Genomic DNA, 55,655 nt, shown 5'->3' on the forward strand with positions numbered 1-55,655 from the left:
GCGCCGCGCGCACCGCGACGCGGACGACGCCCGGCGAAAGCGCGCCGCCGCGTACCCCGCGAAACAGCGGCGCCGCGCGGTCGCGCGGCCATGGGCACGCCGCGAGATAGCGCTCGATCGCCTCGCGCACCCGTGGCAGCAGCGGCACGATCCGCGCCTTGTCGCGCTTGCCGGTGACGACCAGCGTTTCGCCGAGCGGGATCGCGGCACCAGTGAGCGCGATCGCCTCGCCGATGCGCAGCCCCGCGCCATAGAGCAGCAGCAGCACCGCCCAGTCGCGCAGGCCCACCCATGGCAGCCGCGCGCCTTCGCCGACCTCCTCCGCCAGCGCGACCGCCTCGTCCGGCGCGATCGGGCGCGGCACGCCTTTCCTGACGCGCGGACCCTTCAGGCGCGGTGCGGCGCCGGCGCCATTGGCGAACTCCAGAAAGCCGCGCACCGCAGAAAGCTCCCGCGCGGTGGAATTGGCGGACAGCCCATCGGCGTGGCGATGCGCGAGATAGGCGCGCAGATCGACCGCGCTCACCCGCGCAAGAGCGCCGCGATCGACCGGCCCGCCCCAATGCCGCGCGAGGAACACGAGCAGGCGGTTCGCGGTCGCTTCATAAGCGCGCACGGTATGCACCGAGCGGCGACGATCGCGGCGCAGATGCGCGCCATATTCAGCCGCCGCGTTCATGCGCCGCGCCGCCGTCGGCTGGCGGCGGTGGAGCGGATCGCGCGCCGCCGCGCTCCCGTCGGATCGGCGACGCGGATCGAGGCGTGGCGCATCCGCGTGCCGCCGCCCCCCGGCAACCCGCACGGACCGCCGGGAAACGCGCTGGCCCGGCGCCGATCCGCGCGCACGCGAACCGCGCCCGCATTGCAATTGCCGCAAGCGCGCCGCGTCACCCCCGGCAGCCACGCCGCGATGGGCGCGTGCGCGCGATGGAGAGAGCTGCCGAACTGGTGCCGCGCGGTCATGAGATGCCTTTTGTCGCGCAATTGCCGCAAGCGAGCCGCGCCGCGCCCGGCAGCCGCACCGCGACGGGAGCGCGCGCGCTGGGTAAAGCCGCCGAACTGGTGCTGCGCCGTCATGGGGTGCCTTTTGCCGCAAACCCGTATCCGGGCGCAAATCCGATCAGGACAGGATCGTGATCGCGCGGATCGGCATTTTCCGCGTGGCCGCCGCGAGGGGGCTTGTGGCGCTCTGCGGCGTCGCCGCACCCGTCACGCCACATCGACAACGCTCCCTTTGACCGCACAACCCGCAACGCCGCGAGCCGCGAGCCGCGGCGTTGCCCTGATCGCGTTTGGACCCTAGGCCGGAGGCGATGTCCCGTGCCCGCGTCCTGGTGCTCAATGCCGCGCTTGGCCCGCTCGATTATCGCATCCCGCACGGGATGGCGGTGGAGCCGGGGTCGATCGTCGTCGCGCCATTGGGGCCGCGCCAGTTGGTCGGCGTGGTGTGGGAGCCGGAGCGGATGCCCGCCGACGCCGAGGTGGGGGACAATCGGCTGCGCAACCTGATCGCGGTGGCCGATGCCCCGCCGCTCGGCGCGCCGCTGCGCCGGCTGATCGAATGGACGGCGGATTATTATCTCGCGGCGCCCGCATCGGTGGTGCGCATGGCGCTATCCTCCACCGCCGCGCTTGAGGGCCAGAAGCTGATCGTCGAATATCGCGCGACCGGCCATGTTCCCGATCGGCTCACCCCGCAGCGCGCGCAGGCGCTGGAGCGGATCGGCGAGCGGCAGGGGCTGATCCGCGAACTGGCGGCGATCGCCGACGTATCGGACGCGGTGATTCGCGGGCTGGTGAAGGCAGGCGCGCTGCACGGCGTAGAGGTGGATATCGACAGCCCCTATCCGCTGCCCGACGCGGATCACGCGCCGCCCGCGCTATCCGGCGAGCAGCAGGCGGCGGCGGATGCTTTGGTGGCGGACGTGCGCGCGCGCGCCTTCCACCCCACGCTGCTCGACGGGGTGACCGGATCGGGCAAGACCGAGGTGTATTTCGAGGGTATCGCGGCGGCGATCCGCGAGGGGCGGCAATGCCTTGTCCTGCTGCCCGAGATCGCGCTGACCGAGCCGTTCCTCAAACGCTTCCGCGATCGTTTCGGCTGCGAGCCGGTGGCGTGGCATTCGGGCTTGCGCTCCTCGCAGCGCCGCCGCGCGTGGCGCGCGATCGCCAGCGGCCAGGCGCTGGTGACGGTGGGCGCGCGATCGGCGCTGTTCCTGCCTTATGCCAATCTCGGGCTGATCGTGGTGGATGAGGCGCACGAGACGAGCTTCAAGCAGGAAGACGGGGTGCATTATCACGCGCGCGACGTGGCGGTGATGCGCGGGAAGTTCGAGGGCTGCCCGGTGATCCTCGCCTCCGCCACCCCGGCGATCGAGACGCGCCAGCAGGTGGCATTGGGCAATTACGCCGAACTGAAGCTGCCGGGCCGCTATGGCGTGGCGGAGCTGCCGACGATCACCGCGCTAGACCTTTTGGAGCACAAGCCCGATCGCGGGCGCTGGCTCGCCCCGCCGCTGGTGAGCGCGCTGGCCGAGACGCTGGAACGGGGCGAGCAGAGCCTGCTGTTCCTCAACCGGCGCGGCTATGCCCCGCTGACCTTGTGCCGGACGTGCGGGCATCGCTTCCAATGCCCCAATTGCACGGCGTGGATGGTGGAGCATCGGCTGACGCGGCGGCTCGCCTGCCATCATTGCGGGCATATCGAGCCGGTGCCGCGCGTCTGCCCCGAATGCAAGGAGGAGGACACGCTCGTCGCTTGCGGCCCCGGCGTGGAGCGGATCGCCGATGAGGTGGGCGCGCTGTTCCCGCAGGCGCGGGTGGCGGTGGTCACGTCGGACACGATCTGGTCCCCGGCCAAGGCGGCGGAGTTCGTGCACAGGATGGAGGCGGGCGATATCGACATCGTCGTCGGCACCCAGCTTGTCACCAAGGGCTATCACTTCCCCAATCTCACGCTCGTGGGGGTGGTGGATGCCGATCTCGGGCTGGAGGGGGGCGATCTGCGCGCGTCCGAACGCACCTTCCAGCAGATCCGCCAGGTATCGGGGCGCGCCGGGCGCGGGGAGAAGCCGGGCCATGTCTATATCCAGACGCACAGCCCCAGGGCGGAGGTGATGCAGGCGCTGGTGACGGGCGACGCGGACGCATTCTACGCGGCGGAAACCGAATCGCGGCGCGAGGCGGGCGCGCCACCGTTCGGGCGCTATGCCGCGATCGTCATATCGAGCGAGGATCAGGCGGCCGCGCACGAGATCGCGCGACTGATCGGCCGCTCGGCGCCCGAGGTGGAGGGGATGCACGTCTATGGCCCCGCGCCCGCGCCGCTGGCGATGCTGCGCGGGCGGCACCGTTACCGGCTATTGGTCCATGCGCGGCGGACGCTCGACGTGCAGGATGTGATCCGCGACTGGCTCGGCGCGCTCGACTGGCCCGCGAAGGTGCGCGTCGCGGTGGATGTGGACCCGTATAGCTTTCTTTAGGTGGCGCGTTGCCAGACGACGACATCGACCCGCTGCCCGCCATAGAGGCGGATGTTGCGCGCCGCGATCGGGCGATAATCGCGTAGCGCGGCGTTCAGGATCAGATCGTTCGGCGTCGCCGCCCCGCCACGTCGCAGATCGGGCACCGAGACGATCACCGATGGGCGATGCGACAGGGTTTGCCGCAGGATATCGGCCATTGGCCGTTCGAGCGCGCCGTCTTCCTCCGGCTCGGTGAAATGGCCGGGGAAAACATATCGCCCCGGCAGACACGCGTTGCTGAGATGATAGAGGATCGTCGGCCCTTCATAGACGAACAGGCAGCCCGTTCGCACCGACGCCGGCAGCGCCTTCGCCAGCGCGGCGATATCCGCCTTGTCGCGCCGCGCCCCGGCGCCGGTGTTGAGGCCGTACCAGCCGATCACCGCAAAGAGCAGCGCGAACGCCGGCACCGCCACCCAGCGCCGGCGGAAGCCATAAGCGGCGAGCAGCGCGAGCGGCGTGACCAGCGGCAGCGCATAATGTTCGTAGCAACGCCCGATCGCGACGAACGACAGAAAGCCCGCCGCGAGCCATGCGGTCAACACATCCCGGCGCGGCCTGGCGATGCCGCGCCATTCGGCGGCGGCGGGCAGGATGACCGGCGACAACAGGAGCAGCATGGCGATCATCCGCCCAAAGCTGTCGATGTTCGTCCCGCCCGTGCGCAGGAAGGCGGAGCGGAAGTTGGCGAAGACGAATGCATCCCAGCCGCCGTTGACGAGATAGGGGAGCGCGGTCAGCGCGGTGGGGGCGAGCCCGAGCGCGAGGTAAATCGCCGCCCGCCGTGCCCGCTGCGCCATGGCTAGGCCACGCCGGCGGTCATCGCTCACCAGCAACAGGCCGAACGCGCAGCTTTCGAATACGGCGCTGGTCTTGATCGTCAGCGCGACGCCGCACAGCAACATCGCCGCCAGCGCGCCCGCGTCGATGCCGGGCGCGCCGCGCGGGCGCTCCATCGCGCGGATGACACAGGCACCGGCGATCGCGGTCAGCAGGTCATAAAAGATCGGTGCCTCGCCGAAGCCCACGCCGAACAGCGCACCGTAAACGACGATGACGAGGCCGCTGGCGAGCGCGGCATGGAGCGGGAGCGTGCGCGCGGTGATCCGCGCGACGACGATGCCGGTGAGGGCGAGAAACGCCAGCGCGACGATCTGATAGGCGAGGATGCCATCGCCCGGCAGCGCGCGGATCGCGGCGTAGAGATAGAACAGCCCGGCGGGCTTGCGATCCCAGATATCGACATAGGGCATCGCCCCGGACCACATGCGATCGCCGACGAGCAGGTAGAATTGGTCGTCGAGCCCGGCGATCGGATTGCCGAGCTGGGCGAGGCGCATCAGCAGCGTCGCGGCGATGATGCACAGGAAAGCGATGATCGGGAGCGGGGCGATCGGCCATTTGCGCGATCGCGGCGCGGCGCCGGCGGGGCCGGTCATATCTGTAAAGCCGCGGCACTCATCGGCCGCAGCTCTACGGGCAGGTTGGTTAATGCAAGGCTAAGCGCGCGGGATCACCCCGCGTGTTCGGCCAGCACCGTCAGGCCCTTGGCGTTCACTTCCGCGAAGCCGCCGCGGATGGTGATCGCCTCGGGCGCGCCGCCGGCGGTGCGCTGGACGAGCAATTCGCCGTCGCGGATCGTCGACATCAGCGGCGCATGGCCTTCCAGCACCGCGAAATCGCCCTGGGAGCCGGGAACGGTGACCATATGGACCGACTCGGAACGGATGAGGCGTTCGGGCGTGACGAGTTCGAAATGCAGCATCTTGTCTTCCTCAACCCCTCCCCGTTCAAAGGGGAGGGGATGGATAGGCGCCGGGGCTTACGCCTCCTGCGCGAGCTTCTCGGCCTTGGCGACCACTTCGTCGATGCCGCCGACCATGTAGAAGGCCGCTTCCGGCAGGTGATCGTATTCGCCGTTCACCACCGCCTTGAACGAGCGGACGGTATCGTCGAGCTGGACGAACTTGCCGGGGATGTTGGTGAACACCTCGGCCACGTGGAACGGCTGCGACAGGAACTTCTGGATCTTGCGTGCGCGGCTGACGGTGAGCTTATCCTCTTCGGAAAGCTCGTCCATGCCGAGGATCGCGATGATGTCCTGCAACGACTTATACTTTTGCAGCGTCGCCTGCACGGCGCGCGCCGTCTCGTAATGCTCCTGGCCCACGACGCGCGGCTCAAGCACGCGCGAGGACGAATCGAGCGGATCGACCGCGGGGTAGATGCCAAGCTCGGAGATCGCGCGGTTGAGCACGGTCGTCGCGTCCAAGTGGGCGAACGAGGTGGCCGGCGCCGGATCGGTCATGTCGTCGGCGGGGACGTACACGGCCTGCACCGAGGTGATCGAGCCCTTGTTGGTGGAGGTGATGCGCTCCTGGAGAGCACCCATGTCGGTCGACAGCGTCGGCTGATAGCCCACCGCCGAGGGGATACGCCCGAGCAGCGCCGACACTTCCGCGCCCGCCTGGGTGAAGCGGAAGATGTTGTCGACGAAGAACAGCACGTCCTGCCCTTCCACGTCGCGGAAATATTCCGCGATGGTGAGACCCGACAGCGCGACGCGCGCGCGCGCCCCCGGCGGCTCGTTCATCTGGCCGAACACCAGCGCCACCTTCGAGCCTTCGCTCGTCGGGTTGCCATCGGCATCCTTGGCGATGACGCCCGCGTCGAGGAATTCGTGATAGAGATCGTTGCCCTCACGGGTACGCTCACCCACGCCCGCGAACACCGAAGTGCCGCCATGGCCCTTGGCGATGTTGTTGATGAGTTCCTGGATCAGCACGGTCTTGCCCACGCCCGCGCCGCCGAACAGGCCGATCTTGCCGCCCTTTGCATAAGGCGCGAGCAGGTCGATCACCTTGATGCCGGTGACGAGGATCGAGCTTTCGGTGGACTGATCGACGAACAGCGGCGCTTCGGCGTGGATCGGGGCGTGATGCGCCGAATTGACCGGGCCGCGCTCGTCGATCGGCTCGCCGATCACGTTGAGGATGCGCCCAAGCGTCGCCGGGCCGACCGGCACGGTGATCTGCGCGCCGGTATCGGTGACGGTCTGGCCGCGGGTCAGCCCCTCGGTCGAGTCCATCGCGATCGTGCGCACGGTGTTTTCGCCGAGGTGCTGCGCAACCTCGAGCACCAGCCGCTGGCCGTTATTGTCGGTCTCCAGCGCCGACAGGATCGCCGGCAGATGATCCTGATCGAACGAGACGTCGACGACCGCGCCGATCACCTGGCTGATGCGGCCGACGTTGTTGCTGCCCGTGGTGGGGCGATCCTCAAGGACGGTAGCCATGTTCTGCTTCCTGCTTTCGAAACTTTAGAGCGCTTCAGCGCCGGAGATGATTTCCACCAGCTCGGTCGTGATCGCGGCCTGGCGGGTGCGGTTATACTGGATCGAGAGGCGGTTAATCATGTCACCCGCGTTGCGCGTGGCATTGTCCATCGCGTTCATGCGGCTGCCCTGTTCGGACGCGCCATTTTCCAGAATCGCGCGGAACACCTGGATCGCCACGTTGCGCGGCAGAAGCTCGGCGAGGATCGCTTCCTCATCGGGCTCGTAGGTGACCGCGGCGCCGCCGTCATTGGCGGTCTCGACGCTCGATGGCACGGCGACCGGGATGATCTGCATCCCCGTCGGGATCTGCACCAGCGCGGACTGGAACTTGGCGTAGAACAGATGCGCGACATCGAATTCGCCCGCGTCGAACCGCGCGATCAGATCGTCGGCGATCTCGCGCGCCTGTTCGAAGCCGAGCGTCTTGTGATGCCCAAGCTCGAAATCGACCGCGATATCCTTGGGATAGAAGCGGCGCAGCACGCGGCCCTTCTTGCCCGCGAGATAGAAGCGCACGGACTTGCCCTGCGCGATCAGTTCCTCCGCCTTGCGGCGCGCGGCGCGGACGATGTTGGTGTTGAACGCGCCGGCGAGGCCACGCTCGGACGTGGCGACGACGATCAGATGGACCTGATCCTTGCCGGTGCCCGCGAGCAGCCGGGGCGAGCTTTCGCTCACCGTCACCTTGCTGGCGAGGCTCGCCATCACCGCCTCCAGCCGCTCGGCATAGGGGCGGCCGGCGATGGCGGCCTCCTGCGCGCGACGCAGCTTGGCGGCGGCGACCATCTTCATCGCCTTGGTGATCTTCTGCGTCGACTTCACCGAGCCGATGCGGATCTTGAGGGCCTTGAGACTAGCCATTTCAATCCTTCATGCGTCTCCGCCATCGCGGAGACCCAGCCTCAGCTCCCGCTTGCGCGGGAGCACATCGGTTTACGCGAAGGTCTTCGCGAACGCGTCGAGCGCCGCCTTGAGCTTCGCCTTCGGAGCGTCGCCGAGATCGCGCGAGTCGCGGATTTCGGTCAGCACGTCGGCATGGCCGTCGCGCATGAACGCGAGCATCGCCGCTTCGTAGCGCACCACGTCGCTCACCGCGACATCGTCGAGATAGCCGTTGGTGCCCGCGAAGATCGACACGGTCTGCTCCTCGAACGGCAGCGGGCTGAACTGCGGCTGCTTGAGCAGTTCCGTCAGGCGCGCGCCACGGTTGAGCAGCTTCTGCGTCGAGGCATCGAGATCCGAGCCGAACTGCGCGAACGCGGCCATTTCGCGATATTGCGCCAGCTCAAGCTTGATCGAGCCGGACACCTTCTTCATCGCCTTGGTCTGCGCCGAGGAGCCGACGCGGCTGACCGACAGGCCGACGTTGATCGCCGGGCGGATGCCCGCGAAGAACAGATCGGTTTCGAGGAAGATCTGCCCATCGGTGATCGAGATCACGTTGGTCGGGATATAGGCGGACACGTCGCCCGCCTGGGTTTCGATGATCGGCAGCGCGGTCAAGGAGCCATTGCCGTTGGCGTCGTTCATCTTCGCCGCGCGCTCCAGCAGGCGCGAGTGGAGATAGAAAACGTCGCCCGGATAGGCTTCGCGGCCCGGCGGACGGCGCAGCAGCAGCGACATCTGGCGATAGGCCACCGCCTGCTTGGAGAGATCGTCATAGACGATCACCGCGTGCATCCCGTTGTCACGGAAATATTCGCCCATCGCGCAGCCGGTATAGGGCGCGAGGAACTGGAGCGGGGCCGGCTCCGACGCGGTCGCGGCGACCACGATCGAATATTCCATCGCGCCATTTTCTTCGAGCTGGCGGACGATCTGCGCCACGGTCGAACGCTTCTGGCCCACCGCGACATAGATGCAATAGAGCTTCTTCGATTCGTCGCCGCTCTTGTTCGGCCCCTTCTGGTTGATGAAGGTGTCGATCGCCACCGCGGTCTTGCCGGTCTGGCGATCGCCGATGATGAGTTCGCGCTGGCCGCGGCCGACGGGAACGAGCGCGTCGATCGCCTTCAACCCGGTCTGCACCGGCTCGTGGACCGACTTGCGCGGGATGATGCCCGGCGCCTTCACCTCGACGCGGCGACGCTCGGTGCCCTCGATCGGCCCCTTGCCGTCGATCGGGTTGCCGAGGCCGTCGACCACGCGGCCGAGCAGGCCCTTGCCGACGGGCACGTCGACGATCGTGCCGGTGCGCTTGACGGTGTCGCCTTCCTTGATCTCCGAATCGGTGCCGAAGATCACGACGCCGACGTTATCGGCCTCAAGATTGAGCGCCATGCCCTGCACGCCATTGGCGAACTCGACCATTTCGCCCGCCTGGACGTTGTCGAGGCCATAGATGCGCGCGATGCCGTCGCCCACGCTCAGCACCTGGCCGGTTTCCGAAACCTGCGCTTCGGTGCCGAAATTGGCGATCTGGTCCTTGATGACCTTGGAGATTTCTGCGGCGCGGATATCCATTACGTCAGCCTTTCATCGCGCTGGCGAGCGCATTCAAACGGGTGCGGATCGACGAATCAATCATCTGGGAACCGATGCGGACGACCAGTCCGCCAAGCAGCGCGGGATCGACCCGCAGATCGACCGAGACCTCGCGGCCGATACGCTGGCGAAGCTGCTGCTTCAGTTCGGCCACCTGATCGTCGGAAAGCGGATGCGCGCTCGTCACTTCCGCATTGGCCTCGCCGCGATGACGCGCGGCGAGCAGGCGGAAGGCGCGGATGATCGCCGGCAGCTCGGCCAACCGGCGATTGTGCGCGAGCACGCCCAGGAAATTGCTGGTCGTCGGATCGACGCCAAGCTCGGCGGCGGTGGCGAGCACCGCCTTGCCCGCGGCATCGCGCGGGACGACCGGGGAGGTGGTCAGCGCCTTGAAGTCATCCGACTGATCGAGCGCGGCGCGCACCTTGGCGAGGCTGGCCTCGACCGCATCAATCGTTTTGGCTTCTTTGGCGAGCCCGAACAGGGCGGTCGCATATCGCCCGCCCAGACTGGCCTGGATGCTGCCACCTTGATTACCGCTGGAACTATCCACGCGATTCGCTTTCCTCGTCGACACGGGTTGGCCCCGAGCGAACGGATGGCGCGCTTGACGCACCTCGCTTGGGTTGTGGGGGCGCGTAGCAAAGGGGTCGCGGCGATGCAATGCTTGCGTCATATCGGATGACGAACGACGGATGCGACGGAGAGAGAGCGATGGGCGGATTCACCGGGATGACGATGGACGATGGCGCGGAAATCGCGGTCTATCGCGCCGAACCGCAGGGGAATCGCCGCGGCGGCATCGTGCTGGTGCAGGAGATTTTCGGCGTTACCGAACATATCCGCGACATGGCCGACGAATATGCCGCCGATGGCTATGAAGTGCTCGCGCCCGCGCTGTTCGACCGCGAACACCCCGGTTTCGAGGCGGGTTACGACGCCGCCGGGCTGGCCGAGGGCGTGCGGCTGGCGCGCGAGGCGCATCCGTTCGATCAGTCGCTAGCCGATGTGCAACACTGCGTCGACGCGCTGGCGGCGCGGGGGCCGGTGTTCGTCGTCGGCTATTGCTATGGCGGGTCGGTCGCCTGGTTCGCCGCGACGCGGATGCGCGGCGTCGCGGGCGCATCGGCCTATTACGGCAGCCTCATCCCCGCTGCGGCGGACGAGGAACCCAAGGTGCCGGTGGTGCTGCATTTCGGGCGATTCGATTCGGGCATCCCGATGGACGGGGTGGAGAAACTGGCGGCGAAGGCATGGCCGAACGCCCAAGTGCATGTTTACGAGGCCGGGCACGGTTTCAATTCGGACCGGCGCAAGGACTATCACGAGCCATCCGCCGATCTGGCGAAGGAGCGCACGCTGGCGCTGTTCCGCGCCAACGGCGGTTGAGCGGGCGTCAGTGCGCTATTTGGGCGAGGTGCCGCTGCCCGTGTCGTTCAGCACCGGCGCACCCTCCGCCGCGGCGAGCACGGCATTGCCCTTCAGCCCGGCATCGAGCGCGGCGAGCATCCGTGCCGCCGGATTATCCCCCTTGGCATGGGGATCATAAGCGAGCGGGCGGAGCAGCGCGCGCGCCCAATCCTCCTCGCCGGCCTGGACGCGCGCGACAGCGGCGGCATAGCGCACGTCATCGTCCTGCGGCGTCAGCTCCTGCGCGCGATAGAGGCCGGTGAAGGCCGATTTGACCGGCGGCACGCCTTGCGCGGCGAAGCTTTTCCAGAATTCCCATAACGGCTCGGCATTATTGGGATCGAGCCGGTTGGCGGCGATGATCGTGCTGCGCGCGGCCTGCCACGCGGCGGGATCGTGCACCTTGTCGCGCACCAATTCCCTGATTCGCAACCGCGCCTTGTAAAGCAGCCCCTGCACCGATTTCGGATCGCGCACGAGCACCAGATCGGCCGCTTTCTGCCCCGCTTCGATCTCGCCCGCGTCATGCGCGATTTCTGCGAACCAGCCCTGCGCCACGGGATCGTCGGGGAAGCGCGCGGCGATCGGCGCGGCGCGTTCATACAGCGATTTCGCCGTTTTCTGATCGACGCCGTTGGTCGATTCCATCCGCAGCCGGATCATCGCCGCCTCCCCCGGCAGGAGCGGGCGCAAGGTGACCTGCGGCTCGGCCTTGTCGCGAAAGGGGAGGTACATGCCGGGGATGCGCCGTCCGCCGAGATAGCCTTCCACCTCGTGATTGAGCGCGCGCAGATCGCCGAACCCCTCCTCCGCCGCCTTCAGCGGGGGGCGGCCCGCGTTCAGCAACGCGACATAGCGGGAGAATTGCGCGAACCGCCCCTCGTGGAAGAACAGATAATGCGTCAGCAGCCAGCCGCGCCCGTAGAACGCATCCGCCTGATCCGCCCATTGCAGCCGCGCCCATGTCGCCGGATCGAGCATCGACTGGACCGGGATCTTGGGCGCGGCGAACAGGCCATAAGCGCGATGCTGCGCCGGGATGCCGATCACCGCGCGATCGCTTTCAAGCCGCATGGTCGAGGCGAATTCCGCTACCCCCTCGCTGAACCAGGAGGGGAAGGCGAGCGGGTAGCTCTCGGCGATGAAGTGATGCGTATATTCGTGGAACAGCACGATGCGCGGGAAATTCGAGCTGCCGTCAAAACCGGCGCTGAAGGCGACCGATCCGCCGACGCGCGCGCGGTAAAGCCCCGCCGCCGCCGGGTTGCCGGAGAATTTGCGGACATCCGAATCGCGCGTGATGAACACGGTGAGCGGGTTGGAGGCGCTTTCCGCCGTATCGTCCTTCTTCAGGAAGAAGCGCAGCGACTGATCGAGCCGCTCCAGCGCCACGGCCTGCGCGCGGAGCGATTTCTCGCTGGTGTCGCCATAAAGGATGAAGTGGCGCGAGCGCGCCTCCATCCATTCCGCCCGCGCGGCGGACGCCCCCATGACGCCGAGCCCGACAAGCGCCAGCACAAGCCGCTTCATCATCGGCTTTCCTCCCCCGGTTTGGCGCGAGGATAACGCGCGGAACCGCGGAAGGGCAATCGCCTATTGCGTGCGCCCGCGCGCCTGCACCGCCGCGCGGCGCGCCTCCACCGCCTGCGGCGTGACGCGCGCGTTGGCGGCGGAGGATATGCGATGTTCCAGCGCCAGCCCCTCGCCGAACGGCAGCGCATGGCCGTCGTCGATCAGCTTCTTGTACCCCATGATGAAATCACTGTCGGCGGAGGCGATATCGGCGGCAAGGCGCCGCGCGGCGGAAAGCAGCTCGCCCGCGGGGACGACGCGGTTGACCAGCCCCCAGCGCTCGGCGGTGGCGGCGTCGATGAAATTGCCGGTGAGCGACAATTCCTTCGCGCGCGCAATGCCGATCAGCCGCGAAAGTTTCTGGCTCAGCCCCCAGCCGGGCATCACGCCGACGCGCGCGTGCGTATCGGCGAAGCGCGCATTTTCGCTCGCGATCAATATGTCGCACGCCAGCGCGACCTCGAACCCGCCGGTGATGGCGACGCCGTTGATCGCGCCGATCACCGGCTTGCGGCACGCCGCGATCGCCTTGACCGGATTCTCCTCCGCGCCGCTTGCATTGGCCGCGCCCAGCGCGCCGGCGGTGCTGCCCAGTTCCTTCAGATCAAGCCCGGCGGTGAACGCCCGCGTGCCCGCCCCCGTCAGCACCACCGCGCGCACCGCATCATCGGCATCGAGCCGCCGCATCGCATCATGCAACGCCGCGCGCAGCGCGCGCGACAGCGCGTTCATCGCCTCCGGGCGATTGAGCGTGACGGTGGCGACGCCATCGGCGATGTCGAGCAGGATCAGTTCGCTCATCGGGCTTGCTCCTGTGGTTCGCGCCATCCCCTATCGCGCGCGGGCGCCGCTGGCACGGCAAATCGAGTCGTGCCAAGCTCCGCAGCGAAAACGGGGGAGGAGTATATGAAACGAGCCATGACCGTGGCACTGGCCGGTGCGGTCGTTCTGGGCGGCGGCGCGCAAGCGAGCCGCGCCGCGCTGCGGGAGAAAGAGCCGCCGATCATCGCCAATCTGCGCACCGCCATCGACGCGGCTGAGGCAGGAGATTGCCGCAAGGCGCTCGGCGCGACCGGTAAGGTGCGCGCGGCAAAGGATTTCGCGACCCAGCCAGACGACCTGCGGCTGGTGACGCTGACGATCGCCGCCGGGTGCGAGGCGCGGATGAATGAGCGCGCGGCGGGATATCGCGACGCGCTGGCCGCGACCGCGTTTGCCGACAGCGACAAGAGCATGTGGCAATTGCGGCTGGCCTATGAGCTGGAGGACAAGCGCTACGCCGATGCGGTGGCGACGATCGAGGCGATGCGGCAGGGGCATGGCGCCGCGCTCAACGCGCTCGAAATCAGGTGGCTTTTTCAACTCCACAATGGGTTGAAGAAGGAAAAGGCGACCGGCCTGCGCCTGCTCGCGATACTGGCCGACAACGCCTATCAGCCCGACGAACCGGGCGCCGATAACGAGGCTTTCCGCAAACTCTATGCCGATGCGCTCCAGGATGCCGGCGAGCGTCAGGCGGCGATGCGCATCGTGCGCGAGATCACGCATCCGTCGATGATCGTCGATCTGAGCCTCGATCCGCGTTTCCGCGACGCCTATCCGAACGATCCTGATATTCGTGCCGCGGCGGAGCGGCGGCTGGCGGAGGCGCGGATATCGGCGGAACGCTATCCGGACCGGATCGGGCCGGTTCTCGAAATGGCCGGTTATTTGCGGATGCTGGGCCGCCCGAAGGAGGCGCTCGTCGCGCTCGACGCGATTCGCCCGCTGGTGGAAAGCGGGAAAGCGGCGGATCAGGACGATCGCGTCACCTGGTGGTGGGACGAGCGATCGCGCGCCCATGCGATGCTGGGGGATTATGCCGGGGCGGTCGACGCGCTGCGCACCGGGGGAAAGCTGCGCGAGCACGGCGGGCAGAACGTCAGCCAGGTCATCAATCTGGCGCAGGCCCAGCTTGAATTTGGTGACGCCGCCGGCGCGCTCGATACCATTGCCGTATTCGCTGGCGGCGGGCGCTCCCTCAGCCCCTTTGGGCAGATGCAGGTGGCGATGGCGCGTGGGTGCGCACTGGCGCGGACCGGCAAGGCCGCCGATGCCGCGCGCGATATCGCCTATGTCCGCGCGAACGCCGCCGACGCGCCCGGCACGCTGACCGAGACATTGCTGTGCATCGGCGATCAGGATGGCGCGGCGGCGTCGCTGGTGGCGCAGCTCGGCGATCCCGAGCACCGCCTCGCGGCGCTGCGCCGGCTGAGCACATTCGATGCGCCGCTGGTCGATCCGCCGGTCAATTCGCTCGACCGGCTGTTCCAGGCGCTGAAGACGCGGGCGGATGTTCAGGCGGCGATCGCCCGCGCGGGCGGGGTGCGGCGGTTCAACATCCAGAATGTTTCGCTGTGACGCTTTGATCGCAAACGCCGGGATGCGGGCGGCGTGGCAAGGGCCTAGATCGGTGACATGACCGACGCCATCGACACCGCCGCCGCCTGGGCCGCCTTCGCGGCGAGGGATCGCAACGCCGACGGGCGCTTCGTCGTCGCGGTGCGCACCACCGGCATCTATTGCAAGCCGAGCTGCCCCGCGCGGCACCCGAAGCGCGAGAATGTCAGCTTCTTCGCCGATGGCGCGGCGGCGGCGCGGGCGGGATATCGCGCGTGCCTGCGCTGCAAGCCCGATGCAGTGGGGCGCGACCGCGTCGCGGTGGCCGAGGCGGTGGCGGCGATCGAGGCGAGCGAGGCGGCGATCGCGCTCGACGATCTCGCCGCGCGGGTCGGCTATGCGCCGCATCACTTCCACCGCCTGTTCAAGCGCGCGACCGGGGTGACGCCCGCCGCTTATGCGCGCGGGTTGAAGGCACGCCGCGCGGCCGAGGCGCTGAGCGGCGAGGCGCGCGTGACCCCGGCGATCTACGAGGCTGGCTATTCCGCGCCGAGCCGCTTTTATGCGCATGGCGCGAAACGGCTGGGCATGTCGCCCGGCGCATGGGTGCGCGGCGGCGCGGGGGTTACGATCCGCTGGACGATCGCGGGCACCAGCCTAGGCCCGCTGTTGATCGCGGCGACCGACAAGGGGCTGTGCCGCGTGTCGTTCGACGAGGATGCGCTGGCGCTCGCCGCGCGCTTCCCGCGGGCGACGATCGAGCCGGGCGGCGCGGCGCTCGCCGCGCTGGCGGCGCGCGTGGTGGCGGCGGTGGAATCGCCCGAGCGCGATCACGATCTGCCGCTCGACGTGCGCGGCACCGCGTTTCAGGAGGGCGTGTGGCAGGCGCTGCGCGCGATTCCGCCGGGCGAGACGAGAAGCTATGCCGAGCTGGCCGCGATCGCCGGCAACGCGCGCGCGGTGCGCGCCGCGGGGACGGCGTGTGGCGCGAATCCGGTGGCGGTGGTGATCCCGTGCCACCGCGCGCAACGCGCCGATGGAAGTGCGGGGGGCTATGCCTATGGTCTTGAGCGCAAACGCATTTTACAGGAGCGCGAGGAATCCGGCACCGCGCCTGCGCGACGTGGTTAGGCAAATCTAAATCCTTCCCGCTTACCTGATCGAGCCGGACTTTTAGGGCAGGCAGATTATGAGCGCGTTCGGGCGTCGTAGTGGTGGTGGCAATGGCGGCGCGCGCCCCGGTTTCGGTGTAGCGCGCCCGATGCAGGGCGGCGGCGTTCAGGCGCGGCCCGATGGCGGGGAGCAATTCCCGCCGATCGAGACGTTGCCGCTCGTCGCCGATCCCGATCTCAACATCCCCGCCTCGCAGATCGACGCGATGCAGCGGTTGCAGGATCGCCAGAACGCCAGCGGCGATGCCGGATCGAGCAAGGTCGACGGCTTCGAGGCGTCGATCCACACGATCAAGGAACAGGTGCTGCCGCGCCTGCTCGAACGCGTCGATCCCGAAGCGGCGGCGACGCTCGGCAAGGATGAACTGGCCGAGGAATTCCGCCCGATCATCGGCGAGGTGCTCGCCGAACTGAAGCTCACCCTCAACCGCCGCGAGCAATTCGCGCTGGAGAAGGTGCTGGTCGACGAGTTGCTCGGCCTCGGGCCGCTTGAGGAGCTGCTCGCCGATCCCGAAGTGTCCGACATCATGGTCAACGGCCCGGAACAGACGTTCATCGAGCGCAAGGGCAAGCTGGAACTCGCCAAGATCCAGTTCCGCGACGAGGAGCATCTGTTCCAGATCGCGCAGCGCATCTGCAACTCGGTCGGCCGCCGCGTCGATCAGACCACGCCGCTGGCCGACGCCCGCCTGAAGGACGGCAGCCGCGTCAACGTGATCGTTCCGCCGCTCAGCTTGCGCGGCACCGCGATCTCGATCCGCAAATTCTCGGCCAAGCCGATCACGCTCGACATGATGGCGGGTTTCGGCTCGATGAGCCCGAAGATGGCGACCGCGCTGAAGATCGCGGGCGCCAGCCGCTTCAACATCGTCATCTCGGGCGGCACCGGCTCGGGCAAGACGACGATGCTCAACGCGCTTTCCAAGATGATCGACCCCGGCGAGCGCGTGCTGACGATCGAGGACGCGGCGGAACTGAGGCTCCAGCAGCCGCACTGGCTGCCGCTGGAAACGCGGCCCGCGAACCTTGAAGGGCAGGGCGAGATTTCGATCCGCGATCTCGTCAAGAACGCGCTGCGTATGCGCCCGGATCGCATCATCCTCGGCGAAATCCGTGGCGCGGAATGTTTCGACATGCTCGCCGCGATGAACACCGGCCACGATGGCTCGATGTGCACGCTCCATAGCAACAGCCCGCGCGAGGCGCTGGCGCGTATGGAGAATATGGTGATGATGTCCGACATCAAGGTGCCGAAGGAGGCGATCAGCCGCCAGATCGCGGATTCGGTGGACATGATTATCCAGGTCAAGCGCCTGCGCGACGGCTCCCGCCGCGTCACCAACGTCACCGAGGTGATCGGGATGGAAGGCCCGGTGATCGTGACGCAGGAATTGTTCAAATTCGAATATCTCGACGAAAGCGCCGACGGGAAAATCCTGGGCGAATATCGCGCGATGGGCCTGCGCCCCTATACGATCGACAAGGCCAAGCAATATGGCTTCGATCAGGCGTTTCTGGAGGCGTGCCTGTAGGGCTGATCGCCATTCAGCCCATGCCGGCCTGCAAATGGCGGTTTCCCGCGCTTTTCGGTGCTCACGTACCTTTAGTACGCTGCGCTTGCGGGTCACGAGAAACCACCATTTTCGGCTCGACCTGACCTGAATGGCGATCAGCCCTAAGGATCAGGCGTCAGCCGGCGGGGCTTTTCGGCGCTGCGGTACAAACCAGCGCCGGGCGGTGGCGTTTCGGGGCCGGGACGTGCATGGCGTGGCGCGATGGCATCCGCGCTGATCCTCTCCCTGCTGCTCGCCGCCGCTGCGCCCGTCGTGGCGGCATCCCCCGCGCCCCCGGCGGAGCGCGAGGCGGGCGTGACGCGGCTCGCCGCCAATGCCGAGGCGCAATGGGTGTCGTTCGATCTGACGCCGGGCAACCAGATCCGTTTCGACATGACCGTCGACGGGCGCCCGCTGACCGCGATCCTCGATACCGGCGTCAGCTATTCGGTGCTCGCGCGGCGCTATGCCGAGGCGGCGAAGCTGCCGATCTCGGCGGGCGGCAGCGCCACCGCGATCGGCGGCGCGGTCGATATCGGCTGGGTCGCGACGCGCGATGTGGTGCTGGGCGGGCTGACCCGCACCGGCGGCGGGCTGAGCGTGGCCGATCTGCCGGCGATCGCCACCGGCAGCGCCCGCCCGGTCGATCTGCTCGTCGGGCGCGACATGACCGGCGATTACGCGCTCGACATTGATTACGCCGCGCGGCGATTTCGCGTGCTGCGTTCGGGCCGGTTGCCGTTTCGCGGCGCGGTCGCCCCGCTTGCCATCTCGCGCGAGAAGCGTGTCTATATCGGCGAGGTGGCGCTGGGCGACGCGCGGCTGCGCCCGATGGTGGTGGATACCGGGGACGGATCGTCGATCACGGTGACATCGGCGGGCTGGCGCGAGGCGAAGCTGGCGGGGGTGCGCACCACCACCGCGATCTCGTTCGGCCTCGCCGGCGCGGTCGTCAGCACGATCGGGATCGTGCCGCAGCTATCGGTGGGCCAGCTTGTCGCGCGGCACGTGGAGGTGCGGGTCGAGCCGGTCGGTGGTTTCTCCGAGGCGATCGGCGCGGCGGGGCGGATCGGCTCGGGCTTCCTCCAGAATTATCGCGTGCTGCTCGATCCGCAGGCGGGGCGGATGGTGCTGGCGCCCGAGGCGGGGGCGGATAAGCCGCCGCTGCGCTCGACCAGCGGGCTGCTGCTGGGGATCGAGCCGGATCGGCTGCGCGTGCTGCATGTGATGCGCGGCGGCCCGGCGGCGGCAGCGGGCTGGCGCGAAGGCGATCTGATCTGCGCGATCGACGGCACCGCGATCGCGCGCGGCTATGCCGCAACCCCGCTCGCCAACTGGTCGGCGGACAAGGCGGGGCGAACGGTGACGCTCGGCATGTGCGACGGCACGACGCGGCGGCTGACGCTCGCGGATTTCTATTGAGCGGATGCCCGGCCGGCGGCGCGAAACGCGCGCGCGCCAGTCAATGTCCGAGCTTCTCGACCTTGTCCTGCAGGCGCGCCAGCTCCGCTTTCAGCGCGGCGATCTCGTCATCCTTGCTCGCCGCCGGGTCGGCGGCCTGGGGGGGCGCATTGCCCGTGCCCGGCTTGAACGCGCCGGCGGCGGCCTCGAACATCGCCATGTTGCGCTTCGCCATTTCCGCGAACGGCGAATGGGCGAACGCGCCCTCCACCGCCGATTTGAACTGCGCCTGATTGCGGCGGAAGCTTTCCATCGACGCATCGAGATAGCCCGGCACCATCGCCTGCATCGAATCGCCGTACATCGCGATCAACTGGCGCAGGAAATTGACCGGGAGCATCGTTTGCCCGCGGCTTTCCTCCTCCATGATGATCTGCGTCAGCACGTTGTGGGTGATATCCTCATCGGTCTTGGCATCCACCACACGGAATTCGCGGCCTTCGCGCGTCATTTGCGCGAGATGATCGAGCGTGATGTAGGATGAGCTTTCGGTATTATAGAGCCGGCGGTTGGCGTATTTCTTGATAATCACCGCGCCGTCACCGGAATGCTGCTTCTTCATCGAAAGCTCCCGCAATGAGAATTTACTGCGGTACAGCACATCCTGCCGCGCTGCAACACGGGCCGCGCCCGCTGCCGCTGTTCCTCGATATGCTGCGCAGCGAAACCGCAGCATCACCCGAGCGCGCAAGCGCGGCGCTGGCGGGGCTGCGCCGCTATCAGGAGGCGCCACGCGGCAAGCCTCGCGCCCGCGCCCCGGCGCGCTTTCGCAAGCGCCGCGCGCGGCTGCGCGATTATGGCGGGGCGGGGCGCCCGGTGGTATTCGTGCCCTCGCTCATCAACCCGCCGTTCGTGCTCGATCTGACCCCGGAAACCTCGCTGCTGCGGTGGATCGCGGGGGCCGGATTCCACGCCTGGCTGGTCGATTGGGGCGTGACCGATCCGCAAGACCGCGCGCTGGATGTCGCGGGGCATGTTTCGCAGGTGCTGGAGCCGCTGCTGGCGAAGCTGCCCGAGCCGCCGCTGCTCGTCGGCTATTGCCTTGGCGGCACGATGGCGATGGCGGCGGCGAGCCGGATGAGGGTCGCCGGGCTGGCGACGATCGCGGCGCCATGGCGCTTCGCGGGCTATGGCGCGGCGGCGGACGATATCGCGGCGCTGTGGAGAATCGCGGAGCCCGCGTGCCGCACGCTCGGGCTGGTGCCGGTGGAGGTGCTGCAATCGGGCTTCTGGCGGCTCGATCCCGCGCGCACCATCCGCAAGTTCGAGGCGTTCGCGACGATGGCGGAGGAGCGCGCGGCGATGTTCGTCGCGCTGGAGGATTGGGCCAATGCGGGGGAGCCGCTGACCTATGCCGCCGGGGCGGAATTGTTCGAGGCGATGGTGATGGAGGATCAGCCGGGCGCGGGGCGATGGCGGGTCGGCGGCGAGATCGTCGGGCCGGGGAAGCTCGATTGCCCGGCGATCGAATTCGTCTCGCTATCCGACCGGATCGTGCCGGCGGCGACCGCGGCGGGGCTGGCGGCGCGGCGCGATATCGGTGCGGGGCATGTCGGCATGATCGTCGGCAGCGGCGCGCGCCGGCAATTATGGGAACCGCTGCGCGACTGGCTTCGCGATCCGCGCGGGCGATAGCGGGGCGGCGTGGCCGGTTCGGGGCGGATCGTTTGCGGTCGCGAAATATTGCCGATGCTGAAGGCCGCGTCCGGGGGCGGTTTTTCGCCGCAACAGCATCCATGGCACGTTTTCGGGATCGAATTGCGAACGCTGCGCGCCATCGAAATAGGGCGGCATGTGATCGCCCACGAGCAGGATATCGGCATCGGGGAAATCGGGCTTCGTCATCTGCTCGGCCAACCGCTCCTCGATCTCTAGCCACAGGGCGAACTGGCGGCAGAGCATCGGGAACCGCCGCACCTCATCCGGCAGGTCCGCGCGGCAGGTGCCGGTGTTGAGCGCCTCCGAGATCGGAACGGGAAGATGCGAATTGACCGTCAGCCAATAGATGAACTGCGGGCGTGGATCGGCTTTCAACTCGCGATAGATGATCCCCGGAACGTCGCGATCGCAGGCGCCGGGAAACACCCCCGGACAGGAGGCGGCGCCCCGGCGGATCAGATCGTCGCGGAACAGCCGCCGTTCAAACCCCATATTGGGATACCATCGCGCCCGATCGAAAAAGGCGCCGTCGAAACTGTGGAGCGCAAGCGTGGCATATCCCGCCTTGCGGAGCCGCGCGGGAAGGCAGCCCTTGTCCCGCTTTTCCATCACCTCGGCGTAATTTCCCCAGCGACCGCACAACGCCCTCATTTCGGCGCTGGTGGTGGAGCCGAAATATGGCGCGGTGCCCTGCGTGAAATCGTAGCGCGCCGCGATATCGGCGCGCTTCCAGCGTTCGATCAGCCGCGCGGCTGTCGCGGGATCGTGCGGCTGACCGAGCGACTCCACGATGACGAGGATCAGATCGCGGCGCCCATCGGGTTGCGATGCGAAGCCGCTGCGCCGCACGCCCGAATCGAACGGCGCGCCATCGGCGGTGGCGCGTTGATAGGCGCCGCTGGTGCTCAACGACAGCAAGGCATCGAGCCCGGCAAGGCAGGCCGTGATCGCGATCGCGGCGATGATCGCCCAATTGCCCCGGAAATCCGTGCGCATCCTGAGAAGCCGGGCGCCGGCAAGCAGCGTCACGATCAACGCGACCGCGCCCCAATAATATTCGATCGAGCTTTCCGGACGCATCTCGATCAGGAAGCTGAGCGATTCGATCAGCGAGCTGACGCGGAAATTGAACAGCGCGGCGACGAAGGAGAGCGCCGAATAGATCATCAATAACACGAATGCGGCCAGCCTGATCGGATAGCGCGCGTTGCGCACGATCAGGCCGATCGCGCCGCCGGTGATGATTTCGGAATAGCGCGGCGGCGCGCCGATGATCCACAGCCACATGAATGCGGCGTTGGGCAGCAATATCCAGCAGATCGACCATGTGAACAGTCGATTGAGATTATCGCGCGCGCCACTTGTGACCGAACGGCGATTGACGATCGCAATCATATCGCCGTCCCCCAATTGATATGCCCGGTTATCTCCGGATGGGGGAAATCATACTGAAAATTCTATGAAGAAACGGTCAATCGTGCCCTGACCAGCCGGCGCGCGCGTCAGCGCCAGACGCGATCGAAACGGGTGCCGAGGCCGGTCAGCAGCTCATATTGCGACATGCCGCTCGCCGCCGCCGCTTGCGGCAGCGCGTAATCGAGCGCGAGCCAGTCGCCCTCCGCCACCGCGCATCCGCCGCAATCCACCGCGATCAGATCCATCGAGACGCGCCCCAGCAGCGGGAGCCGCGCATCACCCAGCAGCGCATGGCCCGTGCCGGAGAAGCCGCGCCAATAGCCATCGGCATAGCCAAGGTTGAGGATCGCCACCTCTGTATCGGCGGGGGCGACCCAGGTGGCGTTATACCCAACCGTTTCGCCCGCGCGGACGCGGCGGCGCTGGAGCACCTGCGCCTCGGGCCGCGCGACCTGGCGGATCGCTGTCAGTTCGGCGCGGGGCACGCCGCCGTAAAGCGCGATGCCGGGCCGGACGAGATCGAGGTGATAGCTCGTGCCCAGCGCGATGCCGGCGGAATTGGCGATGCTCATCCGCCGCGCCCGCGTTGTTCCGGCGAGTGCCGCGAAGCGGGCGCGCTGCGTTTCGTTGAGCGCCACATCCTCGTCGGCGCTGGCGAGATGCGTCATCAGCGTGTCGATCCTGAGGCCGTCGAGCAGCCCGCCCGCGATGTCCTCCGCCGATACGCCGAGGCGGTTCATGCCGGTATCGACCATCACGTCACAATCGCCGCCGCCCGCCTCCTTCCACCGCGCCACCTGCGTGGGGGTGTTGAGCACGGGCCGCGCGTTGCGCAGCCGCGCCAGCGCCATATCCTCCGCGCGAACGCCGTGGAGCACCGAAAGGCTCGCCCCGGTATCGACCAGCGCGCGCGCCTCCGCCCAGGTGGCGACGAAGAAATCGCGGCACCCCGCGTCCGCCAGCCGGCGCACCACCGCGCTCGCGCCAAGGCCATAGCCATCCGCCTTCACCGCCGCGCCGCACGCCGCGGCACCACTCATCGCATCGAGCAGGCGCCAGTTGTGGACGAGCGCCGACGTATCGAGCGAAAGGCGGCAGGGGGAACGGTTCATCGCCCCCGGTTAGCGGGCGGTGCGGCACGCGTCGATGGCGGGGTTACGCCACGATGCGCCCGTGGCGATCCTCCTTCAGCCACAGCACGGTGACGATCAGCGCGAGCAGGGTGATGCCCCAGGTGTACCACAGGCCAGCGAACGGATCGCCGGTGCGCGCGACGATATACTGGCTGATGAACGGCAGGAATCCGCCGAAATAGCCGGTGCCGAGGTGATAGGGCATCGACAGCGAGCTATAGCGGATCGCCGGCGGGAACATTTCCGACAAGAGCGCGGCGACCGGCCCGTAGGTGAGCCCGGAAAGCGCGGTGACGGCGAGGATCGCGATCAGGATCAGCGCGATATTGCCCGCCCCCGGCTTCACCCGGCTGAGATCGTAGCCCGCATTCGCCAGCGCCTTGTCCAGCGCGGCGGGCGCATGATCCGCGATCGGCACGCCGCCGATGGATACGCTCGTCACCGGGGTGACCTCCTTGGTGTAGGACACCCCTTTCTTGGAGAAATAATCGAGCAGCCGGGCGCATTCGTCGGTCTGCTTGGCGGCGAACGGGGAATAAGCGCAATGCGGGCCGGAAACCACCACCGGCGCGCGCTCCGCCGCGCGCGCCAGGCCGGGGTTCGCCGCCGCGCCCATCACGTGGAAGATCGGGAACAGCAGGATCAGCGTCATGATATAGCCGATCACGATCGGTTTCTTGCGCCCGACCAGATCGGAAAGCCAGCCGAACAGCACGAACCACGCCACCCCCATCAGCGCCCCCGCCCCGGTGATGAGCTGCGCGGTGGTTTCCTCCAGCCGCATCGTCGTCTGGAGAAACGAAAGGACCGAAAACATCGCGGTGTACCAGATCACCGCCAGCCCGGCGGCGATGCCGAACAGCGCGACCGCCATCCGCTTCAGGTTGCCGGGATAGGTGAAGCTTTCGCGCAGCGGATTGTGCGCGACCTCGCCCGCCGCGCGCATCGCCTTGAACACCGGGCTTTCGGACAATTTGAGCCGCATCCACAGCGACACCGCGAGCAGCGCGATCGAGAAGATGAACGGCGCGCGCCAGCCCCAGCTATCCCATGCCGGCCCGGCCAGCACCGTCTTGAACGACAGGATCACCGCGAGGCTCAGGATGAACCCGCCGACCACGCCGGCCTGGATGAAGCTGGTGTAGAAGCCCGAACGCCCGCGCGGCGAATGTTCGGCGACATAGATCGCCGCGCCGCCATATTCGCCGCCCAGCGCCAGCCCCTGCGCGATCCTGAGCAGCAGGACGAGGATCGGCGCGGCCATGCCGATCGCGTCATAGGATGGAATGAGCCCCACCCCGGCGGTGGCGATGCCCATCAGCGTGATGGTGACGAGAAAGGTATATTTGCGCCCCAGTCGATCGCCCAGATAGCCGAACAATACCGCGCCGATCGGGCGGAAACCGAAGCCCACCGCAAAGCCCGCCCAGGCGAGCAGGGTCTGCAATGTCTCGTTGCCGGCGGGAAAGAAGGTGCGTCCGATGATCCCCGATGCGGCGAGCGTGCCGTAGATGAAGAAATCATACCATTCGAAAACGGTGCCGAGCGCCGAGGCTGAAATGACCAGCCTGATCTCCGCCTTGGACGGCTCCACATCGTGATCCCGCGCAACGACCGTCGCCATTCTGCCCCATCTCCCCCGTTCGGATCGGTCTTTGCCGTCCGCGCGCTAGCTGTAACGTGCCATCGGCGGGCGGCAAGAGGTTTGGGCTCAAACTCGTTCAGGACCGCGTCGTGAACGGATTGACCCTATGGCACGGCGCGGTCAGGCGGTGAACGCGGCTTGCACCGCCAGCACGGCGATCGCATCCTCGCGCCCGGCGAAGGGGAGGCGATCGCCTTCGCCCGCCCCGATCAGCGCGCGCGCCAGCGGGGCGGAGAAAGCGAGCTTGCCCGCCGCCGGATCGGCTTCGTCATCGCCGACGATCTCGATCGTCCGCTCCGCGCCGTTGAGCGTGAAGCGCACCCGGCTGCCGAACGCGATCTCGTCGGCGGGCGGCGGTGGCGCGAGGATCGCGGTGATCCGGCGCGTCTGCCAATAGCGCAGCTCGCGCGCGATTTCCTCGCCGCGCGGCTCGCCGGCATCGCGCTGTTCCGCCTCAAGTGCGGCGATCCGCTCGTCGATCAGCGCGCGCCCGCGCGGGGTGACGAGGTTCGGCCCCGCGGGGAGCGGCAGTTCGAAGCGCGGCTCCTTGTGCTCCTCGTCGCTTTCGCGGCGGAAGGCGACGCTCATGGCTTGTCGCGCAGCATGTTGATGATGCCGGAGAAATCGCGCGCGCCGTTGCCCGCGCCGGCATAGGCTTCATAGAGTTCGCGCGCGCGCGCGCCCATCGGCACCTCGGCGTCGACGCTCTCGGCGGCTTCCATCGCCAGCCGCAGATCCTTGAGCATCAGCGCGGCGGCGAACCCGCCTTGATAATCGCGATCGGCGGGGGTTTCCGGGCCGACGCCAGGGACGGGGCAATAGCTCGTCATCGACCAGCTCTGCCCCGATGAAACGCTGGCGATATCGTAGAACGCCTGCGCATCCAGCCCGAGCTTGTGCGCGAGCACGAACGCCTCGCACGTCGCGATCATTTCCGCGCCGAGGATCATGTTGTTGCAGATCTTCGCCGCCTGCCCCGCGCCATTGACGCCGGCGTGGATCACCGCCTTGCCCATATCCGCGAGGAAAGCGCGCGCGCGCTCGAACGCCTCGTTCGAACCGCCGACCATGAAGGTGAGCGTGCCGGCGCTGGCCGCCGCGATCCCGCCCGAAACCGGCGCGTCGACCGCGACCAGCCCCTTGGCCGTCGCCTGTTCGGCGACGCGCTTGGCGGTGGCAACGTCGATCGTCGAGCAATCTATCAGGATCGCCGACGGCAGCGCGACATCGAGCACGCTCTCACGGTAAACCTGTTCGACATGCGCGCCCGCCGGCAGCATCGTTATCACCGCCTCCGCGCCATCGGCTGCCTCGCGCGCCGATGCGACCGGCAGGCAGCCGGCGGCCCTGGCCTTGTCGAGCGCATCCGCCGACAGATCGAAGGCGCGTACATCATGGCCCTTCTTCGCCAGATTGGCGGCCATGCCGCCGCCCATATTGCCCAGCCCGATGAAACCGACGCGCGCCATTTTCACATCCTCTCCAAATCGTAACGCCCGAACCCGTATGGGGTTACCGGCCCTTCCACACGCCCGCGCGCTTTTCGATGAACGCGGCCATGCCCTCCGCCTTGTCCTCGGTGGCGGTGAGGATCTGGAACAGGCGACGTTCGGTCAGGATGCCCTGCGCGAGATTGGTTTCGAACGCGGTGTTGACCATTTCCTTGTTCACCATCGCCGCCATCGGCGGCATCGCGGCGATCGTCGTGGCCGTCTTGAGCGCTTCCTCAAGCAGATCGGCGAGCGGCACGACGCGCGCGACGAGCCCCGAACGCTCCGCCTCGGCTGCATCCATCATCCGCCCGGTGAGGCACATTTCCATCGCCTTGGCCTTGCCGATCGCGCGGGTCAGCCGCTGCGATCCGCCCATGCCGGGGGCGACACCGAGCTTGATCTCGGGCTGGCCGAACTTCGCGGTATCGGCGGCGATGATGAAATCGGCCATCATCGCCAGTTCGCAGCCGCCGCCAAGCGCGAAGCCGTTGACCGCCGCGATCCACGGCTTGCGCGTCGCGACCACCCCGGTCTGCCAACCGGCGAAAAAATCCTGCAGGAAGAAATCCGCCGCCGCCATATCGGCCATCTGCTTGATGTCCGCGCCCGCCGCGAACGCCTTCTCGCCCGCGCCGGTCAGCACGAGGCAGCGTTGCGCATCGTTCCTGTCATATGCGCCGAACGCGGCGGCGAGATCGGCCAGCACATCCGAATTGAGCGCGTTCAGTGCCTGCGGACGATTGAGGGTGACGAGCGTGACCGCGCCGCGCTGCTCGACAAGGATATTGGCGTAATCAGACATGGTAATTCTCCAAACCGGCAACCCGAAAAATCGGGGACGGCGCTATGGCAGGATCAGGCCGGGGTCCAGCTTTCCGCATCGGGGAGCGGGGCGAAGATCTGGTCGATCACATGATCGCTCACGCCTTCGGGTGTCGGCGGATTCCATCGCGGCGCATTGTCCTTGTCGACGATCACCGCGCGGACGCCCTCCAGGAAATCGTGGCGCTGCACGACGCGGCTGCCGACCGCATATTCCTGCCGCATCTCATCCTCGAACGTCGCCATCGCCTTGCCGTCGAGCAGCAGCTTCAACGACACCTTCATCGTCTGCGGCGATTTGGTCCTGAGGATCGCGAGGGTCTCGCGCGCGAAATCGCCGTCATCACCGGCGAGCGCGGCGAAAATATCCTCCAGCCGGTCGGATGCGAACAGCCGGTCGATCTCCGCGCGCCGCGCAAGGATCGGCGCTTCGGGCGCGGGGACGGCGAGCGCGTCGAGCACCGCCTTCGGCCCCTCGGCGATCCGCGCCTTGGCTTCCGCCAGCCGACCGGCGGGGAGATAATGCGTGGCGAGCCCGAGCGCGAGGCATTCGGCGCCGCCCAGCCGGTGCCCGGTCAGCGCGAGATATTGCCCGATCCGCCCCGGCAACCGCGAGAGATACCAGCCGCCGCCGACATCGGGGAACAGCCCGATCCCCGTTTCGGGCATCGCCAGCCGCGTGTTCTCGGTCGCGACGCGATAGCGGCACGGCTGCGAGATGCCGACACCGCCGCCCATGGTGATCCCGTCCATGAACGCCACGATATCCTTGGCGTAGGTGAACAGCCGGTGGTTCATGCGATATTCGGTGTGGAAGAACGCCCGCGCCTCGGCACCGTCCTTCGCGCCGCTTTCGGCGAGCATACGTATATCGCCGCCTGCGCAGAAGCCGCGGCCTTCGGCATGGTCGATCGTGACGACATGCACCGCATCTTCGCCCCGCCACGCCTCCAGCGCCTCCAGCACGCCCGCGCACATCGCGGTGTTGAGCGCGTGGATCGCCTTGGGGCGATTGAGCCGGATGCGTCCGACGGCGCCGTCGGTCTCGACAATCAGGTCTTCGGTCATTGCCGCGTCAGCTCCCGCCCGACGATCATGCGCATCACCTGATTGGTCCCCTCCAGGATCGAATGGACGCGCAGGTCGCGCCAGAAACGCTCGATCGGATAATCCATCAGATAACCATAGCCGCCGTGAAGCTGGAGCGCGCGATCGACCACGCTCGATCCGGTATCGGTGGCGAGCCGTTTCGCCATCGCGGCGAAACGCGTCTTGTCCGGCGCGTTGGCGGTCACCTTGGCGGCGGCGACATAGAGCAGGTAGCGCGCGGCCTGAAGCTCGGTATCCATATCGGCGAGCGTGAATTGCGTGTTCTGGAAATCGGCGATGGCCTTGCCGAACTGCTGGCGATCCTTCGTATAGGCGATCGCCTCGTCGAGGCAGCGTTGCGCGCCGCCGAGCGAGCAGGCGCCGATATTGAGCCGCCCGCCATCGAGCCCCATCATCGCGAAGCGGAACCCGTCCCCTTCCGCGCCGACACGGTTGACGACCGGCACCTTCACATTGTCGAACAGCACCTGCCGCGTCGGCTGCGCGTGCCAGCCGAGCTTGCGTTCGTTGGCGCCGAACGACACGCCGGGCATGTCCTTGTCGATGACGAGGCAGGAGATGCCCTTGGCCCCTTCCGCCCCGGTGCGGACCATGGTGACATACACTTCATTCTCGCCCGCGCCGGAGATGAACTGTTTCGATCCGTTGACGATATAATGATCGCCCTCCAATCGCGCGCTCGTCTTGAGCGCGGCGGCGTCGGAGCCGGAGCCGGGCTCGGTCAGGCAATAGCTCGCCATGCGTTCCATCGTGACGAGATCGGGAAGGTAACGGCTTTTGAGGTCCGCGCTGCCGAAGCGGTCGATCATCCACGATGCCATATTGTGGATCGAGACGAACGCGGAGGTGGCGGGGCAGCCATAGGCCATCGCCTCCATGATGAGCGCCGCTTCCAGCCGGCCAAGGTTGATCCCGCCCGATTCCTCGCTGACGTAGATCGCCGCGAAGCCGAGATCGGCCGCCGCCTTGATAACGTCGCGCGGGAAATGATGCGTCTCGTCCCATTCCGCGGCGAAGGGCGTGATGCGATCGGCGGTGAAGCGCCGGGCCAGCTCCTGAATCTCGCGCTGGTCGTCGGTAAGGTCGAACTGGTTGGTCATAATTCCTCTCAGGCTCCGCACCGCATGTAGCGCAGCGTCTGGCCGTCGGCGATGCGGGTGAGCGCATTGCCGTTATCCTCAAGCGTCAGCGGGGTTTCCTGTTCCCACGTCTGCCCCTCGCCGGAGAAGGCGAGCGTCGCCTTGATCTCGGTGGGGGAAATGGTGGCGAGCTGCGTCACCGTGGCGCGCGATTCGTAGAAGGTCAGCCGATCCGGCTCGACCAGCATCAGGCCCTTGGCGTCGCCCTGGGTCGAGGTGCAATCGGCCGGCACCAGCCCCCAGCGGCCCTGAAAGGCCGCGGGGATGCGCCCGCCGACGACCGGCGTGCCCGGCGTCGGCGAGGCGGCTGGGTCGAGGGCGTTCACCGTGTTGAACAAGGCGCCCTCGTCATAGGACGCCTCGTTCTTCTGTTCCGGGGCGCAGGCCGTGAGCGCGGCGAGCGCCGCCAGTGCCAGCGTGCGTTTCATTCCTGCCCTCCCCCGGTTGCGACAAGCGTTCCTATTAGCCCATCGTCGGGATGACGAATGCGTTGCCGCCATCGGGCGAGCCATCGGGCCAGCGCTGCGTCACGGTTTTCACCTTGGTCCAGAACTTCACGCCTTCCAGCCCGTGCTGGTTGGTGTCGCCGAATGCCGAGCGCTTCCACCCGCCGAAGGTGTGATAGGCGACGGGCACCGGGATCGGCACGTTGATGCCCACCATCCCGACATTCACCCGCGCGGCGAATTCGCGCGCGGCATGGCCGTTGCGGGTGAAGATCGCCACGCCATTGCCATATTGATGATCGCTGGCGAGCTTGAGCGCCGCCTCGAAATCGCCCGCGCGGACGATCTGGAGCACGGGGCCGAAGATTTCCTCCTTATAGGCGGACATCTGCGGCGTGACGCGATCGAACAAGGTCGGGCCGATGAAGAAGCCTTCCTCATGCCCCTGCAGCTTGAAGCCGCGCCCGTCGACGACGAGTTCGGCGCCTTCGTCCACCCCGGTCTGGATCCAGTTTTCGATCCGCTGGAGGTGCTGCGCGGTGACGACGGGGCCGTAATGCGCATCCGCATCGGTGGAGACGCCGACGCGCAGCGCGTCGATCGCCGGAAGCAGCTTCTCGCGCAGCGCGTCCGCCGTCTTGTCGCCGACCGGCACGACCACCGGCAGCGCCATGCAGCGTTCGCCCGCCGAGCCGAACGCCGCGCCGGCAAGATCGGCCACCACCTGATCGAGATCGGCATCGGGCATGACGATACCGTGGTTCTTCGCCCCGCCCATCGCCTGCACGCGCTTGCCCGCGTCAACGCCGCGCCGATAGACGTAATGCGCGATATCGGATGAGCCGACGAAGCTGACGGCGGAGATCGCCGGATGATCGAGGATCGCGTCGACCATTTCCTTGTCGCCATGGACGACCTGGAAGATGCCCGCCGGCATCCCGGCTTCAAGGAACAGCTCCGCCAGCCGCACCGGCAATGAGGGATCGCGCTCCGACGGCTTCAGGATGAAGGCATTGCCGCACGCGGTGGCCACCGCGCCCATCCACAGCGGGATCATCGCCGGGAAGTTGAACGGGGTGATGCCAGCGACGACGCCGAGCGGCTGGCGCATCGAATATACATCAATGCCGGGGCCGGCGCCTTGCGTATATTCGCCCTTCAGGACATGCGGGATGCCGCACGCGAACTCCACCACTTCCAGCCCGCGCTGGATATCGCCGCGCGCGTCCGCCACGACCTTGCCGTGTTCGGAGGCGAGCAATTCGGCGAGGCCCTGGATGTTCGCCTCGACCAGTTCCTTGAAACGGAACATCACGCGCGCGCGGCGCTGCGGGTTGGTCGCGGCCCATGCCGGCTGCGCGGCCTGCGCGGCGGCGACCGCGCGATCGAGATCGGCCCCGGTGCCGAGCGCCACGCGCGCCTGCACCTTGCCGGTGTTGGGATCGAACACATCGCCCATGCGGCCCGCGCCGCCACCGGAATGGCCGGCAATGAGATGATCTATCACGCGCATGGGGAGGCTCTCCACGAATTGGTGTTTGATCGGCTTGTAGCCCTGCGGCAATTATGCACTCAACCCGCTTAATTTGCCGGTGGGTGGTGCATTTTTGCAGGATAACGGCGCCGGCGCGCTCCCCCGCCCCGCCTCCCATGCCAGTATTCTGAATGGGAGGCGGGGCGGGGGAGCGGGCCGGAGCAGCGACAAACAAGGCAACGACGATGCGGAACTGGGATGATCTGCGCATATTTCTCGCGGTGGCGCATAGCGGGCGAGTCGCCCCGGCGGCGCGCGCACTGGGAGTGGACGCCACCACCGTCGCGCGGCGGCTCGCGCGGCTGGAAGGCGCGATGGGCGCGGCGCTGTTCGAAACGGTGGCGGGCGAGCGGCGGCTGTCCGAGGCGGGGCAGGCGCTGCTCCAGCACGCCGAAACGATCGACGCGGCGATCTCCGCCGCGAGCGAGGGCGAGGTGGCGACGGGCGCCGCTGGGCATGTGCGGCTGAGCGTCGCGGAAGGGCTGGCGACGCATGTGCTGGCGCCGCGCGTGCCCGCTTTCGCCGCCGCCTATCCGCGCATCCGGCTCGATCTCATCACCGCGTCGGGCCTGCTCGATCCGTCGAAACGCGAGGCGGATATCGCGGTGATGCTGGCGCGCCCGCGCAACCGGCAATTGATCGCGGCGCGGCTGGTCGATTATCGCCTGCGATTATACGCCACGCCCGGCCATCTCGCGGCGGCGGGGATGCCCGAGACGGCGGCGGCGCTGGAGCGACATGTGCTGGCAAGCTATGTGCCCGAACATCTCCATGCGCCCGAACTCGATTATCTGTCCGAAGTGCACGACGGTCTGGTCGCGAGGCTGCGCAGCACGAGCATCAACGTCCAGCACGCGATGATCGCGGCGGGCGCGGCGATCGGCATCCTGCCCGATTTCATCGCCGCGGGCGACGCGCGGTTGGTGCCGGTGCTCCCGCATATCGTGCTGCACCGCGCCTTCTGGCTCGTCACCCATGCCGATGGACAGGCGACGCCACGGATTCAGGCGGTATCGTCATGGTTGCGCGAGGCGGTGGGGTAGCGCAGCCTCAGCCCAACCCGCCCAGCGCCTTCTGGCGGCGGCGCTGCACCGAGCTGCCGATCCCCAGCGCCTCGCGATATTTGGCGACGGTGCGGCGCGCGATATCGAAGCCGCGCGTGTTGAGCAGCTCGACCAAGGTGTCGTCGGACAGGATCTTCGCGCCCTCGTTCTGGATCAGCGCGCGGATCGCGGCCTTCACCGCCTCCGCCGACACCGCGTCGCCACCGTCCGCCGCCGCGATGCCTGAGGTGAAGAAATATTTCAGCTCGAACTGGCCGCGCGCGCAGCTCAGATATTTGTTCGAGGTGACGCGGCTGACGGTCGATTCGTGCATCTCGATCGCATCCGCCACCTGACGCAGGGTGAGCGGGCGAAGATGCGCCACGCCCTTCAGGAAGAACGCTTCCTGCTGCTTCACGATCTCGGTCGCGACGCGGATGATCGTGCGCTGCCGCTGATCGAGCGCCTTCACCAGCCAGTTGGCGCTGGCGAGACATTCGCTGAGCCACGCCTTCGATGCCTTGTTCTGCGCGCCTGCGGCCAGCTCCCCGTAATAGCGCCGGTTAATCAGCACGCGCGGCAGGGTGGAATTGTTGATCTCGATCGCCCAGCCGCCCTGCGTGCGGGTGATGAACAGATCGGGCACCACCGCGGGCGCCACATCGCCGCCATAGCGGCAGCCGGGCTTCGGATCATAACCGCGCAACTCGCGGATCATGTCCGCCATATCCTCGTCATCGACCTGGCAGATGCGCTTCAGGCGCGCGATCTCGCCGCGCGCGAGCAGATCGAGATGCTCGATCAGCCGCGCCATGCACGGATCGTAGCGATCCGCCTCCTTCGCCTGCAACGCGATGCACTCGGCAAGATCACGCGCGCCGACGCCGGTGGGGTCGAAGGTCTGGATCACCCCGAGCACCTGCTCGACCATCGCCAGCGGAACGCCGAGCCGGGTGGCGATTTCCAGCAGGTTCGCGGTGAGATAGCCCGCCTCGTCGATCAGATCTATCAGGTGCCGCGCGACGAGCAGGCTTGCGCCCGACAGCGCGTTGCCCGCCTGCGCGGACAGGTGATCGGCAAGGCTCGGCGGGTTTTCCGCGAAGGCATCGAGATCGGGGGCGTCGTCACCCGCGACGCTGCCGCCCGCGCCGCCCAGCCCCACCGTATCCACCGCCGCATCGTCGAAGCGTTCGGCGGCGATATCGACGTCGAGCGCCTCCCCCGCCGCCTCGCCCGCCATCACCAGTTCGTCGGCGCCCGCCGGCTCCTCACGCGGGGCGTCGGCGGGTTCGCGTTCGTTGACCGGCGCATTGTCGTCGGCCGGGCTGGTCGCTTCGAGCAGCGGGTTCTTCTCCAGCTCCTCCGCGATGACGCCTTCGATCTCCAGGTTGGATAGCGCCAGCAGCTTGATCGCCTGCTGGAGCTGCGGCGTCATCACCAGCGATTGCGACTGGCGCAGATCGAGGCGCGGCGCGAGCGACATTATTCGAGGTGCGGCACCGGCCCGCTTCCCCACCCGGCGTCCCACGGCATATCCTGAATGGGAGGCCGGGTGGGGGAGCGGGCCGGCGCCGCGCGCATGGCGAAGCCGGACCAGAACATCAGAGCGAGAAGCCCTCGCCGAGATAGAGGCGGCGGACGTTGGCGTCGGCGACCAGCTCCTCCGGAGAGCCGGTGAACAGCACGCGGCCATCGTAGATGATGTACGCGCGATCGACGATGTCGAGCGTTTCGCGCACGTTATGATCGGTAATCAGCACGCCGATATCGCGGCGCTTCAGATCCTTCACCAGATCGCGGATATCGGCGATCGAAATGGGGTCGATGCCGGCGAACGGCTCGTCGAGCAGCATGATCGTCGGATCGGCGGCCAGCGCGCGTGCGATCTCCGCGCGGCGGCGTTCGCCACCCGAGAGCGCCATCGCCGGCGCGGCGCGCAGCCGGGTTAGGCCGAATTCGTCGAGCAGCCTGTCGAGCCGCGCCCGCCGCGCCGCCGGATCGCGGATGCCGAGTTCCAGCACCGCCATGATGTTCTTCTCGATCGTCAGCCCGCGGAAGATCGAGGTTTCCTGCGGCAGATAGCCAAGGCCGAGGATCGCGCGGCGGTACATCGGCAATCCGGTGATATCCTGCCCATCGAGCATGATGCGCCCGGCATCGGGGTTCACCAGCCCCATCACCGAATAGAAACAGGTGGTCTTGCCCGCGCCGTTCGGGCCGAGCAGCCCGATCACTTCACCGCGCCCGACCGAGACGGACACGTCGCTCAGCACGACACGCTTGTCGTAGCTTTTGGCGATCGACACCACCTGCAGGCCATCGGCCAGCGGCGGTTCCGCGATCGTTTCGATCCGATCCAGGCTGGTCACGTCATCCATATTCGCGCCGACCTCGCAGTTTCTTGGTTGCCGCCCGTCGCATCGCCGCGTGACTGGCAGGATTCATGCATGGTTCTTTTGCCCGAGCCGGCATCGAGATGAAAGCCCCGTCCGCCCGTCAGTTCCTGCTTGCCGGCGCGGCGTTGTTCGCGCGTTTGGGGACGGAGAAGGTGCCGGTGACGCGGCCCGAAGGCGCGGTCGTCACGCTCCCGCCGGGCAGCGATCCGGATGCCTTGGGCGCGGTTGAGCCGTCGATCACCGCGCGCCCGGTATCGAGATTGAGCGTCAGCCGCCCGCCGTTGACGGTGTTCGACCCGCCTTGTTGCAGCGAGACATTGCCGACCATCGTGATGATGTGGCGATTGAGATCATATACCGCGAACTGGCTTTTCGCGACCTGGTCGGGCCGTTTGACGATCACGCCGCCCGCCGCGTCCAGCCGCGATACCTGTGGATTTCCGTCCACCACCTGCCCGGTATAGGCGACGGTCACGCGCTGCGCGTTCAAGGTCATTTCCGCCTGGCGAACCGCCACATTGCCGGTGAGCACCGCGCGGTTCGCCTTGTCCTGCAATTGAATCTGGTTCGCGCCGAAATCAATCGGCGCCGACGAATCGTGACGGGTCTGCGCCTGTGCCGTCGAAGCGACGAGGAGCAAAAGGAGGGCGAGGCGCTGCATGATCGCCGCTATTTCGTGCGTCTCGGCACGATGTGCAAGCGCGCGTTGCCGGTGAGCGTCACGGTATGCGTATCGAGATCGGCATCGAACCTGTCGGCGCTGAACGTGCCCTGCCGCACCGTGCCGGTCACCGGATTGTCGGATCGCATCCGGCGCGTCTTGAGGTCCACCGTCGCGTCGCGCGTATCGAGCGTGTAGCCATCCGGCCCGCGGAACGCGATCGGGCCGTCGACCGAAACCTGTTCGGTATCCATATTATAGCGCCCCTGGTTCGCGACGAGCGACGCGGGGCCGTCGGTCAGCCGGATATCGGCGGCGAGCTGCTGGAGCCGCACGACGGGTTCCGCAGAGCTTTTCTGGATCGCGGAGCCGGCGGTCAGCTCGAACGGCTGGCCCTTGCCATCCTCGCCGCGATAGCGCGCGGCCTGGATCTTCAGCCGTTCTTTCGCGACCTCCACCTTGTTCTTGTCGAGCACGAACGAAACGTCGCCGCCCGAGGTGAGCGGCGCCATCACCAGAAAGGCGGTGAGCACGCCGATCAACACCGGCAGAATCCAGTTCGCCGCGCCGACGATCCGATCGTGCGGGCTCCCCGGCGCCGCCCAGCGCTGACGCGCATCCAGCGCCGGGGCGGCCATGTCAGGCATGGGCGAAAATATCGGTCTCGGGCCAGCCGGCGAGATCCAGCTCGGCGCGGTGGGGAAGGAAATCGAAACAGGCCTGGGCGAGCGCCATCCGCCCCTCGCGCACGAGCCGGCGGTCGAACTCCTCCTTGAGCTGATGCAGGAAACGCACGTCGGACGCGGCATAATCCTTCTGCGCTTCGGACAATACCGGGCCGCCCCAGTCCGAGGATTGCTGCTGCTTGGAGATATCCTGCCCGAGCAATTCGCGCACCAGCTCCTTCAGCCCGTGGCGATCGGTGTAGGTGCGCACCAGCCGCGAGGCGATCTTGGTGCAATAGACCGGCGCCGCCACCACGCCCAGATAATGGCGAATCGCCGCGAGATCGAAGCGCGCGAAATGATAGAGCTTGAGCCGCGCGGGATCGGCGAGCACCGCGCGCAGATTGGGCGCGGCATAATCCGATCCGGGGGCGAAGCGAATCAGATGCTCGTCGCCGCCGCCGTCGGACAATTGCACCACGCACAGCCGGTCGCGCGGGGTGATGAGCCCCATCGTCTCGGTATCGACCGCGATCGAGGCGCCCGGCGCGAATACGTCTGAGGGGAGGTCTTCCTCGTGGAAATGAACGGTCATTGCGCCGCCCTAGCGGGCGAGCGACCATCGCTCAATGCCCCGCAAGGCGGCTGACAGCGCGGGAAAGGCACGAATCATCGGCTGGTGTGGCATTTGCGCGCGCCGGCACGCGGCGTTTTTTGTTGAGCGAAGCGCGTGCGAATCCGTGTTCGTCTAGGCACTTCTTGCGACAACCTGTGTTTAACGTGCGACAGTCTTGCAAGTATCGGCATGTTAAATGGCGTTCCGAATACGATTCTGTTCGCGGTTAGAACAAAGCTGGGCTATGGCGGCATCTGTGGCGCAAAAGGTTTGGTGCCCGAAGAGGTGTGGTTGCAATTCGCCGTCCGGCGCGCACCTCTTAACGGCGAAGTCGGGCGGATGGGAAGACGAACGGGTTTATGGGTTTCGACAAAGGTAACCGCGGACAACGTGGCGGGCGCGGCCGCGACAAGCGCGACAGTTTCGGCGGCGATGAGTCCGGCGGTGACTTCGGTGGCGGCTTCGGCGGCGGCTACGGTGGTGGTGGCTTCGGTGGCGGCGGCTTTGGCGGCGGCGGTGGTTTCCGCGGCGGCGGCGGCGGTTTCCGTGGCGGCGGTGGCGGCTTCGGCGGCGGCGGTGGTGGTTTCCGCGGCGGCGGCGGGATGCCCCCGCAGGTCGTTGGCGAAGGCACGGGCGTCGTAAAATTCTTCAACGCGCAGAAGGGCTTCGGCTTTGTCGTGCGCGATGATGGCGGCGAGGACGTGTTCGTTCACATCTCCGCCGTGGAGCAGGCCGGGCTGACGGGCCTTGCCGAGGGCCAGCCGCTTGGCTTCACCCTCGTCGATCGCGGCGGTCGCATCTCGGCCACCGAACTCAAGATCGACGGTGAGCCGATGCCGGTTCAGGAGCGCGCTCCGCGTGACGGCGGCTTCGATTCCGGGCGTGATGGCGGCTTCGGCGGCCCGCGCGGCGGCGGCGCCCCCCAGCGCCAGCTCACTGGCGAGAAGGCGACCGGCACGGTCAAGTTCTTCAACGCGATGAAGGGCTTCGGCTTCATTCAGCGCGATGACGGGCAGCCCGATGCGTTCGTCCACATTTCCGCGGTGGAACGCGCCGGCCTCGGCGGCCTGAACGAGGGCGATCGCCTGTCGTTCGAGATCGAGGTTGATCGTCGCGGCAAGTACGCGGCGGTGAACCTTCAGCAGTCGAGCTGATCGACGCTTTAATGATTGATGGCGGCCCGTCCGACTTCGCGTCGGGCGGGCCGCTTTCGTTTTGCCTGTGTGTCGCGCCGTCGGGCGTTATCGGTGTGGCCAGCAAAGGAAACGCTTGAGGTGACGATGCGCTGGTTCGCGCCTTTCCTGCTGGCGACATCCGGCGTGGCTGCCGCCGATACGCCGCCGCCCGCGCCCGCGCCCGTCATGCTGGAGCCGAGCGTCGTCGCGCGCTTCCCACATGATCCGCAGGCGTTCACCGAGGGCCTCGTGTGGCATCGCGGCCACCTTTACGAAAGCGTCGGGCTGGAGGGGCATTCGGATGTTCGCCGGGTCGATCTCGCGTCCGGGCGCGTGCTGGCGCGCGGCGCCATTCCCCCCGCCTTGTTCGGCGAGGGGCTGGCGGTGTGGAAGGATGGGCTGGTCAGCCTCACCTGGCATGGCGGAATCGCCTATCGCTGGAACGCGGCGACGCTGAAGCGCACCGGCGCCGCGCGTTATAGCGGCGAGGGCTGGGGGCTGACGACGCTCGGCGATTCGCTCGTCCGGTCGGACGGCACGGCGACGCTTACCGTCCACGATCCCCGGACGCTCGCGGTGCGCCGCCGGATCGCGGTGACGTTGAACGGCAAGCCGATCGACCGGCTGAACGAGCTTGAGGCCGTGGACGGTGCGATCCTCGCCAACGTCTGGCGCTCCCCCTATATCCTGCGCATCGACCCGGCGAGCGGCCGGGTGACCGCGATCGTCGATCTCCGCGCGATCGTCGCCGAAGTCGGCATTTCCGATGATATCGAGGCGGTTGCCAACGGCATCGCCTGGGATCCGGCGAAACGGCGGCTGTTCATCACCGGCAAGCGCTGGCCGACATTGTTCGAAATTCGCCTGCCCGCCGGATAGCCGCCCGATTTGCCTTTCGGTGGCGCGCGTTTATCCTTGTTCGCCATGAAGATGATCGGGCTGATCGGCGGGATGAGCTGGGAAAGCTCGGCGGAATATTATCGTCTGCTCAATCAGGGCGCGCGCGCCCGTTTCGGCCCGACCGCGTCGGCGCCGTGCCTGTTATGGTCGTTCGACTTCGCCGCGATCGAGCGGCTGCAACATCGCGGCGACTGGCCCGCGCTCGGCGAACTGCTCGGCGATGCGGCGGCGCGGCTGGAGCAGGCGGGGGCTGAACTGTTGCTGCTCTGCACCAATACCATGCATCGCGTGGCGGGCGCGGTGGAGCGCCGCGTGGGCGTGCCGTTGCTCCATATCGCCGATCCCACCGCCGCCGCGATCATTGCGCGCGGCTTCACGCGGGTCGGGCTGCTCGGCACCGCCTTCACGATGGAGCAGGATTTCTACGCCGGGCGCCTGCGCGATCGCCACGGGATCGACGTGCTGGTGCCGGGCGCGGAGGATCGCGCGACCGTCCACCGCATCATTTACGACGAACTCGTCGCCGGGATCATCCGCCCCGAATCCCGCGCCGCCTTTCGCGCGGTGATTTCACGGCTGGTGAGCGAGGGCGCGCAGGGGGTGATCCTTGGCTGCACCGAGATCATGCTGCTCGTCGGCGCGGATGACAGCCCGGTGCCGCTGTTCGATACCACGACGCTCCACGCCGAGGCGGCAATCCTCGCCGCGCTTTAGGGCGACCGAACAACACAAAGCGCCCGACACTTTCGCGCCGGGCTGAGGAGCGTCCGCAGGAGGAACGCCGGTGGGGGCGGGCGCGTGTCGCCCGCCCCGATCGGGTCAGTAATTGTAAGCCCGCTCGCCATGTTCGGCGATGTCGAGGCCCTCGCGCTCGACTTCGGCGGTCGGGCGCATTCCCCACAATCTGTCGACCGCGAAGAACAGCAGCGTCGCGCCGACGCCGGACCAGACGAGCGTGATCGCCACGCCCTGGGTCTGTATCCAGAGTTGCGTGAGCATATCGTAGCTGCCGGCGACCATCGCGCCGGGCTTGGTCGCGTAATCGGCGATGCCCTGCCCGCCGAGATAGGGCGCGTCGAGCACCGCCGTCAGGATCGCGCCGGTGATGCCGCCGATGCAATGGACGCCGAATACGTCGAGGCTGTCGTCATAGCCGAACTTCGATTTCACCGTGGAGACGAAGAAGAAGCACAGTGGCGACACGATCAGCCCCAGCACCACCGAACCCATCGGCCCGGCATAGCCCGAAGCCGGCGTCACCGCGACGAGCCCGGCGACAACGCCCGATGCCGCGCCGAGCAGCGAAGGCTTGCCGTGCACCGCCTGTTCGACGAGCAGCCACGAGAGGCCAGCCGCCGCGGTGGCGACGAAGGTGTTGATGAAGGCGACCGCGGTGACGCCGTTCGCCTCGAGGTTCGAGCCCGCGTTGAAGCCGAACCAGCCGACCCACAACAGCGAGGCGCCGATCATCGTCATGGTCAGCGAATGCGGCGTCATCGCCTCTTTCGGGAAGCCGATGCGCTTGCCGAGCAGGATGCACAGCACGAGGCCGGTGATCCCGGCGTTGATGTGAACCACGGTGCCGCCCGCGAAATCGAGCGCGCCCTTCTGGAACAGATAGCCCGCATCGGCATTCTGCGCCGCGAGCGCGCTCGCGCCCTTGAGCGCGGCGGCGGCCACCGCGTCGGGGCCACCCCAATACCACACCATATGCGCGATCGGGAAATAGATCAGCGTCACCCACAGCGCCGAAAACAGCATCAGCGGCGAGAAGCGCACCCGCTCCGCCACCGATCCGATGAACAGCGCGGGGGTGATGCACGCGAAGGTCATCTGGAAGCAGATATAGACATATTCGGGAATATAGACGCCGTTGGAAAAGGTCGCCGCGCGGCTATTGGCGTCGACACCGATCAGGAACGCCTTGGAAAGGCCGCCGAAAAAGGCGCTTCCGCCGGTAAACGCGATCGAATAACCGTAAGTGACCCAGATCACCGCGACCATGCACACGATCATCAGCACCTGGGTGAGCACGCTCAGCATGTTCTTGGTGCGCACCAGCCCGCCATAGAATAGCGCCAGCCCCGGCACGGACATCATCAGCACCAGCAACGACGAGACCAGCATCCACGCCGTATCCCCCTTGTCGACGGTGGGCGGTGGGATCGGCGAGGCGGTGGCGGCCACCGGCTGCGCCCAGGCCGGCGCGGCGGCGACCAGCCCCGCCACCAGCGCGAGACCGAGCAATCTGGTGCTTTGCTTCATCATAACCCCCTTCACAGCGCGGTATCGTCGGTTTCGCCGGTGCGGATGCGCACGGCGTGGCCCACATCGAGAACGAAGATCTTGCCGTCGCCGATGGCGCCGGTGTTGGCGGTGGTCTCGATCGTTTCGACCACACGATCGGCAAGCGAGGAGGGGCAGACCACCTCGATGCGGATCTTGGGCACCATGTTGGTGCTATATTCGGCCCCCCGGTAAATTTCGGTTTGCCCCTTTTGCCGGCCGAAGCCCTTGACCTCGGTGACGGTCATGCCGGTGACGCCGAGCGCGGTGAGCGCCTCGCGCACTTCTTCCAGCTTGAACGGTTTGATGATGGCAATGACGAGCTTCATTGCGCGTCCTTTCGGTTTACCCGAAGCAGCGCATCGCAACTGTCGTGCCAGATATGGAATGAACCGGATCAGCCGGCGGATCGCCGGTTTGCACCCGATCGGGCGACAAGTTTTTGTGCAGTTGCGAGGGAGTGCCCGAAAATCAGGCAGCGCCGACGATGCGCCTTGCCTCGTCGAGATCATCCTCGTCGATCATCACGCGCACCGGGATCAGCAGCCAGCTTCCATCGGCGATGCTCGCCCCCTGATCGAAGGCGATCGCGGGAATCCCCTCGCTCTCCAGCCTGCCGACGAGGATATTGGCGAGATTGCGGTCATAACGCCCGAGTTCGACGAGGCTCATGGCTTCACCGCCGGGATCACGGTCTGCACGCGCACCGGCAGGCCGTCGATGCTCCGGGTGCGCCCCGCGATCCGCGCCAGCCGCGCTGCGGGTTCCTGCTGCGCGTGATATTTGGCCAGCGTCTGCCGCTCCGCCTCCAGCGTCATGCGCGGGACACCCCAGCCGCATGAGGTCTGCACGCTTTCCACCGTGATGACGAACACCTGCCGCTGGCCGGGGAGCGGGGGGAAGTGCGCGGCGAGCGGCGCATAGCCGTCGTCGCCCGCCACCACGAACCGGCCCCGGCCATAGAGGCGCAGGATCAGCGCGGGGTTGTCGAAGGCGCAGAACATGATCGTGATCCGCCCGTCGGCGGCGAGATGCGCCTGCGTTTCATTCCCCGATCCGCCGAGATCGAGATAGGCGACCATATTCGCATCGAACACGCGAAACGTGTCCATCCCCTTGGGGCTGAGGTTGATCCGCGCATCCTGCGCGGCGGTGGCGACGAAGAACACCGGCTGCTTCGCGATGAACGCGCGATGCTCGTCGCTCAGCGCGGGGAAGAAATCGGCCATCGGCACCCTCGCTTGACGCGCATGATCCATGCGCATAACCTTTGCGTATGAAACATGACCCTATCGCGTCGGGCAAGCGCAAATCGGTCAATCTGTCGATCGACACCGGAATCGTGGCCGCCGCGCGCGAAGCGGGGCTGAACCTGTCGCAGATCAGCGAGGCCGCGCTGTGCGATGCCGCCCGCAAGGCGCAGGCGGAAAAGTGGCACGAAGAAAATAAGGCGTGGGTCGAGGCCAATAACGCATGGGTCGAACGAAACGGCCTCCCGCTTGAGAAATACCGCCTGTTCTGATGGCGAAGTTCGATGTCTATCCGGCGGAACACGGTTCCTATTGGCTGGACTGTCAGGCGGACCTGTTGCGGGGGCTGAATACCCGCTTCGTCGTGCCACTTCGCCCGGCGGAGGAGCACGCCGGGGGAGATGCGCGTCTCAATCCGGTTTTCGCGATCGCGGGCGAGCCGTTCGTCATGCTCACCCATTTCGCGGCCGCCGTGCCGGTTAGCGCGATGACGTTGCCGATCGCCTCTCTGGCGGCGCATGAATATGAAATCGGCGTAGCGCTGGATCGGCTGATCGGCGGCTATTAGGCCGCCGTCCCGCCGACCGTCAGCCCCTCCACCAGCACCGTCGGCTGGCCGACGCCGGCGGGAACGCTCTGCCCGCCCTTGCCGCACATGCCGACGCCCTCGTCGAGCGCGAAATCATTGCCGACGCCCAGCACCTTGGTCAGCACGGTCGGGCCGTCGCCGATCAGCGTCGCGCCCTTGATCGGCGCGCCGAGCCTGCCGTTCTCCACTTTATACGCCTCGGTGCAGGAGAAAACGAACTTGCCCGAAACGATATCGACCTGCCCGCCGCCGAACGATTTGGCGAAGATGCCGTTCTTCACGCGGGAAAGCAGCTCGGCGGGGTCGTCGTTCCCGGCCTTCATGAAGGTGTTGGTCATGCGCGGCATCGGCGCGTGGGCGAAGCTTTCGCGGCGCCCGTTGCCGGTGGGGGCGACCCCCATCAGCCGCGCGTTGAGGCGATCCTGCATATAGCCCTTGAGGAAGCCATCCTCGATCAGCACGGTTTCGCCGGTCGGCGTGCCCTCATCGTCGATCGACAGGCTGCCGCGCCGATCGGCGAGCGCGCCATCGTCCACCACCGTTACGCCACGCGCCGCGACCTGCTCGCCGATCCGCCCGGAGAAAGCGGAGGTGCCCTTGCGGTTGAAATCGCCCTCAAGCCCGTGCCCGATCGCCTCGTGCAGCAGCACGCCCGGCCAGCCCGGCCCGAGCAATACGGTGAACTCGCCCGCCGGCGCGTCGACCGATTCGAGATTGACCAAAGCCTGCGCCAGCGCCTCGTCTATCGCGCGGTTCCACGTCTTTTCGTCGAACAGCGATTCGTAGAGATAGCGCCCGCCGATCCCGAACGTCCCCGTTTCGCGCCGGCCATTCTGCTCCACGACGATCGACACGTTGAGGCGCACCAGCGGGCGGATATCGGTGGCGACGAAGCCATCGGGGCGGACGACCTCCACCACGCTCCACGTGCCCGACAGGCTGACCGAGACCTGCGCGACGCGCGGATCGCGCGCGCGCGCGGCGGCGTCGATCGTCTGGCACAGATTCACCTTGTCGGCGAACGGCACCAGATCGAGCGGATCGGCATCGGTATAAAGATGGCGATTGGTGCCCTGCGGCGGCGGCGCCTTGGCGTTTTGCGACGGGTCGATCAGCGCCATCGTCTGCGCCGCGCGCCGTATCGCGGCTTCCGAAAGCTCGTTGGCGTGCGCGAAAGCGGTCATCTCGCCGGAAACGGCGCGCAGGCCGAAGCCCGAATGCGTGTCGTAGCTCGCCGTCTTCAACCGGCCATCGTCGAACCCGAACGCTTCGGATTTGCGATATTGCAGATAGAGTTCGCCATCATCGGCGGCGCAAAGCGCATCGGCAGTGAGCCGCTTCGCGGCCTCCGGATCGAGCGTATCGCGATAGAGGAACGAGCGGGGATCGGTGGCGGTCATAGGCGCCTAGATAGGAGCGAAACGCGTCCCCGCAAAGCTTTCCCGTTCGCCATTCGACAGGCTCGGCACGAGCGGTGAGAGCGAGCCTATCGCCCCGCGCCGTCCCCGTGATCGGGCAGCGCCGACTGGTCCGCCCCGTCCGCCGGGCCGCCGGCGAGCACGAAGCGCCGGTCGCAATAACCGCAATCGGCATAGCCCGATTCGTCGATCTCCAGCCACACGCGCGGGTGGCCGAGCGCGGCGGGCAGGCCATCATGCGCGCCATCACAGGCGACGCGGCGGTGGGTAACGCGGGTGACTTCGGGTGGCGGCAACATAATATGCGCGATTAGCAAGGCGCGCGCGCGCTAGCAATCACCTGCGGCGCGCCGTAAATGCGCTGGCCATGACAGACGCCGCCATCGCCATCCGGGATCTTTCCAAAACCTATGCGGGCGGCAAGCGCGCGCTCGACGGCGTGACCTTCGATGTCCCGGCGGGGTCGATCTTCGGTCTGCTCGGACCGAACGGCGCGGGCAAATCGACGCTCATCAACATCCTTGCCGGGCTGGTGCGCAAAACCAGCGGCACCGCCGCGATCTGGGGCTTCGATATCGACGCGCATCCGCGCAACGCCAAGGCCTCGATCGGCATCGTCAATCAGGAAATCCTGTTCGATCCGTTCTTCACCCCGCTGGAGACGCTGGAGATTCAGGCCGGTCTCTACGGCGTGCCCAAGGCGCAGCGGCAATCAATGGAGCTGCTCCGCGCGGTTCACCTGGAGGACAAGGCGAACGCTTATGCCCGCACGCTATCGGGGGGCATGAAGCGCCGGCTGATGGTGGCGAAGGCGATGGTCCATTCGCCGCCGGTGCTGGTGCTCGACGAGCCGACCGCCGGCGTCGATATCGAGTTGCGCCAGCAATTGTGGAGCTACGTCCGCCGCCTGAACGACGAGGGCGTGACGGTGGTGCTGACCACCCATTATCTGGAGGAAGCCGAGGAGCTGTGCGATCGCATCGCGATCATCAACCACGGCCGGCTGATCGCCAATGAGCCGACCCGCGAACTGGTCGGCAAGGCGCAGGAAAAGATCGTGGCGGTGACGGTCGATCGCGATCTTGCCGAAGCGCCGCAGTCGCCGAGCTTCGGCAAGATCGCGCTGAAGGGCGATCGCACGCTGGAAATCACCTATCAGAAGGACAAGGTGAACGCGGGCGAGGTGCTGGCCGCCGTGCAGGGCGCGGGGCTCGGGATCGTCGATGTTTCCACCAAGGAGGCCGATCTGGAGGATGTGTTCCTCAATCTGACGCGGGCTGCCAACGCGTAGGGCTTGTCCTGCCCGTCACGCCTGCCGGGGCGGGCAGACTGACGGTGCTCGATATCGCCCGTCATCGTGATGGAGGGCGACCCTTCGGCTGACGTGGCTGGCGCGAACGCGGCGGGTTTCCTGTCAGCTTTCCGATTCCGCTGCCCTGGGGCGCCCCTTGAAGCCTTGCGCGACGACGAACCATTCGACGCTGCCCTTGCGGCTCGCCGGTGGCTTGGCGTGTTTCACGGTGGCGAAATGGCGCTTCATCTCCGCGACGAACGCTGAATCCGCGCCGCCCGCGAAGACCTTGGAAACGAAGGTGCCGCCCGGCGCCAGCACCTCGATCGCGAAGGCGAAGGCGGTTTCGGCCAGCGCCATGGTGCGCAGCGCGTCGGTTTGCGGATGCCCCACGGTGTTCGCGGCCATATCCGACAGCACGATATCGGGCGCGCCGCCCAGCGCCTCCATCAGCATCGCGGGCGCGGCATCGTCCATGAAATCATGCTGGAAGATCGTCACCCCGTCGATCGGATCGACCGGCAGCAGGTCTATCCCCACCACCGCTGCCTTGGGGGCCACCCGCCGCACCACCTGGCTCCAGCCCCCCGGCGCGATGCCAAGGTCGATCACGCGGCGCGCGCCCTTGAGCAGCCCGAATCGCTCGTCGAGTTCGGTCAGCTTGTACGCGGCGCGGCTGCGATAGCCCTCCGCCTTGGCGCGGCGGACATAGGGATCGTTGAGCTGGCGTTCGAGCCAGCGGGTCGATTGCGCGGTGCGGTTGCGCGCGGTGCGGACACGCTGATGCCCGACGGGGCCGCCCCGGCTCATCGGCCCGCCGCCATCAGCCGGCGCAATATGCCTTCGCGGATGCCGCGATCGGCCACGCCGATCCGCTCCGCCGGCCACAGATCGAGGATCGTCTCCAGGATCGCGCATCCGGCAACGACGAGATCGGCGCGTTCGCGCCCGATGCACGGCAGCGCGGCGCGCTCCGCGGGGGACATATGGGCAAGGCTGTTCGACACTTCGCGCATCGCATGGGCCGGCGCGATCAATCCGTCCACCGCTGATCGGTCATAACGATCAAGCCCGAGGTGGACCGAGGCGAGCGTCGTCACCGTGCCGGAGGTGCCGAGCAGCCGGCGATGCTCCCCGCCCGCCGGCAGCCGCTGCGCGAAGGGCGCGAAACTTTCGCGCACCAGCGCGCGCATCCGCTCATAGGTGGCGGCGCGCCCCGCCGCGCCCTCCTGCGCGGGGACGCTTTCGGTGAGCGATACGACGCCCCATGGCGCGGAATGCCAGTCGAGCACGGTGGGCACGGTGCTGGCGGTGTCGATCAGCACAAGCTCGGTCGATCCGCCGCCGATATCGAACACCAATGCCTTGCCCTCGCCCGGTTCGAGCAGGACATGGCAGCCAAGCACGGCGAGCCGCGCTTCCTCCTCGGCGGAGATGATATGGAGGTGGATGCCCGTCTCGGCGCGCACGCGGGCGATGAACTCCGCCCCGTTCGTCGCGCGGCGGCAGGCTTCGGTCGCGACCGAGCGGGCGAGCGCGACGTTGCGGCGCTTCAGCTTGTCGGCGCAGACCCGCAACGCGGCGAGCGTGCGCTCGATCGCCTCATCGGAAAGCCGGCCGCTGTTCGCCAGCCCCTCGCCCAGGCGCACGATGCGCGAAAAGGCATCGACCACCGCGAAGCCATCGCCTTGTGGCCGGGCGATCAACAGGCGACAATTGTTCGTGCCCAGATCGAGCGCCGCATAATGCCGCGCGAACCCGGCGCGTGGCCGCGCGGGAAGTGGCGCCGAACGGGCGGGGGCGGCTGGCCCCGGCCGGTACGGCAAATTGGCCGAAGCGTCGCCCATTGCCGTTACTTTCTATTCTGTTCTGCCGTCACGAACCCTGAGGGTTCGCCCGGTGCTTGGATATGGAGGCTACAGAATCATCGCGGGACGAGCAAGCCGGCCTTGACCCGCCTGCCAGTTCCGGCTTAGAGGCGCCTCCCGGTTGCCACACTGCCCTGTCGTCTAATGGTAAGACCACGGACTCTGACTCCGTTAATCGAGGTTCGAATCCTCGCGGGGCATCCAGGCTTCTGATCGTCGCGGCGTTGTTTCAGGCGATCGGCCAGCACCGTGAGCGCCGCTCCCAGCTTTAGCCGCCAGACCAGCTTTTGATCGCATTGCCGTGATCGGCGATTGCCGTGCCGGGTGGCGACAAGAATGCCGGTGGCCGAATCAAGGGCCGGCCACCGCCATGCGGCATCTGCTATTCGACGACGTGAAACCGATCGGCGACGGGCATACCGCCCATATAGGGCTTCACCCGCGCGAACAGCTCGGCGCCATAAGGCGCGGTGCGGTGCGCCTCGAACGCGGCTTCCGAGGCATAGATCTCGACGAGGCTGACCTGTTCGTCATGGCCGATCGAGGTGAACACGTCGCACCTGAGACAATCCGGCTCGTTGGCGCGGACGACCGCGATATTTTCCTGCAAGGCGGCGACCAGTTGGGCGCGCTGCCCCGGTTGCGCCTTGAACGATGCGATTACGCCGATCTTCATTATGCCACTCTCCTTATGCCGGCTTTCCGGCCGATATCGGTTCGCGCGGTTGCGCGGCGATTCTTCGATATCGAATAGTTTGGCGGATATCAGCTAAATCATCGGCACGGCTCGAAAGCGCCGCGCATATGGGTTGATGCCAAACTGAATGACGGCGCCGATGGCTCTTATGGGGTTGCGAAAAGGGGCGTCCCCGATGCAGAGGTGATCGAAATATGCGTCCGGGAGGTATTTTTGAGCAAGATTGATGAAAAGTTGCAGCCGGTTCTTGATGAGGTATTGCGCCGTAATGCCGGCGAGGCGGAATTTCACCAGGCGGTCCATGAGGTGCTTGAAAGCCTTGGCCGCGTCGTCGCCAAACATCCCGATTATGCCAGCCATGCGCTGATCGAGCGCATCTGCGAGCCCGAGCGCCAGATCATCTTCCGCGTGCCGTGGGTCGATGATGCCGGGCAGGTCCAGATCAATCGCGGTTTCCGTGTCCAGTTCAATTCGGCGCTTGGGCCGTACAAGGGCGGCATCCGTTTCCATCCGTCGGTCAACCTCGGGATCATCAAGTTCCTGGGATTCGAGCAGATTTTCAAGAACGCGCTGACCGGGATGCCGATCGGCGGCGGCAAGGGCGGTTCGGATTTCAATCCGCGCGGCAGATCCGATGGTGAGATCATGCGCTTCTGCCAGGCGTTCATGACCGAGTTGCAGCGCCACCTTGGCGAATATACCGACGTGCCCGCGGGCGACATCGGCGTCGGCGGGCGCGAGATCGGCTATATGTTCGGCCAGTACAAGCGCCTCACCAACCGCTATGAGGCGGGCGTGCTGACCGGCAAGGGGCTGGTTTACGGCGGCTCGCGTGCGCGCACCGAGGCGACCGGCTATGGCCTCGTCTATTTCGTCGAGAAGATGCTCGCCACCAAAAGCATGGCGTTCGACGGGCGCAAGGTCGTCGTGTCGGGATCGGGCAATGTCGCGATCTACGCGATCGACAAGGCGCAGCAGTTCGGCGGCAGGGTGATCGCCTGCTCCGATTCCAACGGCTATATCCTCGACGAGCGGGGAATCGACCTCGCGCTGCTGCGTGAAATCAAGGAAGTCCGCCGCGAACGTCTGGCGGAATATGCAGCGCTCAGGGGCGAGGGAGCGCATTATATCGAGAATGGCTCGATCTGGGACGTGCCGTGCGACATCGCGCTGCCGTGCGCGACGCAGAACGAACTGACCGGCAAGGATGCGCGCGTGCTCATCGCCAATAATGTGATCGCGGTGGGCGAGGGTGCCAACATGCCGTCGACCCCGGACGCGGTCGCGCTGTTCCAGCAGGCGGGCGTGATGTTCGCGCCCGGCAAGGCCGCCAATGCCGGCGGCGTCGCCACCTCCGCGCTGGAGATGCAGCAGAACGCATCGCGCGATAGCTGGTCGTTCGAGCAGACCGAAAACCGGCTCGCGCAGATCATGCGCGACATCCATGACAATTGCGCCGCCACGGCGGAGGAATATTCGTCGCCCGGCGATTATGTGCTGGGCGCGAATATCGCCGGCTTCGTCCGTGTCGCGGAGGCGATGCGTTCGCTTGGCGTGATCTGATCCGAAGGCGGCGGAACCCTGGTTTCCGGGTTCCGCCGCCTCGTATCGGGCGATCAGGCGATGCGCGAACGTACCAGCCGCTCAAGCACCGTGAGCGGCATCGCGCCCTTCAGCAGCACCGAATGGAACGTCTTGGGATCCCAGTTGGCGCCGGCCTTCGCCCGTGCCTCGTCGCGCAGCTTCACCCAGACGGTATGCCCGATCTTGTAGCTGCACGCCTGCCCCGGCCAGACGGTGTAGCGGTCGATCTCCCCCTGGCTGCGGCCGCGCGCGATGCCGGTGGTGGCGATCAGATAATCGGTCGCCTTCTCGCGGCTCCAGCGTTTGGCGTGCATCCCCGAATCGACCACCAGCCGCGTCGCGCGGAACAGCAGCGACTGGAGATAGCCGACCTGCCCGAGCGGATCGCCGTCGAACATCCCCATTTCATCGGCAAGCTGCTCCGAATAGAGCGCCCAGCCTTCCGAATAGCCGCTGAAGAAACTGCGTCGGCGGATCAGCGGAATATCCTGCGATTCGAGCGCGAGCATCACCTGCAAATGGTGCCCCGGCACCGCTTCATGGTGGGTAAGTGTGGCGAGGCCGAATTTCGGGCGATCGAACGTGTCGCGCAGGTTGATATAATAGATGCCCGGTCGTGAGCCATCGAGCGAGGCGTTCTGATAATAGCCGCCCGGCGCGCCGGCCTGGATCGACGGGGGCACGCGCCGCACCTCGACCGGGGCCTTGGGGAGCGTCGCGAATTGTTCGTGGAGACGCGGCTCCATCCGGCGGATCTGCGCATTGAGATCGGCGAGCAGCGCGGCGCGGCCCTCGTCGGTGTTCGGGAATAACTGATCGGGCCGCTCGTTGAGCGCGACGAGCCGGGCGCCGACGGTGCCCTGCGCCATGCCCTGCGCTTTCAGGATGCCGTCGATCCGCGCGCTGATCTCCGCCACCTGCTCCAGCCCGAGCTTGTGGATTTCGTCGCCGCTGAGCCGCGTGGTGGTCGCCGCTTCGGCGGCGGCGGCATAATAAGCGTCGCCATCGGGCAGCCGCCAGACGCCGGCCTCATGCGTCGCCTTGCCGCGCAGCGCACGCACCAGTTCGCGCTGGCGATCGAGCGCGGGGAACACCTTCTCCGCAACCAGCTTCGCGGCCTCGCCGGCCCGTGCGGCTGGCAGCCCCGCCTTTTGCAGCTTCGCGGCATAGCCGGTGACGAGATCGGTCTCCGCCGCCGGCTTGTCGCGCAGCGCGGCGAATTGCTTCAGCGTGGTGTCGAGGATGTAATCCGGCGCGAACACGCCCTTCGCCGCGTCGGCGCGCTGCTGCTCGGTTTCCTGATCGAGCACGGTGGCAAAGGCGCCGAGCCGCGCGAGATAGGCATCGGCATCGACGGCGTCGCCAACGCGATGCTGCGTGTCGAGAAAATCCGGGATGTCCTGATAGGCGCCGGTAAGCTGGCTCAGCCGATAAGGCGCGAAACGCCCGCTGTTGGCGCCATAGTGGAAGCGTTCCTGCCCGGCGATGCTGCCTTCGAGCTGATAGCAGACCACATCGAAATCGAGCCGCGCGTCTTCGCCAAGCTTTTTCGGGTCGATCGCGCGGATCGCGGCCAGCTCGCTTCTGGCGCGGGCGAGGCTGCGGGCGGCATCGGTGGCGCCGCGCCCCTCAAGCTGCGATTTCAGCGCGACATTCTTGCCCGTATCCAGCCCGAGGCGGGTGGCGCCTTCCGGGTTGCTGGTGAGCCGGTCCGCGAAGATCCGGTCGAGCAGCAGGCGCAGCTTGCCGTCTTCACCCGAACCGGCGGGGCGAGCTTGCGCATGAGCCATTGCCGGCAGCCCGGCGGCAACCGCCGCGACACTGGCGCGGCCAAGAAACGAACGACGATCCACTGAAAATTCCCCGGATTGTTTGATACACCGGGGTAACCGCGATCGACGGGGAGGCGCAATGCTCCCCGTCGTCATCGCGGGCTTGGCGTGAACGATGCCATGCCCGCGAAGTCGTATCCGGCTCAACTCTCGCTGGCATAAGCCTTGACGAGATCGAACAGGAAATCACGCCCGCGATAGACCCCGTCGACCAGCATCCGCTCATTGAGGCCATGCGCGCCGCTTTCTGGATCGTTATAAAGGCCCGGCGGCCCGTAGGACGGGATGCCGATCGTCTCCAGATAGATGCCGTCGGTGCCGCCGGTGGACATCACCGGCACCAGCGGGACGCCGGGATAATATTTGGCGACCAGCTTTTCCGCCGGCCCGACGATCTTCGGATCAAGTTTCGGCGGCACGGCGGCGGGGCGGATCGGCGGCACCAGCGTCACCTTCATCCGCGGATCGCCGATCGCCTTTTCCAGATCGGCGCGGATCGCCTCCACGTCATTGCCGGGGAAGATGCGGCAATTGATATTGGCGCCGGCGCGCTGCGGCAATGCGTTATTGGCATGGCCGCCGTCGAGCAGCGTGGCGACGCAGGTGGTGCGCAGCATCGAATGATAGGAACGATCCTTGTTGAGGATCGCGGCGGCGGCCTCATCCCCCGGATTCTTCGCGATCGCGACCATCGCCGCGCCGATCTCGTCCTTCCGCGATGCGCCGGATTTGGCGAAATAGGCGCGCGTCGTGTCGTTGAGCTGGGTCGGGAACTCATAAGCGCGGATCTTCACCAGCGCGTCGGCCAGCTCGTAGATCGCGTTATCGCGGATCGGGATCGAGCTGTGCCCGCCCGGATTCGTCGCCTCGATGCGATAATTCTGCACGATCTTCTCGCCCACGTGGAGCGTCATCACGATCGGCTTGCCATCCGGCCCGGCGCGCCCGCCGCCGCCCTCGTTCAGCGCGAATTCGGCGGCGATCAGTTCGGGCTTGTTCTTGGCCAGCCACTCCGCCCCGTCGAACGCGCCGGTCGTCTCCTCGCCGCAGGTGAGCGCGAGCTTCACCGTGCGCTTCGGCTTGTAGTTGCTCGCCTTGAAGCGCAGCAGCGTATCAATCCAGATCGCGTCCATCGCCTTCATGTCGGCGGTGCCGCGACCATAGAAAAAGCCGTTTTCCTCGATCATCTTATAGGGATCGCGGGTCCAGTCCTCGCGCTTGGCGGTCACCACGTCGATATGGCCGAGCAGCAGCATCGGCTTCGCCGTCTGCGACGTGCCCGGATAGACGATGACGACGCCGCCGTCCTTCGGGTGCTCCGGCACCGAGAAATAGGTGATCTGGCTGTCGGCGAAGCCCGCCGCCTTGAACCGCGCGCCGATCTTCGCGGCGAGCGCGGTGCAACTGCCGCTGGTGATGCTCGTGTCGGTTTCCACCAGTTCCTGGTAGAGCGCGCGGAACGCCTGCCGATCGGGCTGGAGCGCGGGCGTTTGCGCCTGTGCCATCGCGGTCTGCGCGAGCAGCAACGCGCCTGTGGTCAACGCCAGTGATTTCATATCGGTCCTCCCCGCTTTTCCTATGGATAGCGCAGCTATGCTGTCTTGTTGGCCGCGCCGCAATCGGGATGATCGGATTTCGGTGGCGGGCGATCGGCCCTAGGGCCGCCGTTCGCGCACGCTGGCACGGCCGGGCGCCGTGGTGCGGCGCGAGACATGCGGGCGGGGCGGCTCGGGAACGGCGGGGCGCGTCGTCCAGCCGAAATGCGGGAAGCTGATTGATCGCTTCCCGATCAGATCGACGCGCACCACGATCAGCCCCTTCTCCTCGATATAGTCGAGCATCCGCCGCGCCCGGCTTGGCGAGGCGGTGTCGTAGAGGATCGCGAGCGCCGCATTGTCGGGGCAATCATCCCCTGCGCGCGCCGCGCGCGCGAGCCCGAGGAACGGCGCGAGCATTTCCTCGGGCAGCGATTCGCCCAGCGCCAGCACGTCGGCCCAGTCCTCGTCCGGGCTCAGGCCGGCGCGCGCCACCGCGAACTGCCGGCGAAACCGATCGAGCGGCTCGTTCGCGGTAACGCCGCGCATCCGGCAGCGGACCTGATAATCCTGATATAATTGCGGCAACGGCATCCGCGCGCCCTCGCGCGCCATTTCCGCCATCACCGCCGCGCGCACCGCTTCCTGCTCGGCCTCGTCCAGTTCGGGCACGTCGGGCACCGGCGCCAGCGGGGCGAGCGCGTTCTGCATCAGGTCGGCGATCGACGGCGGCGCTGGTGCCGGCAGCGGCAGCGGAAGCATTTCCTCCGCATCCTCGGTGAACAGTCGGTCGCGCAGGCCATCGGCATCCGCGTCCGGCAACGGCATCAGCTTGGGGCTCACATTGCGGGCGAAGGTGGTGACGCTGCCGATGCGCACGCTGACCGGGCGACGCGAGATCGCCGGGCCGAGCGCGAGGAATTCGCCGCGCGCGAGATCGCGGATCTGATCGGCCTGGCGCCGCTCCATGCCGAGCAGATCGGCGGCGCGCGCCATGTCGATATCGAGGAAGGTTCGCCCCATCAGGAAGTTCGATGCCTCCGCCGCGACGTTCTTGGCGAGCTTGGCGAGGCGCTGGGTGGCGATCACCCCGGCCAGCCCGCGCTTGCGCCCGCGACACATCAGATTGGTCATCGCAGCAAGCGAGGCGCGGCGTGCTTCCTCGCCGACTTCGCCGGCGGCGGCGGGCGCGAAAAGCTGCGCTTCATCGACCACCACCAGGATAGGATACCATTGTTCGCGCGGCGCATCGAACAGCGCGGCGAGGAACGTCGCGGCGCAGCGCAACTGGTCGTCCACCTCCAGCCCGTCGAGATTGAGCACCACCGAGGCGCGATGCTCGCGCGCGCGCGCCGCCAGCCGCTCCACTTCGATCAGGCTGTATTGCGCGGCATCCACCGCGATATGGCTGAATGCGTCGGCAAGCGAGACGAAATCGCCCTCGGGGTCGATGACGACCTGCTGGACGAGCCCGGCGCTGCCTTCGAGCAGGCGCCGCAACAGATGCGATTTGCCCGAGCCTGAATTGCCCTGAACGAGCAGGCGCGTGGCGAGCAACTCCTCAAGGTCAAGCTCGACCGGCCGACCCGACCCGTCATATCCCATGTCGATCCTGGCGGTCATCGCCCAGCCGATGGCAATGCGCGGACTTCGGGGCAAGAGGATTGGTCGCGGACGGGGTCGCTTTTGTCGCGGCGGGGCGTCGATGTTCGTGACGCGCGACTACCCGGATCGGGTTTCCTCAAGATGCTCGGCGCGGCGAGAGCATGGCGCGCCTGTCGCAGAATCGTTCGGGTCAGGCCGCCGGGGCGATCCCGCCACGCAGGACGTGGATGACATTGCCGCCCATCACCTTGCGGATATCATCATCGGCAAAGCCGCGATCCATCAGCGCCTGTGTGACCGCGGCAATCTGGCTGGCGTCGAAGCCGGTGGTGACGGCGCCGTCGAAATCCGATCCCAGCCCGACATGATCGATCCCCACCAGATCGCGGACATGCGCGATCGCCTTCGCCACATCGGCGGGCTGGTTCGAGCAGATCGCCGCATCCCAGTAACCGATGCCGATCACGCCGCCGGTCCGCGCGATGCCGCGAATTTCGTCGTCGGTCAGGTTGCGGTTCACCTTGCACGTCGCCTGCACGCCGCCATGGCTGGAGACGATCGGCCGCCGTGCCATCGCGATCACCTCCGCCACCGCTTCGTGGCTGGCATGGGCGACATCGACGACCATCCCGAGCTTCTCCATCCGTGCAACCGCCTGCCGCCCCAATGGCGTGAGGCCGCCTTTCGCCTGCCCGTGCATCGAGCCCGCGACATCATTGTCGAAGAAATGCGCCAGGCCCGCCATGCGGAAGCCGGCGGCATGAAGCCGGTCGAGATTGTCGAGCCGCCCCTCCAGATCCTGCAACCCTTCGATCGACAGCATCGCGCCGATCACGGGCCTGCCCGCGCGCCGGTCAGCGATCAGCCTGTCCATATCCGCCGCGGTGGTGATGAGGCGCAACTGTCCGTTCGAGCGGGCAACGAAGCCCCTGAGCTTTTCGGCGTGATAGAGCGA

The 55,655-nt window shown here is 67.1% G+C and carries 55 protein-coding genes and 1 tRNA gene (1 of these 56 running past the window's edge); 16 read left to right on the forward strand and 40 right to left on the reverse strand.

The annotated features are described in order from the left end of the window. On the reverse strand, nt 1-679 hold a 679-nt coding region (locus Q0316_RS02890), incomplete at its 3' end, for a site-specific integrase (protein ID WP_298669442.1). Further along, entirely contained in the window at nt 676-1,077 is a 402-nt protein-coding gene (locus Q0316_RS02895; RefSeq protein ID WP_298669444.1) for a hypothetical protein, read from the reverse strand. The genes Q0316_RS02895 and Q0316_RS02890, both read right to left, overlap by 4 nt. A 236-nt stretch (nt 1,078-1,313) precedes the next feature. On the opposite strand from Q0316_RS02895, the gene Q0316_RS02900 reads away from it, so the two are divergent. After that, nucleotides 1,314-3,482 (forward strand): primosomal protein N', encoded by a 2,169-nt coding sequence (locus Q0316_RS02900; RefSeq protein WP_298669446.1) that lies wholly within the window; start codon nt 1,314-1,316, stop codon nt 3,480-3,482. Here Q0316_RS02900 and Q0316_RS02905 read toward each other — a convergent pair. The 6 genes from Q0316_RS02905 to Q0316_RS02930 form a co-directional block, all read right to left on the reverse strand. Next, complete coding sequence (locus Q0316_RS02905; RefSeq protein WP_298669449.1) at nt 3,479-4,963, reverse strand: hypothetical protein; 1,485 nt, start codon at nt 4,961-4,963, stop codon at nt 3,479-3,481. The genes Q0316_RS02900 and Q0316_RS02905 overlap by 4 nt on opposite strands. Nucleotides 4,964-5,037: 74 nt before the next feature. Further along, a complete protein-coding gene (locus tag Q0316_RS02910) occupies nt 5,038-5,289 on the reverse strand; it encodes an ATP synthase F1 subunit epsilon (protein ID WP_298669451.1) in 252 nt (83 codons plus the stop codon). A 57-nt stretch (nt 5,290-5,346) separates the two neighbouring features. After that, the gene (gene atpD, locus Q0316_RS02915; RefSeq protein WP_298669453.1) at nt 5,347-6,819 is read right to left on the reverse strand and encodes a F0F1 ATP synthase subunit beta; all 1,473 of its coding nucleotides are present in this window, start codon (nt 6,817-6,819) and stop codon (nt 5,347-5,349) included. A gap of 24 nt (nt 6,820-6,843) precedes the next feature. After that, a complete protein-coding gene (locus Q0316_RS02920) occupies nt 6,844-7,722 on the reverse strand; it encodes a F0F1 ATP synthase subunit gamma (protein WP_298669455.1) in 879 nt (292 codons plus the stop codon). A 72-nt stretch (nt 7,723-7,794) separates the two neighbouring features. Next, nucleotides 7,795-9,324, reverse strand: a complete 1,530-nt coding sequence (atpA, locus tag Q0316_RS02925; protein ID WP_298669457.1) for a F0F1 ATP synthase subunit alpha — start codon at nt 9,322-9,324, stop codon at nt 7,795-7,797. A gap of 4 nt (nt 9,325-9,328) precedes the next feature. Further along, nucleotides 9,329-9,898, reverse strand: a complete 570-nt coding sequence (locus tag Q0316_RS02930) for a F0F1 ATP synthase subunit delta (protein ID WP_298669459.1) — start codon at nt 9,896-9,898, stop codon at nt 9,329-9,331. A gap of 161 nt (nt 9,899-10,059) precedes the next feature. Here Q0316_RS02930 and Q0316_RS02935 point away from each other — a divergent pair, with 161 nt between their 5' ends. Further along, the gene (locus Q0316_RS02935; protein ID WP_298669462.1) at nt 10,060-10,734 is read left to right on the forward strand and encodes a dienelactone hydrolase family protein; all 675 of its coding nucleotides are present in this window, start codon (nt 10,060-10,062) and stop codon (nt 10,732-10,734) included. 15 nt (nt 10,735-10,749) lie between these two features. On the opposite strand, the gene Q0316_RS02940 is transcribed toward Q0316_RS02935, so the two are convergent. Both Q0316_RS02940 and Q0316_RS02945 read right to left on the reverse strand, forming a co-directional pair. Next, a complete protein-coding gene (locus Q0316_RS02940) occupies nt 10,750-12,288 on the reverse strand; it encodes a hypothetical protein (RefSeq protein ID WP_298669465.1) in 1,539 nt (512 codons plus the stop codon). Nucleotides 12,289-12,348: 60 nt separating this feature from the next. Then, nucleotides 12,349-13,128 carry an enoyl-CoA hydratase gene (locus Q0316_RS02945; RefSeq protein WP_298669467.1) on the reverse strand — a complete coding sequence of 260 codons (780 nt, stop codon included), beginning with the start codon at nt 13,126-13,128 and terminating at the stop codon, nt 12,349-12,351. A gap of 105 nt (nt 13,129-13,233) precedes the next feature. Here Q0316_RS02945 and Q0316_RS02950 point away from each other — a divergent pair, with 105 nt between their 5' ends. The 4 genes from Q0316_RS02950 to Q0316_RS02965 all read left to right on the forward strand — a co-directional run bounded on the left by Q0316_RS02950 (nt 13,234) and on the right by Q0316_RS02965 (nt 18,853). After that, the gene (locus Q0316_RS02950) at nt 13,234-14,727 is read left to right on the forward strand and encodes a hypothetical protein (protein ID WP_298669470.1); all 1,494 of its coding nucleotides are present in this window, start codon (nt 13,234-13,236) and stop codon (nt 14,725-14,727) included. Nucleotides 14,728-14,784: 57 nt separating this feature from the next. Then, nucleotides 14,785-15,837, forward strand: a complete 1,053-nt coding sequence (locus Q0316_RS02955) for a bifunctional transcriptional activator/DNA repair enzyme AdaA (RefSeq protein ID WP_298669473.1) — start codon at nt 14,785-14,787, stop codon at nt 15,835-15,837. 58 nt (nt 15,838-15,895) lie between these two features. Further along, nucleotides 15,896-17,410: a CpaF family protein gene (locus Q0316_RS02960; RefSeq protein ID WP_298669475.1), complete on the forward strand. Its 1,515-nt coding sequence runs from the start codon at nt 15,896-15,898 to the stop codon at nt 17,408-17,410. A gap of 243 nt (nt 17,411-17,653) precedes the next feature. After that, nucleotides 17,654-18,853 carry an aspartyl protease family protein gene (locus Q0316_RS02965; RefSeq protein ID WP_298669477.1) on the forward strand — a complete coding sequence of 400 codons (1,200 nt, stop codon included), beginning with the start codon at nt 17,654-17,656 and terminating at the stop codon, nt 18,851-18,853. A gap of 40 nt (nt 18,854-18,893) precedes the next feature. Here Q0316_RS02965 and phaR read toward each other — a convergent pair whose 3' ends face one another. Then, the gene (phaR, locus tag Q0316_RS02970; protein WP_298669479.1) at nt 18,894-19,454 is read right to left on the reverse strand and encodes a polyhydroxyalkanoate synthesis repressor PhaR; all 561 of its coding nucleotides are present in this window, start codon (nt 19,452-19,454) and stop codon (nt 18,894-18,896) included. A 14-nt stretch (nt 19,455-19,468) separates the two neighbouring features. On the opposite strand from phaR, the gene Q0316_RS02975 reads away from it, so the two are divergent. Beyond that, on the forward strand, nt 19,469-20,527 hold the full coding sequence (locus tag Q0316_RS02975; protein WP_298669482.1) for an alpha/beta fold hydrolase: 1,059 nt from the start codon (nt 19,469-19,471) through the stop codon (nt 20,525-20,527). Here the strand turns inward: Q0316_RS02975 and Q0316_RS02980 are convergent. The 10 genes from Q0316_RS02980 to Q0316_RS03025 form a co-directional block, all read right to left on the reverse strand. Continuing rightward, complete coding sequence (locus Q0316_RS02980; protein ID WP_298669484.1) at nt 20,480-21,946, reverse strand: sulfatase-like hydrolase/transferase; 1,467 nt, start codon at nt 21,944-21,946, stop codon at nt 20,480-20,482. The genes Q0316_RS02975 and Q0316_RS02980 overlap by 48 nt on opposite strands. A gap of 107 nt (nt 21,947-22,053) precedes the next feature. Beyond that, nucleotides 22,054-23,079, reverse strand: coding sequence for an alanine racemase (alr, locus tag Q0316_RS02985; protein WP_298669486.1), 1,026 nt, complete (start codon nt 23,077-23,079; stop codon nt 22,054-22,056). Nucleotides 23,080-23,122: 43 nt separating this feature from the next. Then, nucleotides 23,123-24,724: an MFS transporter gene (locus Q0316_RS02990; RefSeq protein ID WP_298669488.1), complete on the reverse strand. Its 1,602-nt coding sequence runs from the start codon at nt 24,722-24,724 to the stop codon at nt 23,123-23,125. Nucleotides 24,725-24,865: 141 nt separating this feature from the next. Then, entirely contained in the window at nt 24,866-25,333 is a 468-nt protein-coding gene (locus Q0316_RS02995) for a GreA/GreB family elongation factor (RefSeq protein WP_298669490.1), read from the reverse strand. Then, nucleotides 25,330-26,253, reverse strand: a complete 924-nt coding sequence (mmsB, locus tag Q0316_RS03000; protein WP_298669594.1) for a 3-hydroxyisobutyrate dehydrogenase — start codon at nt 26,251-26,253, stop codon at nt 25,330-25,332. The genes Q0316_RS02995 and mmsB overlap by 4 nt, the downstream gene beginning before the upstream one ends. Before the next feature lie 4 nt (nt 26,254-26,257). After that, the gene (locus Q0316_RS03005; protein WP_298669492.1) at nt 26,258-27,040 is read right to left on the reverse strand and encodes an enoyl-CoA hydratase-related protein; all 783 of its coding nucleotides are present in this window, start codon (nt 27,038-27,040) and stop codon (nt 26,258-26,260) included. Nucleotides 27,041-27,093: 53 nt separating this feature from the next. Beyond that, complete coding sequence (locus Q0316_RS03010; protein ID WP_298669494.1) at nt 27,094-28,128, reverse strand: enoyl-CoA hydratase/isomerase family protein; 1,035 nt, start codon at nt 28,126-28,128, stop codon at nt 27,094-27,096. Continuing rightward, entirely contained in the window at nt 28,125-29,270 is a 1,146-nt protein-coding gene (locus tag Q0316_RS03015; RefSeq protein ID WP_298669496.1) for an acyl-CoA dehydrogenase family protein, read from the reverse strand. The genes Q0316_RS03010 and Q0316_RS03015 overlap by 4 nt, the downstream gene beginning before the upstream one ends. Nucleotides 29,271-29,278: 8 nt before the next feature. Then, nucleotides 29,279-29,737: a hypothetical protein gene (locus Q0316_RS03020; protein ID WP_298669499.1), complete on the reverse strand. Its 459-nt coding sequence runs from the start codon at nt 29,735-29,737 to the stop codon at nt 29,279-29,281. 34 nt (nt 29,738-29,771) lie between these two features. Next, the gene (locus Q0316_RS03025; RefSeq protein WP_298669597.1) at nt 29,772-31,268 is read right to left on the reverse strand and encodes a CoA-acylating methylmalonate-semialdehyde dehydrogenase; all 1,497 of its coding nucleotides are present in this window, start codon (nt 31,266-31,268) and stop codon (nt 29,772-29,774) included. Between the two features lie 206 nt (nt 31,269-31,474). On the opposite strand from Q0316_RS03025, the gene Q0316_RS03030 reads away from it, so the two are divergent. Continuing rightward, entirely contained in the window at nt 31,475-32,332 is an 858-nt protein-coding gene (locus Q0316_RS03030; RefSeq protein ID WP_298669501.1) for a LysR family transcriptional regulator, read from the forward strand. A 7-nt stretch (nt 32,333-32,339) separates the two neighbouring features. Here the strand turns inward: Q0316_RS03030 and rpoN are convergent, their stop codons facing one another. The 5 genes from rpoN to Q0316_RS03055 all read right to left on the reverse strand — a co-directional run bounded on the left by rpoN (nt 32,340) and on the right by Q0316_RS03055 (nt 36,649). Beyond that, the gene (gene rpoN, locus Q0316_RS03035; protein WP_298669506.1) at nt 32,340-33,815 is read right to left on the reverse strand and encodes an RNA polymerase factor sigma-54; all 1,476 of its coding nucleotides are present in this window, start codon (nt 33,813-33,815) and stop codon (nt 32,340-32,342) included. Between the two features lie 118 nt (nt 33,816-33,933). Continuing rightward, nucleotides 33,934-34,710, reverse strand: a complete 777-nt coding sequence (lptB, locus tag Q0316_RS03040) for an LPS export ABC transporter ATP-binding protein (protein WP_298669509.1) — start codon at nt 34,708-34,710, stop codon at nt 33,934-33,936. 118 nt (nt 34,711-34,828) lie between these two features. Further along, nucleotides 34,829-35,389, reverse strand: coding sequence for an LptA/OstA family protein (locus Q0316_RS03045; protein ID WP_298669514.1), 561 nt, complete (start codon nt 35,387-35,389; stop codon nt 34,829-34,831). A gap of 8 nt (nt 35,390-35,397) precedes the next feature. After that, the gene (gene lptC / locus Q0316_RS03050) at nt 35,398-36,036 is read right to left on the reverse strand and encodes an LPS export ABC transporter periplasmic protein LptC (RefSeq protein ID WP_298669517.1); all 639 of its coding nucleotides are present in this window, start codon (nt 36,034-36,036) and stop codon (nt 35,398-35,400) included. Next, entirely contained in the window at nt 36,029-36,649 is a 621-nt protein-coding gene (locus tag Q0316_RS03055; RefSeq protein ID WP_298669520.1) for a ribonuclease D, read from the reverse strand. Before Q0316_RS03055 ends, lptC begins: the two co-directional genes overlap by 8 nt. A 380-nt stretch (nt 36,650-37,029) precedes the next feature. Between Q0316_RS03055 and Q0316_RS03060 the strand changes: the two genes are divergently transcribed. From Q0316_RS03060 to Q0316_RS03070, 3 genes are all read left to right on the forward strand, one after another. Continuing rightward, nucleotides 37,030-37,824: a cold-shock protein gene (locus Q0316_RS03060; protein WP_298669522.1), complete on the forward strand. Its 795-nt coding sequence runs from the start codon at nt 37,030-37,032 to the stop codon at nt 37,822-37,824. A gap of 93 nt (nt 37,825-37,917) precedes the next feature. Then, nucleotides 37,918-38,724 carry a glutaminyl-peptide cyclotransferase gene (locus tag Q0316_RS03065; protein ID WP_298669525.1) on the forward strand — a complete coding sequence of 269 codons (807 nt, stop codon included), beginning with the start codon at nt 37,918-37,920 and terminating at the stop codon, nt 38,722-38,724. Nucleotides 38,725-38,769: 45 nt separating this feature from the next. Further along, complete coding sequence (locus Q0316_RS03070; RefSeq protein ID WP_298669528.1) at nt 38,770-39,459, forward strand: aspartate/glutamate racemase family protein; 690 nt, start codon at nt 38,770-38,772, stop codon at nt 39,457-39,459. 105 nt (nt 39,460-39,564) lie between these two features. Here Q0316_RS03070 and Q0316_RS03075 read toward each other — a convergent pair whose 3' ends face one another. From Q0316_RS03075 to Q0316_RS03090, 4 genes are all read right to left on the reverse strand, one after another. Next, nucleotides 39,565-41,010, reverse strand: a complete 1,446-nt coding sequence (locus Q0316_RS03075; protein WP_298669531.1) for an ammonium transporter — start codon at nt 41,008-41,010, stop codon at nt 39,565-39,567. Nucleotides 41,011-41,021: 11 nt separating this feature from the next. Continuing rightward, a complete protein-coding gene (locus Q0316_RS03080; protein WP_298669534.1) occupies nt 41,022-41,360 on the reverse strand; it encodes a P-II family nitrogen regulator in 339 nt (112 codons plus the stop codon). A 142-nt stretch (nt 41,361-41,502) separates the two neighbouring features. Next, nucleotides 41,503-41,703, reverse strand: coding sequence for a DUF2007 domain-containing protein (locus tag Q0316_RS03085; RefSeq protein ID WP_298669538.1), 201 nt, complete (start codon nt 41,701-41,703; stop codon nt 41,503-41,505). Beyond that, nucleotides 41,700-42,260, reverse strand: a complete 561-nt coding sequence (locus tag Q0316_RS03090; protein ID WP_298669541.1) for a pyridoxamine 5'-phosphate oxidase family protein — start codon at nt 42,258-42,260, stop codon at nt 41,700-41,702. Before Q0316_RS03090 ends, Q0316_RS03085 begins: the two co-directional genes overlap by 4 nt. Before the next feature lie 47 nt (nt 42,261-42,307). Here Q0316_RS03090 and Q0316_RS03095 point away from each other — a divergent pair, with 47 nt between their 5' ends. Both Q0316_RS03095 and Q0316_RS03100 read left to right on the forward strand, forming a co-directional pair. Further along, the gene (locus Q0316_RS03095; protein ID WP_298669544.1) at nt 42,308-42,553 is read left to right on the forward strand and encodes a type II toxin-antitoxin system CcdA family antitoxin; all 246 of its coding nucleotides are present in this window, start codon (nt 42,308-42,310) and stop codon (nt 42,551-42,553) included. Beyond that, on the forward strand, nt 42,553-42,849 hold the full coding sequence (locus Q0316_RS03100) for a CcdB family protein (RefSeq protein ID WP_298669547.1): 297 nt from the start codon (nt 42,553-42,555) through the stop codon (nt 42,847-42,849). Before Q0316_RS03095 ends, Q0316_RS03100 begins: the two co-directional genes overlap by 1 nt. On the opposite strand, the gene tldD is transcribed toward Q0316_RS03100, so the two are convergent. Both tldD and Q0316_RS03110 read right to left on the reverse strand, forming a co-directional pair. After that, nucleotides 42,846-44,270, reverse strand: a complete 1,425-nt coding sequence (gene tldD, locus Q0316_RS03105) for a metalloprotease TldD (RefSeq protein ID WP_298669550.1) — start codon at nt 44,268-44,270, stop codon at nt 42,846-42,848. The two genes, Q0316_RS03100 and tldD, sit on opposite strands and share 4 nt — an antisense overlap. Before the next feature lie 86 nt (nt 44,271-44,356). Then, the gene (locus Q0316_RS03110) at nt 44,357-44,587 is read right to left on the reverse strand and encodes a zinc-finger domain-containing protein (protein ID WP_298669552.1); all 231 of its coding nucleotides are present in this window, start codon (nt 44,585-44,587) and stop codon (nt 44,357-44,359) included. 68 nt (nt 44,588-44,655) lie between these two features. On the opposite strand from Q0316_RS03110, the gene Q0316_RS03115 reads away from it, so the two are divergent. Then, on the forward strand, nt 44,656-45,579 hold the full coding sequence (locus tag Q0316_RS03115) for an ABC transporter ATP-binding protein (RefSeq protein WP_298669555.1): 924 nt from the start codon (nt 44,656-44,658) through the stop codon (nt 45,577-45,579). A gap of 123 nt (nt 45,580-45,702) precedes the next feature. Here Q0316_RS03115 and Q0316_RS03120 read toward each other — a convergent pair whose 3' ends face one another. Continuing rightward, on the reverse strand, nt 45,703-46,389 hold the full coding sequence (locus Q0316_RS03120) for an RlmE family RNA methyltransferase (RefSeq protein WP_298669558.1): 687 nt from the start codon (nt 46,387-46,389) through the stop codon (nt 45,703-45,705). After that, nucleotides 46,386-47,426, reverse strand: a complete 1,041-nt coding sequence (locus tag Q0316_RS03125; protein WP_298669561.1) for a Ppx/GppA phosphatase family protein — start codon at nt 47,424-47,426, stop codon at nt 46,386-46,388. Before Q0316_RS03125 ends, Q0316_RS03120 begins: the two co-directional genes overlap by 4 nt. Nucleotides 47,427-47,577: 151 nt before the next feature. On the opposite strand from Q0316_RS03125, the gene Q0316_RS03130 reads away from it, so the two are divergent. Beyond that, nucleotides 47,578-47,651, forward strand: a tRNA-Gln gene (locus Q0316_RS03130). 178 nt (nt 47,652-47,829) lie between these two features. Here the strand turns inward: Q0316_RS03130 and Q0316_RS03135 are convergent. Together Q0316_RS03135 and Q0316_RS03140 are read right to left on the reverse strand one after the other, a co-directional pair. After that, nucleotides 47,830-48,123: a putative quinol monooxygenase gene (locus tag Q0316_RS03135; protein ID WP_298669565.1), complete on the reverse strand. Its 294-nt coding sequence runs from the start codon at nt 48,121-48,123 to the stop codon at nt 47,830-47,832. A 93-nt stretch (nt 48,124-48,216) separates the two neighbouring features. Further along, nucleotides 48,217-48,447: a hypothetical protein gene (locus tag Q0316_RS03140; protein ID WP_298669600.1), complete on the reverse strand. Its 231-nt coding sequence runs from the start codon at nt 48,445-48,447 to the stop codon at nt 48,217-48,219. On the opposite strand from Q0316_RS03140, the gene gdhA reads away from it, so the two are divergent. After that, a complete protein-coding gene (gdhA, locus tag Q0316_RS03145; protein ID WP_298669567.1) occupies nt 48,358-49,707 on the forward strand; it encodes an NADP-specific glutamate dehydrogenase in 1,350 nt (449 codons plus the stop codon). The two genes, Q0316_RS03140 and gdhA, sit on opposite strands and share 90 nt — an antisense overlap. 53 nt (nt 49,708-49,760) lie before the next feature. On the opposite strand, the gene Q0316_RS03150 is transcribed toward gdhA, so the two are convergent. The 4 genes from Q0316_RS03150 to Q0316_RS03165 form a co-directional block, all read right to left on the reverse strand. Further along, complete coding sequence (locus Q0316_RS03150; RefSeq protein WP_298669570.1) at nt 49,761-51,581, reverse strand: DUF885 family protein; 1,821 nt, start codon at nt 51,579-51,581, stop codon at nt 49,761-49,763. A gap of 122 nt (nt 51,582-51,703) precedes the next feature. Continuing rightward, nucleotides 51,704-53,116, reverse strand: a complete 1,413-nt coding sequence (locus tag Q0316_RS03155; protein WP_298669573.1) for a M20/M25/M40 family metallo-hydrolase — start codon at nt 53,114-53,116, stop codon at nt 51,704-51,706. Between the two features lie 99 nt (nt 53,117-53,215). Further along, nucleotides 53,216-54,718, reverse strand: coding sequence for an ATP-binding protein (locus Q0316_RS03160; RefSeq protein WP_298669576.1), 1,503 nt, complete (start codon nt 54,716-54,718; stop codon nt 53,216-53,218). 172 nt (nt 54,719-54,890) lie between these two features. Next, a protein-coding gene (locus Q0316_RS03165; RefSeq protein ID WP_298669579.1) for a dipeptidase crosses the window boundary here: on the reverse strand, nt 54,891-55,655 show its 3' portion. Its footprint extends 405 nt past the window's final position; 765 of the gene's 1,170 nt are visible here — the last part of the coding sequence; its start codon lies beyond the right edge, outside the window — the gene reads right to left on this strand; its stop codon occupies nt 54,891-54,893.

Origin of the sequence: uncultured Sphingomonas sp., from assembly GCF_937871615.1 — a bacterium.
Taxonomy (GTDB): domain Bacteria; phylum Pseudomonadota; class Alphaproteobacteria; order Sphingomonadales; family Sphingomonadaceae; genus Sphingomonas.

Excerpts from the sequence above, each read along its gene's own strand:
- Q0316_RS02995 (WP_298669490.1), bottom strand. The coding sequence starts at position 25,333 with ATGAGCGTCGCCTTCCGCCGCGAAAGCGACGAGGAGCACAAGGAGCCG.
- Q0316_RS03125 (WP_298669561.1), bottom strand. The coding sequence starts at position 47,426 with ATGGGCGACGCTTCGGCCAATTTGCCGTACCGGCCGGGGCCAGCCGCC.
- Q0316_RS03025 (WP_298669597.1), bottom strand. The coding sequence starts at position 31,268 with ATGCGCGTGATAGATCATCTCATTGCCGGCCATTCCGGTGGCGGCGCG.
- Q0316_RS03080 (WP_298669534.1), bottom strand. The coding sequence starts at position 41,360 with ATGAAGCTCGTCATTGCCATCATCAAACCGTTCAAGCTGGAAGAAGTG.
- atpA (WP_298669457.1), bottom strand. The coding sequence starts at position 9,324 with ATGGATATCCGCGCCGCAGAAATCTCCAAGGTCATCAAGGACCAGATC.
- tldD (WP_298669550.1), bottom strand. The coding sequence starts at position 44,270 with ATGACCGCCACCGATCCCCGCTCGTTCCTCTATCGCGATACGCTCGAT.
- phaR (WP_298669479.1), bottom strand. The coding sequence starts at position 19,454 with ATGAAGAAGCAGCATTCCGGTGACGGCGCGGTGATTATCAAGAAATAC.
- Q0316_RS02900 (WP_298669446.1), top strand. The coding sequence starts at position 1,314 with ATGTCCCGTGCCCGCGTCCTGGTGCTCAATGCCGCGCTTGGCCCGCTC.
- Q0316_RS03010 (WP_298669494.1), bottom strand. The coding sequence starts at position 28,128 with ATGACCGAAGACCTGATTGTCGAGACCGACGGCGCCGTCGGACGCATC.
- Q0316_RS02910 (WP_298669451.1), bottom strand. The coding sequence starts at position 5,289 with ATGCTGCATTTCGAACTCGTCACGCCCGAACGCCTCATCCGTTCCGAG.
- lptB (WP_298669509.1), bottom strand. The coding sequence starts at position 34,710 with ATGGATGACGTGACCAGCCTGGATCGGATCGAAACGATCGCGGAACCG.
- Q0316_RS02960 (WP_298669475.1), top strand. The coding sequence starts at position 15,896 with ATGAGCGCGTTCGGGCGTCGTAGTGGTGGTGGCAATGGCGGCGCGCGC.
- Q0316_RS03075 (WP_298669531.1), bottom strand. The coding sequence starts at position 41,010 with ATGAAGCAAAGCACCAGATTGCTCGGTCTCGCGCTGGTGGCGGGGCTG.
- Q0316_RS02920 (WP_298669455.1), bottom strand. The coding sequence starts at position 7,722 with ATGGCTAGTCTCAAGGCCCTCAAGATCCGCATCGGCTCGGTGAAGTCG.
- Q0316_RS03015 (WP_298669496.1), bottom strand. The coding sequence starts at position 29,270 with ATGACCAACCAGTTCGACCTTACCGACGACCAGCGCGAGATTCAGGAG.
- Q0316_RS02950 (WP_298669470.1), top strand. The coding sequence starts at position 13,234 with ATGAAACGAGCCATGACCGTGGCACTGGCCGGTGCGGTCGTTCTGGGC.
- Q0316_RS02990 (WP_298669488.1), bottom strand. The coding sequence starts at position 24,724 with ATGGCGACGGTCGTTGCGCGGGATCACGATGTGGAGCCGTCCAAGGCG.
- atpD (WP_298669453.1), bottom strand. The coding sequence starts at position 6,819 with ATGGCTACCGTCCTTGAGGATCGCCCCACCACGGGCAGCAACAACGTC.
- Q0316_RS02940 (WP_298669465.1), bottom strand. The coding sequence starts at position 12,288 with ATGATGAAGCGGCTTGTGCTGGCGCTTGTCGGGCTCGGCGTCATGGGG.
- Q0316_RS03120 (WP_298669558.1), bottom strand. The coding sequence starts at position 46,389 with ATGAGCCGGGGCGGCCCCGTCGGGCATCAGCGTGTCCGCACCGCGCGC.
- Q0316_RS02935 (WP_298669462.1), top strand. The coding sequence starts at position 10,060 with ATGGGCGGATTCACCGGGATGACGATGGACGATGGCGCGGAAATCGCG.
- Q0316_RS03030 (WP_298669501.1), top strand. The coding sequence starts at position 31,475 with ATGCGGAACTGGGATGATCTGCGCATATTTCTCGCGGTGGCGCATAGC.
- Q0316_RS02955 (WP_298669473.1), top strand. The coding sequence starts at position 14,785 with ATGACCGACGCCATCGACACCGCCGCCGCCTGGGCCGCCTTCGCGGCG.
- Q0316_RS03070 (WP_298669528.1), top strand. The coding sequence starts at position 38,770 with ATGAAGATGATCGGGCTGATCGGCGGGATGAGCTGGGAAAGCTCGGCG.
- alr (WP_298669486.1), bottom strand. The coding sequence starts at position 23,079 with ATGAACCGTTCCCCCTGCCGCCTTTCGCTCGATACGTCGGCGCTCGTC.
- Q0316_RS03005 (WP_298669492.1), bottom strand. The coding sequence starts at position 27,040 with ATGTCTGATTACGCCAATATCCTTGTCGAGCAGCGCGGCGCGGTCACG.
- Q0316_RS03115 (WP_298669555.1), top strand. The coding sequence starts at position 44,656 with ATGACAGACGCCGCCATCGCCATCCGGGATCTTTCCAAAACCTATGCG.
- Q0316_RS03155 (WP_298669573.1), bottom strand. The coding sequence starts at position 53,116 with ATGAAATCACTGGCGTTGACCACAGGCGCGTTGCTGCTCGCGCAGACC.
- Q0316_RS02975 (WP_298669482.1), top strand. The coding sequence starts at position 19,469 with ATGAGAATTTACTGCGGTACAGCACATCCTGCCGCGCTGCAACACGGG.
- Q0316_RS02895 (WP_298669444.1), bottom strand. The coding sequence starts at position 1,077 with ATGACGGCGCAGCACCAGTTCGGCGGCTTTACCCAGCGCGCGCGCTCC.
- rpoN (WP_298669506.1), bottom strand. The coding sequence starts at position 33,815 with ATGTCGCTCGCGCCGCGCCTCGATCTGCGCCAGTCGCAATCGCTGGTG.
- Q0316_RS03135 (WP_298669565.1), bottom strand. The coding sequence starts at position 48,123 with ATGAAGATCGGCGTAATCGCATCGTTCAAGGCGCAACCGGGGCAGCGC.
- Q0316_RS02980 (WP_298669484.1), bottom strand. The coding sequence starts at position 21,946 with ATGATTGCGATCGTCAATCGCCGTTCGGTCACAAGTGGCGCGCGCGAT.
- Q0316_RS03090 (WP_298669541.1), bottom strand. The coding sequence starts at position 42,260 with ATGGCCGATTTCTTCCCCGCGCTGAGCGACGAGCATCGCGCGTTCATC.
- Q0316_RS02965 (WP_298669477.1), top strand. The coding sequence starts at position 17,654 with ATGGCATCCGCGCTGATCCTCTCCCTGCTGCTCGCCGCCGCTGCGCCC.
- Q0316_RS03060 (WP_298669522.1), top strand. The coding sequence starts at position 37,030 with ATGGGTTTCGACAAAGGTAACCGCGGACAACGTGGCGGGCGCGGCCGC.
- Q0316_RS03085 (WP_298669538.1), bottom strand. The coding sequence starts at position 41,703 with ATGAGCCTCGTCGAACTCGGGCGTTATGACCGCAATCTCGCCAATATC.
- Q0316_RS03095 (WP_298669544.1), top strand. The coding sequence starts at position 42,308 with ATGAAACATGACCCTATCGCGTCGGGCAAGCGCAAATCGGTCAATCTG.
- Q0316_RS03020 (WP_298669499.1), bottom strand. The coding sequence starts at position 29,737 with ATGAAACGCACGCTGGCACTGGCGGCGCTCGCCGCGCTCACGGCCTGC.
- Q0316_RS03045 (WP_298669514.1), bottom strand. The coding sequence starts at position 35,389 with ATGCAGCGCCTCGCCCTCCTTTTGCTCCTCGTCGCTTCGACGGCACAG.
- Q0316_RS03140 (WP_298669600.1), bottom strand. The coding sequence starts at position 48,447 with ATGGACCGCCTGGTGAAATTCCGCCTCGCCGGCATTACGGCGCAATAC.
- Q0316_RS02905 (WP_298669449.1), bottom strand. The coding sequence starts at position 4,963 with ATGACCGGCCCCGCCGGCGCCGCGCCGCGATCGCGCAAATGGCCGATC.
- Q0316_RS03055 (WP_298669520.1), bottom strand. The coding sequence starts at position 36,649 with ATGACCGTTCATTTCCACGAGGAAGACCTCCCCTCAGACGTATTCGCG.
- Q0316_RS02945 (WP_298669467.1), bottom strand. The coding sequence starts at position 13,128 with ATGAGCGAACTGATCCTGCTCGACATCGCCGATGGCGTCGCCACCGTC.
- Q0316_RS03110 (WP_298669552.1), bottom strand. The coding sequence starts at position 44,587 with ATGTTGCCGCCACCCGAAGTCACCCGCGTTACCCACCGCCGCGTCGCC.
- Q0316_RS03100 (WP_298669547.1), top strand. The coding sequence starts at position 42,553 with ATGGCGAAGTTCGATGTCTATCCGGCGGAACACGGTTCCTATTGGCTG.
- lptC (WP_298669517.1), bottom strand. The coding sequence starts at position 36,036 with ATGCCTGACATGGCCGCCCCGGCGCTGGATGCGCGTCAGCGCTGGGCG.
- Q0316_RS03160 (WP_298669576.1), bottom strand. The coding sequence starts at position 54,718 with ATGACCGCCAGGATCGACATGGGATATGACGGGTCGGGTCGGCCGGTC.